The sequence below is a fragment of the Variovorax ureilyticus genome (assembly GCF_037889935.1).
In the GTDB taxonomy this organism is placed as follows: domain Bacteria; phylum Pseudomonadota; class Gammaproteobacteria; order Burkholderiales; family Burkholderiaceae_C; genus Variovorax; species Variovorax ureilyticus.
Window position 1 is genome coordinate 168,871 of record NZ_JBBKZU010000009.1, and the last position, 57,671, is coordinate 226,541.

43 protein-coding genes (2 of these 43 only partly in view) are annotated in these 57,671 nt (G+C 67.1%); 14 read left to right on the forward strand and 29 right to left on the reverse strand.

Annotation, left to right across the window (positions count from 1 at the left end; all coding sequences use genetic code 11):
- Positions 1-475 carry the beginning of a phosphatidate cytidylyltransferase gene (locus WKW77_RS21020; protein WP_340358821.1) on the reverse strand. Its footprint begins 590 nt before the window's first position, so the window shows 475 of its 1,065 coding nt (coding positions 1-475); it begins with the start codon at positions 473-475; its stop codon lies off the left edge, out of view.
- Positions 476-487: 12 nt separating this feature from the next.
- Entirely contained in the window at positions 488-1,138 is a 651-nt protein-coding gene (locus tag WKW77_RS21025) for a lysophospholipid acyltransferase family protein (protein WP_340358822.1), read from the reverse strand.
- 141 nt (positions 1,139-1,279) lie between these two features.
- On the opposite strand from WKW77_RS21025, the gene WKW77_RS21030 reads away from it, so the two are divergent.
- Positions 1,280-2,419, forward strand: a complete 1,140-nt coding sequence (locus WKW77_RS21030) for an acyltransferase family protein (protein WP_340358823.1) — start codon at positions 1,280-1,282, stop codon at positions 2,417-2,419.
- Here the strand turns inward: WKW77_RS21030 and mtgA are convergent.
- The 5 genes from mtgA to WKW77_RS21055 all read right to left on the reverse strand — a co-directional run bounded on the left by mtgA (position 2,359) and on the right by WKW77_RS21055 (position 7,697).
- Positions 2,359-3,108: a monofunctional biosynthetic peptidoglycan transglycosylase gene (gene mtgA, locus WKW77_RS21035; protein WP_340358824.1), complete on the reverse strand. Its 750-nt coding sequence runs from the start codon at positions 3,106-3,108 to the stop codon at positions 2,359-2,361. The two genes, WKW77_RS21030 and mtgA, sit on opposite strands and share 61 nt — an antisense overlap.
- Positions 3,105-3,947, reverse strand: coding sequence for a shikimate dehydrogenase (aroE, locus tag WKW77_RS21040; RefSeq protein WP_340358825.1), 843 nt, complete (start codon positions 3,945-3,947; stop codon positions 3,105-3,107). The genes mtgA and aroE overlap by 4 nt, the downstream gene beginning before the upstream one ends.
- Positions 3,948-3,966: 19 nt before the next feature.
- The gene (locus tag WKW77_RS21045; protein WP_340358826.1) at positions 3,967-4,824 is read right to left on the reverse strand and encodes an energy transducer TonB; all 858 of its coding nucleotides are present in this window, start codon (positions 4,822-4,824) and stop codon (positions 3,967-3,969) included.
- Between the two features lie 164 nt (positions 4,825-4,988).
- Positions 4,989-7,049, reverse strand: a complete 2,061-nt coding sequence (locus WKW77_RS21050) for a ribonuclease catalytic domain-containing protein (protein ID WP_340358827.1) — start codon at positions 7,047-7,049, stop codon at positions 4,989-4,991.
- Between the two features lie 48 nt (positions 7,050-7,097).
- A complete protein-coding gene (locus WKW77_RS21055; RefSeq protein ID WP_340358828.1) occupies positions 7,098-7,697 on the reverse strand; it encodes a YqiA/YcfP family alpha/beta fold hydrolase in 600 nt (199 codons plus the stop codon).
- A 112-nt stretch (positions 7,698-7,809) separates the two neighbouring features.
- Between WKW77_RS21055 and rodA the strand changes: the two genes are divergently transcribed.
- The 3 genes from rodA to WKW77_RS21070 all read left to right on the forward strand — a co-directional run bounded on the left by rodA (position 7,810) and on the right by WKW77_RS21070 (position 11,793).
- Positions 7,810-8,964 carry a rod shape-determining protein RodA gene (rodA, locus tag WKW77_RS21060; protein ID WP_340358829.1) on the forward strand — a complete coding sequence of 385 codons (1,155 nt, stop codon included), beginning with the start codon at positions 7,810-7,812 and terminating at the stop codon, positions 8,962-8,964.
- A gap of 33 nt (positions 8,965-8,997) precedes the next feature.
- Positions 8,998-10,458 carry a metalloprotease TldD gene (tldD, locus tag WKW77_RS21065; protein WP_340358830.1) on the forward strand — a complete coding sequence of 487 codons (1,461 nt, stop codon included), beginning with the start codon at positions 8,998-9,000 and terminating at the stop codon, positions 10,456-10,458.
- Positions 10,459-10,677: 219 nt separating this feature from the next.
- The gene (locus WKW77_RS21070; RefSeq protein WP_340358831.1) at positions 10,678-11,793 is read left to right on the forward strand and encodes a 3-deoxy-7-phosphoheptulonate synthase; all 1,116 of its coding nucleotides are present in this window, start codon (positions 10,678-10,680) and stop codon (positions 11,791-11,793) included.
- A gap of 27 nt (positions 11,794-11,820) precedes the next feature.
- On the opposite strand, the gene WKW77_RS21075 is transcribed toward WKW77_RS21070, so the two are convergent.
- The gene (locus WKW77_RS21075; protein ID WP_422823239.1) at positions 11,821-12,321 is read right to left on the reverse strand and encodes a cupin domain-containing protein; all 501 of its coding nucleotides are present in this window, start codon (positions 12,319-12,321) and stop codon (positions 11,821-11,823) included.
- A gap of 27 nt (positions 12,322-12,348) precedes the next feature.
- Positions 12,349-13,752, reverse strand: a complete 1,404-nt coding sequence (gene mpl, locus WKW77_RS21080; RefSeq protein WP_340358832.1) for a UDP-N-acetylmuramate:L-alanyl-gamma-D-glutamyl-meso-diaminopimelate ligase — start codon at positions 13,750-13,752, stop codon at positions 12,349-12,351.
- A 77-nt stretch (positions 13,753-13,829) separates the two neighbouring features.
- Here mpl and WKW77_RS21085 point away from each other — a divergent pair, with 77 nt between their 5' ends.
- The 7 genes from WKW77_RS21085 to WKW77_RS21115 all read left to right on the forward strand — a co-directional run bounded on the left by WKW77_RS21085 (position 13,830) and on the right by WKW77_RS21115 (position 20,159).
- On the forward strand, positions 13,830-14,423 hold the full coding sequence (locus tag WKW77_RS21085) for a hypothetical protein (RefSeq protein WP_340358833.1): 594 nt from the start codon (positions 13,830-13,832) through the stop codon (positions 14,421-14,423).
- Positions 14,420-14,953 carry a TlpA family protein disulfide reductase gene (locus WKW77_RS21090; protein WP_340358834.1) on the forward strand — a complete coding sequence of 178 codons (534 nt, stop codon included), beginning with the start codon at positions 14,420-14,422 and terminating at the stop codon, positions 14,951-14,953. The genes WKW77_RS21085 and WKW77_RS21090 overlap by 4 nt, the downstream gene beginning before the upstream one ends.
- Before the next feature lie 115 nt (positions 14,954-15,068).
- Positions 15,069-15,524 (forward strand): acetyl-CoA carboxylase biotin carboxyl carrier protein, encoded by a 456-nt coding sequence (gene accB, locus WKW77_RS21095; protein WP_340358835.1) that lies wholly within the window; start codon positions 15,069-15,071, stop codon positions 15,522-15,524.
- A 2-nt stretch (positions 15,525-15,526) separates the two neighbouring features.
- Positions 15,527-16,876 (forward strand): acetyl-CoA carboxylase biotin carboxylase subunit, encoded by a 1,350-nt coding sequence (accC, locus tag WKW77_RS21100; protein WP_340358836.1) that lies wholly within the window; start codon positions 15,527-15,529, stop codon positions 16,874-16,876.
- Between the two features lie 42 nt (positions 16,877-16,918).
- The gene (gene prmA, locus WKW77_RS21105) at positions 16,919-17,803 is read left to right on the forward strand and encodes a 50S ribosomal protein L11 methyltransferase (RefSeq protein WP_340358837.1); all 885 of its coding nucleotides are present in this window, start codon (positions 16,919-16,921) and stop codon (positions 17,801-17,803) included.
- Between the two features lie 54 nt (positions 17,804-17,857).
- On the forward strand, positions 17,858-19,204 hold the full coding sequence (locus WKW77_RS21110; RefSeq protein ID WP_340358838.1) for a zinc-ribbon and DUF3426 domain-containing protein: 1,347 nt from the start codon (positions 17,858-17,860) through the stop codon (positions 19,202-19,204).
- A 52-nt stretch (positions 19,205-19,256) separates the two neighbouring features.
- The gene (locus tag WKW77_RS21115; RefSeq protein ID WP_340358839.1) at positions 19,257-20,159 is read left to right on the forward strand and encodes a carbohydrate kinase family protein; all 903 of its coding nucleotides are present in this window, start codon (positions 19,257-19,259) and stop codon (positions 20,157-20,159) included.
- Positions 20,160-20,226: 67 nt separating this feature from the next.
- Here the strand turns inward: WKW77_RS21115 and WKW77_RS21120 are convergent, their stop codons facing one another.
- The 8 genes from WKW77_RS21120 to WKW77_RS21155 all read right to left on the reverse strand — a co-directional run bounded on the left by WKW77_RS21120 (position 20,227) and on the right by WKW77_RS21155 (position 30,437).
- A complete protein-coding gene (locus WKW77_RS21120) occupies positions 20,227-20,718 on the reverse strand; it encodes a histone H1-like DNA-binding protein (RefSeq protein ID WP_340358840.1) in 492 nt (163 codons plus the stop codon).
- Positions 20,719-20,911: 193 nt separating this feature from the next.
- Positions 20,912-22,150 carry a ribonucleotide-diphosphate reductase subunit beta gene (locus WKW77_RS21125; RefSeq protein WP_340358841.1) on the reverse strand — a complete coding sequence of 413 codons (1,239 nt, stop codon included), beginning with the start codon at positions 22,148-22,150 and terminating at the stop codon, positions 20,912-20,914.
- Between the two features lie 150 nt (positions 22,151-22,300).
- Positions 22,301-25,210 carry a ribonucleoside-diphosphate reductase subunit alpha gene (locus WKW77_RS21130; RefSeq protein ID WP_340358842.1) on the reverse strand — a complete coding sequence of 970 codons (2,910 nt, stop codon included), beginning with the start codon at positions 25,208-25,210 and terminating at the stop codon, positions 22,301-22,303.
- Between the two features lie 352 nt (positions 25,211-25,562).
- The gene (gene ampD, locus WKW77_RS21135) at positions 25,563-26,153 is read right to left on the reverse strand and encodes a 1,6-anhydro-N-acetylmuramyl-L-alanine amidase AmpD (RefSeq protein WP_340358843.1); all 591 of its coding nucleotides are present in this window, start codon (positions 26,151-26,153) and stop codon (positions 25,563-25,565) included.
- Complete coding sequence (locus WKW77_RS21140; protein ID WP_340358844.1) at positions 26,146-27,690, reverse strand: sigma-54-dependent transcriptional regulator; 1,545 nt, start codon at positions 27,688-27,690, stop codon at positions 26,146-26,148. Before WKW77_RS21140 ends, ampD begins: the two co-directional genes overlap by 8 nt.
- A 4-nt stretch (positions 27,691-27,694) precedes the next feature.
- The gene (locus tag WKW77_RS21145) at positions 27,695-29,389 is read right to left on the reverse strand and encodes a sensor histidine kinase (protein ID WP_340358845.1); all 1,695 of its coding nucleotides are present in this window, start codon (positions 29,387-29,389) and stop codon (positions 27,695-27,697) included.
- Positions 29,386-29,631, reverse strand: coding sequence for a PP0621 family protein (locus tag WKW77_RS21150; protein WP_340358846.1), 246 nt, complete (start codon positions 29,629-29,631; stop codon positions 29,386-29,388). Before WKW77_RS21150 ends, WKW77_RS21145 begins: the two co-directional genes overlap by 4 nt.
- On the reverse strand, positions 29,628-30,437 hold the full coding sequence (locus WKW77_RS21155; RefSeq protein ID WP_340358847.1) for a cytochrome C assembly family protein: 810 nt from the start codon (positions 30,435-30,437) through the stop codon (positions 29,628-29,630). The genes WKW77_RS21150 and WKW77_RS21155 overlap by 4 nt, the downstream gene beginning before the upstream one ends.
- Before the next feature lie 134 nt (positions 30,438-30,571).
- Between WKW77_RS21155 and ffh the strand changes: the two genes are divergently transcribed.
- Positions 30,572-31,960: a signal recognition particle protein gene (ffh, locus tag WKW77_RS21160; protein ID WP_340358848.1), complete on the forward strand. Its 1,389-nt coding sequence runs from the start codon at positions 30,572-30,574 to the stop codon at positions 31,958-31,960.
- A gap of 11 nt (positions 31,961-31,971) precedes the next feature.
- On the opposite strand, the gene WKW77_RS21165 is transcribed toward ffh, so the two are convergent.
- From WKW77_RS21165 to WKW77_RS21195, 7 genes are all read right to left on the reverse strand, one after another.
- A complete protein-coding gene (locus WKW77_RS21165; RefSeq protein WP_340358849.1) occupies positions 31,972-32,751 on the reverse strand; it encodes an oxygen-binding di-iron domain-containing protein in 780 nt (259 codons plus the stop codon).
- Between the two features lie 147 nt (positions 32,752-32,898).
- The gene (gene mdoH / locus WKW77_RS21170; protein ID WP_340358850.1) at positions 32,899-34,911 is read right to left on the reverse strand and encodes a glucans biosynthesis glucosyltransferase MdoH; all 2,013 of its coding nucleotides are present in this window, start codon (positions 34,909-34,911) and stop codon (positions 32,899-32,901) included.
- Between the two features lie 408 nt (positions 34,912-35,319).
- The gene (locus tag WKW77_RS21175; protein WP_340358930.1) at positions 35,320-36,681 is read right to left on the reverse strand and encodes a sigma 54-interacting transcriptional regulator; all 1,362 of its coding nucleotides are present in this window, start codon (positions 36,679-36,681) and stop codon (positions 35,320-35,322) included.
- A gap of 71 nt (positions 36,682-36,752) precedes the next feature.
- On the reverse strand, positions 36,753-37,406 hold the full coding sequence (locus WKW77_RS21180; RefSeq protein ID WP_340358851.1) for a hypothetical protein: 654 nt from the start codon (positions 37,404-37,406) through the stop codon (positions 36,753-36,755).
- A gap of 30 nt (positions 37,407-37,436) precedes the next feature.
- A complete protein-coding gene (locus WKW77_RS21185) occupies positions 37,437-38,864 on the reverse strand; it encodes a sensor histidine kinase (RefSeq protein WP_340358852.1) in 1,428 nt (475 codons plus the stop codon).
- A complete protein-coding gene (gene miaB, locus WKW77_RS21190) occupies positions 38,864-40,228 on the reverse strand; it encodes a tRNA (N6-isopentenyl adenosine(37)-C2)-methylthiotransferase MiaB (RefSeq protein ID WP_340358853.1) in 1,365 nt (454 codons plus the stop codon). The genes WKW77_RS21185 and miaB overlap by 1 nt, the downstream gene beginning before the upstream one ends.
- Positions 40,229-40,373: 145 nt before the next feature.
- Positions 40,374-40,865 (reverse strand): hypothetical protein, encoded by a 492-nt coding sequence (locus WKW77_RS21195; protein WP_340358854.1) that lies wholly within the window; start codon positions 40,863-40,865, stop codon positions 40,374-40,376.
- Positions 40,866-41,092: 227 nt separating this feature from the next.
- Between WKW77_RS21195 and WKW77_RS21200 the strand changes: the two genes are divergently transcribed.
- Positions 41,093-42,337, forward strand: coding sequence for an efflux RND transporter periplasmic adaptor subunit (locus WKW77_RS21200; RefSeq protein WP_340358855.1), 1,245 nt, complete (start codon positions 41,093-41,095; stop codon positions 42,335-42,337).
- Entirely contained in the window at positions 42,334-45,489 is a 3,156-nt protein-coding gene (locus WKW77_RS21205) for an efflux RND transporter permease subunit (RefSeq protein ID WP_340358856.1), read from the forward strand. Before WKW77_RS21200 ends, WKW77_RS21205 begins: the two co-directional genes overlap by 4 nt.
- Before the next feature lie 21 nt (positions 45,490-45,510).
- On the opposite strand, the gene WKW77_RS21210 is transcribed toward WKW77_RS21205, so the two are convergent.
- The 5 genes in view from WKW77_RS21210 to WKW77_RS21230 are tightly spaced (at most 10 nt apart) and all read right to left on the reverse strand, a layout consistent with a single transcriptional unit that may run on beyond the window.
- The gene (locus WKW77_RS21210) at positions 45,511-46,455 is read right to left on the reverse strand and encodes an alpha/beta fold hydrolase (RefSeq protein WP_340358857.1); all 945 of its coding nucleotides are present in this window, start codon (positions 46,453-46,455) and stop codon (positions 45,511-45,513) included.
- Positions 46,448-47,254 (reverse strand): alpha/beta fold hydrolase, encoded by an 807-nt coding sequence (locus tag WKW77_RS21215; protein ID WP_340358858.1) that lies wholly within the window; start codon positions 47,252-47,254, stop codon positions 46,448-46,450. Before WKW77_RS21215 ends, WKW77_RS21210 begins: the two co-directional genes overlap by 8 nt.
- Entirely contained in the window at positions 47,251-47,961 is a 711-nt protein-coding gene (locus WKW77_RS21220) for a 4'-phosphopantetheinyl transferase family protein (protein ID WP_340358859.1), read from the reverse strand. Before WKW77_RS21220 ends, WKW77_RS21215 begins: the two co-directional genes overlap by 4 nt.
- 10 nt (positions 47,962-47,971) lie before the next feature.
- Positions 47,972-53,002 (reverse strand): amino acid adenylation domain-containing protein, encoded by a 5,031-nt coding sequence (locus WKW77_RS21225; RefSeq protein WP_340358860.1) that lies wholly within the window; start codon positions 53,000-53,002, stop codon positions 47,972-47,974.
- Positions 52,999-57,671, reverse strand: partial view of an amino acid adenylation domain-containing protein gene (locus tag WKW77_RS21230; protein ID WP_340358861.1) — the 3' portion only. The gene runs 2,545 nt beyond the window's last position; only the last 4,673 of its 7,218 coding nucleotides appear in the window; its start codon lies beyond the right edge, outside the window — the gene reads right to left on this strand; the stop codon is at positions 52,999-53,001. Before WKW77_RS21230 ends, WKW77_RS21225 begins: the two co-directional genes overlap by 4 nt.

Consider the following 57,671-nt stretch of genomic DNA (forward strand, 5'->3'; position numbering starts at 1 on the left):
GGAAGTGGCTCGGGTCGTCCGCGAGCGCGCTCACGACCGGTATCGCCAGAAACACGTACACCGGGATGAAAACGGTGAAGAGATCGAAGTGCGCGGTGGCGACCAGCCAGAACTGGATCGGCAGCACGACGAAGAAGGCCAGGATCAGGCTGCGGTGATCCCCGCGCCGCGTAGGCGACAGTGTGATGAACTCGCGCAGCGCGAAGAAGGAGATGAGCGCAAAGAGCACCGTCGCGACCGTAGCGCCCAACGCCCAGCCGATCCAGAAGATGATCGCCATGAGCCAGCTCGTGCTCAGCAGCGAGCGGAAATGCTGCAGCTCGCGCTGCCAGATCTCGTCGTGGACCGGGTTGCGCCTTTCCCTCAGGCTCAGCAGGAACGTGGCCGAGCTGACCACGAAAAGGATCCCGAACACGATGAAGAAGAGCATCGCGACCTGTTGGGTCGGCGTGAGACTGCGCAGGAATTCGTTCATGGAGAGACGGCCCTAGACATCGCGCAATGCAATCACCGCCTCGCGGGCGCGATCGAGGAACGGGCGGCGTTCCTCGCCCGCTTCAAGCCGGATCGGCGCGCCAAAGGTCACCGAGCACAGGATCGGCACCGGCACCACTTCGCCCTTGGGCATCACGCGCTGCACGTTGTCGATCCATGCCGGCACCAGCACGACCTCGGGGAACATCTGCGCCAGCGTGAACAGGCCCGACTTGAACTTCTGCGGTTCGCCGGTGTTGCCGCGCGTTCCTTCGGGAAAGATGATGATCGAGTCCCCGCTTCGCAGGGCTTCGATCAGCGGCTGAAGGGGGGCGAGCGCCTCGGCGCTCCCGGGAATGGCCGGCTGTCCCACGGCCGCGCTTGCGCCGCGCTCCACGTAGACCGCGTTGAAGACCTCCGTCGTGATCCAGCGCTTGAACGGCGTGGTCGCCCAGTAGTCGCGCGCCGCGATCGGCCGCGTGATGCTGCGCAGTTCCTGCGGCAACGCGGCCCAGATCATCACGAGGTCGAGATGGCTTTGATGGTTGGCGAAGTAGATGCGCTGCTCGGCCTTCGGCGGACAACCCCACCAGCGCGCCTGGGCACCCGTGAGCAGTCGGATGGCGGACAGCAACCCCCATCCCATGAACTTTGCGGCAAGCATGGCTGATCATATGTTGCTGGTTTCCGCGTCCTCGCCGGGCCTACAGCAGGCAGGGGCCGATTCCTACAGGCAGGACACGTCGACGCGACGCAAGGTGATCCGCCCGCCGATTTCGGCCCGATCCAGCCGGAAGGAATCTTCATGGACACCAAACCGCCGCACGAGGTGCGGCTGGGCTACCTGCCTGCGCTCGACGGAATCCGCGCCATCGCGATCGCGATGGTGCTGGTCTTTCACAGCGGATTCCATCCCACGGGCGGTGGCTACCTCGGGGTGGACGTGTTCTTCGTGCTGTCGGGCTTCCTGATCACCAAGCTGCTGGCAAGCGAGATGGCGCAGCACGGGCGCCTCGATCTGGCGAGCTTCTATGGGCGCAGGGCGTTGCGGCTGTATCCCCCGTTCCTGATCGTGCTGGCCTGCGTGACCTTGCCGGGGCACATTCTCTGGCCCGACATTCCGATCTGGCGCGACGCGGCGCTGGCGGGGCTCTACCTCAGCGACTATGCACAAGCGCTGCACTACGTGCCGTCACCGCTGACCTACACATGGTCGCTTGCCGTCGAGGAGCACTTCTACGTGCTGTGGCCGCTCGCGCTTCCCTTCGTCCTGCGCTCGCGCAACCCGGTCCGCGTGATGCTGATGCTCTATCTCGTGGCCTTCATGTGGCGCCTGCTGAACCTGTCGGCCCTCGGTTGGTATCCGACCTATTTCCGGTTCGACACGCGGGCGAGCGGCATCATCCTCGGCTGCATGCTGGCGTTGATGCCGACCCAGGCGCCGCCGAAGTACGCGGGCGTCCTCGCGCTCGTCCTGCTGCTGTTCGCCGCGGCACCGCCGAGCTGGGGGCTGATGTACGGCCTCGGCCTCGCAGCCCCGGTCGCTGAAGTGGCGGCGGCGATCCTTGTGCTCTGCGCCTTTCATTCCAGCCACGAATCGCGGCTGCTGGCCTGGGCACCCCTCGCCTACCTGGGGCGCCTTTCATATGGCATCTACTTGTGGCATGCCCCCTTGATGTTCTGGATGCGCGAGAGGGGATTCAGCCGGCCCGCCATCCTGATCGGGGGCGGCGCGCTGGCCGTGGCGTTGGCTGCACTTTCGTACCACCTGATCGACCGGCCGGTCCGTACCAAGGGCCGGGCGGCTTTGGCACGCTGGGCGCAATGGCGAGGACGGCTTCCCGCGGCGGCAACAGAGCGGAAGGCTGGCTCGCCCGCCGATGCTCAGGGCAACTCGGCGGCCGGCATGCGCGCGAGGATCGAGGCGGCGCGGCCCGCGAGGTAGCCCGACCCCTGCCGGCGTTCGAAGAACTTCGGGCTCGGCAGCATGACGGCCAGACGTGCCGCTTCGCTCGTGGTGAGGCGCGCGGCCGGCTTGCGGAAGTAGTGCTGGGAGGCGGCTTCTGCACCGAAGATGCCTTCGCCCCATTCCACGTTGTTGAGATAGATCTCGAGGATGCGCTGCTTGCTCAGCAGGATTTCGAGCGCGGTCGCGAGCGCCAGCTCCTGCGCTTTGCGCAGCATGGTGCGTTCGCTCGACAGCAGCAGGTTCTTCGCGAGCTGCTGGGTGATGGTGGAGCCGCCGCGCAGTTGCGGCGGGCGCGGTTCCCTGCCGCGTGCACGCATCTGCGCCGCGCGCCTGGCGGCGATCTCCTCGGCCTTGGCGTTGCGCTGGCGGGCGCGCTCGATGGCCTCCCACTCCACGCCCTGGTGGTAGACGAATTCGCTGTCCTCGCTCGCAATCACCGCGCGCTTGAGCGAATCGGAAATCTGCGCATAGGGCACCCAGCGCTGCCGCCAGTCGCGATCGCCGTTGGCGCGGCCCTGGGCGGCGACCCGCCAGGCTTCGGAACGCTGGAACGCGGTCGATTCCGGATCGATCACCGCCATCGCGGCGATGCGCAGGATGAAGAAGAGTTGCAGCGCGAAGGCCGCGATCAACAGGCAGCCGAGCCAGCGCAGGACCGGCTTCACTTGGCTTCGACGATGGCGCGCAACTCGGCGAGCACCGGGGCCGTCGGCGGACGCACGCCGCGCCAGGTCTCGAAGGCTTCGGCCGCCTGTTCCACCAGCATGCCGAGGCCGTCGCGCGGCACCGCACCATGCTCGCGCGCCCAGTTCATGAAGCCCGCCGCGGCGGGCCCGTACATCATGTCGACGGCGAGCGTGCCGCGCTTGAGCACGCTGGCGGCCACGGGCACTTCGCCGCCCGCCAGGCTGGAGGCGGTGGCGTTCACCAGCACGTCGAACGAGCCGGCAACCGCATCGAGCGCCTGCGCTTCGAGCGCCACGTGGTGCTGCAGCGCCAGCGCAGCGTGCCGCTGGACGAGCGCGATGGCCTTCTCGAGCGTGCGATTCGCCACCACCAGCCGACGCGGGCCGGCCTCGATCAACGGCCCCAGCACGCCGGCCGAGGCGCCGCCTGCACCGAGCAGCAGGAGGTCGCCGCCGGCGATCGCGACGCCGGCATGCAGCGTGATGTCGTTGACGATGCCCACGCCGTCGCTGTTGTCGCCATGGATGCCGTCTTCGCGAAAGCTCAGCACGTTGACAGCGCGGGCGAGGGCGGCGCGCGGCGTCAGGTGCTGCGACAGAGCCGCTGCATCGAACTTGAAGGGCACGGTGACGTTGCAGCCCCGCGCGATGCCGGACGTCTCCTTGCGGAAGGCTTCCACGCCGGCTTCGAAACCGCCGAGCGGCACGAGGCGCCGGCCGTAGTCGAGCTGCTGCCCGGTCAGTTCGGCAAAGCGCGCATGAATCCACGGCGAGCGGCTGTGCTCGACCGGGTTGCCCATCACACAGTAAAGATCCACGGTGCCTCCCTGGTGGTCGTTATCTGGACGAGAGCTGGGTCTCCAGCGTCTCGTCGCGGGTGAACTTGAAGCGCGACGGCAGCACGATCTGGTCGGTCTGCCGCCGCATGGCGTCGGTGAACTTGCCGAAGTTGCCGATGCTGCGGACGATCGCCTGCGCGCGACGATCCAGCACCTTGTTGCCGGAGCTTTCGACGATGTCGGTCGCGAGGATCGAGCCGTCGAAATTGACCGTCACCATCATCGTGAGCTCGCCGTACAGCTTCTTGCCGCCGTTTTCGGGGAAGTTCTCGGTGCCGCGCACCTCGATCCTGCGCCGCAGCGCATCGACATAGGCCGCATAGGCGGCTTCGCGCGTCGCGGGGCTGAGGTAGCGCTTCTTGGGCCGGGCGTTCTCTTCGTTGACGCGGCGCTCGATCTCGGCGAGCAGCTCGACGAGCTGGCGGCGCTTCTCTTCGCGCGCGGCGGCCTCGCTCGGATCGCCCGTGCTGCGCGGATCGGTCGTCGTCGGCATCGCGGCGAGCTGCTGCTTGAGCTGCGCCAGCATCAGCATCTGCTGCTGCTGCATCGTCTCGACCTGGCGCTGCGCGTCTTCCATCGAATCGCCGATGGTGGTGAAGGTCGAGGGCGGCAGCGGACTGGTGGCCCGGCCCTTGTCGAGATCGCCACCGCCTGCCAGCGACGTCTGCGCGATCGCCCGCGCCTTGTCGGGGCGTTCATTGGTCTTGGCGTTGACCAGGATGACCTCCAGCGGCGTTTCCTTGAAGACGCGGTTGAAGGACTCGGGGTCCACGAAGCGGACGGTCAGCAAGGCCGCGTGGGCCACCACCGACAGGCCCAGCGCAATCTGCAATGTGCTGAAGTCACGCAGTTTCATGGCTCACCCCCAGCCTCGCCCACTTCGTGTGGCTCGGGCACCCCCTTCCAGGGGGCAATCCCGGCGGCCCGGCAGAGCCGGTTCCGCGGGATTTCTGGATTGGGCCGCGCCCGTTTCATGCTCTGTGACTTGCGCGAAGCTTGATGGGGCATTCCGGCGGCCTTTCAGGCAGGCGTGTTCTCTGCGGCGGATTCGCTGTCTGTCAGGTCCACCGCGATCGCGATGGGGCCGGCGACTTCTTCCTCGTCTTCGCCGCCTTCGTCTTCGGATGCCGCTTCGGCCGCTGCGGTGTCGAGCCGCGCGATGACGGTGCCGTGCACGTCCAACGCGATCTCGTCAACTTCGCCGAGCTTGACGCGCACCCGCGCGCCGCGCTGCAGGCCCTGCGTGCCGGTCACCTGGAACACGAGCGGCAGGGTATCGGCGCGCACCATGGCGCCGTTCGGCACGTCCTTGATGAGCGTGGCGTCGAGCTCGGTGACGCCTTCCTGCTCGAGGTACTTGAGCGTCCAGAAGCGTTCCATGCCGCCCTGGTGCGCGTTGTAGGCGCTGTAGGCGGCATCGAAGCCGGAGAGGATCGAGAACAGGTCGGCATCCTTGGGCTTGAAGGGCGCGGCGAGCGCGGCGGTCCTGCCGTGACGCGCGGCCGCGATGATCTGCCACTGGTTCACGAGGTCGGTATAGCGGCGCAGCGGCGAGGTGCTCCAGGCGTAGCTCTTCACGCCCAGGCCCGCGTGCGGCAGGGCGCGCGTGCCCATGCGGACCTTGATGCCGGGCAGCAGGCTGGCCTGGCTGCGGTAGAGGGCGGGCACGCTCAGTTCGGCGAGCCAGCCGCCCCAGCTGCTGTTGGCGAGGATCATGGCCTCGGAAACGATCAGGTCGAGCGGTGCGCCGCGCTGCCGCGTGGAAATCTGCACCTGTTCCGCACCGGTGGGCTCGCCTTCGTTGCCGACGAGCCGGAAGGTGTAGTCGGGCCGGGTGAAGGTTTCCGGTTTGCCGCGAACCACTTCGCGCTGCGACTTCAGATGCTTCGCGAGACGGAAGAGAAAGGTGAGCGGCTCGCGAACGCGCGCGGCGATCTCGGGCGTGTTCTCGGCCTTGACCGACGCATCCTCGAGCCATTGCTTCGAAATGACGGTGTCGAGCTGGTCGTGGCGCAGGTTGGCGACGATCGGCACGCGTTCGAGGCGCGTCTCGGTCGATTTCAGCTCGAGCGTCGACTCGTCGAAGGTGGCGTAGAGCGACACGGCAGGGCAGTCGCGGCCTTCCTGCAGCGTGTAGGCATCGACCACGTGGTCCGGCAGCATCGTGATCTTGTGGCCCGGCATGTAGACCGTGGACATGCGGTTGCGCGCGACCTGGTCGATCGCACTGCCCGGCGCCAGCGCGAGGCCCGGCGCGGCGATGTGAATGCCGACCACCACGGTGCCACTGCCCAGGCCCTGCACCGAGAGGGCATCGTCGATCTCGGTGGTGTGCGAATCGTCGATCGAGAACGCCTCCACCTTTGCCACAGGCAACTCGTCCGCGATGGCCGGCGCGTCGAGCGCGGGAAAGCCGGTGCCCTTCGGGAAGTTCTCGAACAGGAAGCGATGCCAGTGGAACTGGTAGGACGAATCGATCGCGCCGGCCTGCTTGAGCAGATCGAGCGGCGGACGCTGGGTGGCGCGCGCCGCTTCGACCACCGCCTTGTATTCGGGCGCGTTCTTGTCGGGCTTGAAGAGGATCTTGAAGAGCTGTTCTCGCACGGGCGCGGGACACTGGCCGGCGGCGAGCTGCGTCGACCATTCGACGATCTGCGCCTGGACGGCCTTCTTCTTCTCGATGGCGGCGAGCGCCTGCTGCAGGATCTCTGCAGGGGCCTTCTTGAAGCGGCCCTTGCCAGCGCGCCGGAAGTAATGCGGCGCGTCGAAAAGCGCGAGCAGCGCCGCGGCCTGCTGGGTCAGCGTCGGACGAGCCTGGAAGTATTCGGCGGCGAGGTCCGCAAAGGCGAACTCGCCTTCGGGCGCGAATTCCCAGGCCAGGTCGAGGTCGACGCCGGCAGCGAGCGTGCGCGCTTCGGCCAGTAGTTCGGCCGGGGCGGGCTTCTCGAAGCGCAGCACGATGTTGGCGCCCTTGACCTTGACGCGCTTGCCGGTCTCCAACTCGACCTGGGCCGATGCCTCGGCCTCCGAGAGGACGCGGCCGCCGAGGTACTTTCCGGCTTCTTCGAACAATACAAACATGGCGCGGATTGTCCCACGCAGCGCACCGGCTTCCGGCCGCCGGGGCGCTCAGGAGGGGTTCAGGAAGGCCAGCACGTCGCCGAGATGGCGGCGCTCGAAATCGCTCAGCGCGTGGTCCTCGCCCTCGACGATCTTCTGCGGGCTTCCGGGATAGCGCCCGGACATCTCCCGCCAGTCCAGCACCTCGTCGCCCTTGGCGATGACCGCGAAGACGCGCTCCGGGTGCGTGAGTGGGCCGACATCGAGCGCGCGCAGCTCGTCGATGTATTCGGGCCGGAAATAGAAATGCGCGTTGGGGTGGTGCCAGGCCACCTGCTCGCCGATGTAGTTGGCCAGGTCGCGGGCCGGGTGGACGGCCGGGTTGAGCAGCACGGCGCGGCACCCCGTCTTCTGCGCGACGCAGGTGGCATAGAAGCCGCCAAGCGACGAGCCCACGACGCCCATCGATTCGCGTGGCCAGCCGGCGATCCCCGACATCACGAGATCGATCGCGGCCTTCGGCGATGGCGGGAGCTGGGGGCACCACCACGTCGTTATGGGGTACTGCCGGGCGACATGCTGGGCCATCAGTCGGGCCTTGGTGGACTGCGGCGAGGACCGGAAGCCATGCAGGTAAAGCAGGTGGGTGATGTGCGGGGCGGAATTCATAGGGCAATTATCCGAACGCACCCTGAATGACCCCGAAGACCGAGTGCGTCGAACGGTCGCCGGACCTACTCTCCGTGGGGCCCGATGCCGGCGCGGGGGATAATCGAAGGCTATGTCAGCCGTCCTCCATCAGCCCTCGCTCGCACGCCGCCTCCTGCCGGTGTTCCAGGGCTTCGATGGATATCTCCTTTTTGCCGTCTTCCTCCTTGCGGGTGCCGGCTTGCTGACGATGTATTCGTCCGGCTATGACCACGGCACCCGGTTCGTGGACCATGGCCGGAACATGCTGCTCGCCGGCGGCATCATGTTCGTGGTGGCCCAGGTGCCGCCGCAGCGACTGATGAAGTTCGCGGCGCCGCTCTATGTGTTTGGCGTGGCGCTGCTGGTGGCGGTCGCGCTCTTCGGGATCACCAAGAAGGGCGCGACGCGTTGGATCAACGTGGGCGTCGTGATCCAGCCGAGCGAAATCCTCAAGATCGCCATGCCGCTGATGCTGGCCTGGTGGTTCCAGCGACGCGAGGGCCAATTGCGCGCGCTGGACTTCGTGGTGGCGACGGTGCTGCTCGCGATTCCGGTCGGGCTCATCATGAAACAGCCCGATCTCGGCACCGCGCTGCTGGTGCTGGCGACCGGCCTGTCGGTGATCTTCTTTGCCGGGCTCCCCTGGAAGCTCATCGTGCCGCCGGTGGTGATCGGGATGATCGCGGTGGCCCTGATCGTCGGGTTCGAGTCGCAGTTGTGCGCCGACGGCTTCGACTGGCGGATCCTGCACGACTACCAGAAGCAGCGCGTCTGCACGCTGCTCGACCCGACCAAGGACCCGCTCGGCAAGGGCTTCCACATCATCCAGGGGATGATCGCGATCGGCTCGGGCGGCGTGCCGGGCAAGGGCTTCATGCAGGGCACGCAGACGCACCTCGAGTTCATCCCGGAGCGCACGACCGACTTCATCTTCGCGGCTTACTCCGAGGAGTTCGGTCTCGTCGGCAACCTGTTCCTGATCGCCTCGTTCATCTTCCTCATCTTCCGCGGCCTGATCATCGCGCTCGACGCGCCGACGCTCTTCTCGCGCCTGCTGGGCGGAGCGGTGACCATGATCTTCTTCACCTACGCCTTCGTGAACATGGGCATGGTGAGCGGCATCCTGCCCGTGGTCGGTGTGCCGCTTCCCTTCATCAGCTATGGCGGCACCGCGATGGTTACGTTGGGCCTGGGGCTCGGCATCCTGATGTCCATCGCCCGCGCGAAGCGATTGGTTCAGACTTAGCGCGGTTGCGGGGGGCGAGCCTAGAATCCGGTGATGATCTCCCGCGAACCGACCATCGAGCGCCTCGCCACGGCGCAGCAACTCCTGCTCACGCCTTTCGGTCTCGACGAATCGCACCTTTCGCATGCGCTCGCCGAGATTGCCGCGCACAAGGTGGATGACGCCGATCTCTACTTCCAGTACACGCGCAGCGAAGGCTGGAGCCTCGAGGAAGGCATCGTCAAGACCGGCAGCTTCAGCATCGACCAGGGCGTCGGCGTGCGCGCGGTCAGCGGCGAGAAGACGGCCTTCGCCTATTCGGACGACATCTCGGAAGCATCGCTGCTCGATGCGGCGCGCACGGTGCGCAGCATTTCGGCCGCCGGGCGCTCGGCGCGCGTGAAGGCGCCGGCACGCAAGATCGCGGGCAGCCGTTCGCTCTACGGCGGCATCGACCCGATCGCCACGCTCGACAGCACCGGCAAGGTCCAGCTGCTCGAAAAGGTCGAGAAGCTCGCGCGTTCGCGCGATCCGCGTGTCTCGCAGGTCATGGCAGGGCTCGCGAGCGAATACGACGTGGTGCTCGTGGCCCGCGCCGATGGCACGCTGGCGGCGGATGTGCGTCCGTTGGTGCGTCTCTCGGTGACCGTGATTGCCGAGCAGAACGGCCGCCGCGAAGTCGGGTCCGGCGGCGGCGGCGGCCGGTTCGGGCTGGCCTACTTCGATGACGAGCACATCGCCGAATACGTCGACCAGGCGGTCAAGTCCGCGCTCACCAATCTGGATTCGCGCCCCGCGCCGGCCGGCGAAATGACTGTCGTGCTCGGCCCCGGCTGGCCCGGCATCCTGCTGCACGAAGCCATCGGCCACGGGCTGGAGGGCGACTTCAATCGCAAGGGCTCGAGCGCGTTCTCGGGCCGGATCGGCGAACGGGTTGCGGCCAAGGGCGTGACGGTGCTCGACGACGGCACCATCGCCGACCGCCGCGGTTCGCTCAATGTCGACGACGAAGGCAATCCGACGCAGCGCAACGTGCTGATCGAGGACGGCATCCTCAAGGGCTACATCCAGGATGCGCTCAATGCGCGCCTGATGAAGACCGCGCCCACCGGCAACGGCCGGCGTGAAAGCTACGCGCACTCGCCGATGCCGCGCATGACGAACACCTACATGCTCGGTGGCAGCCACGCGCCGGATGAAATCGTCGCGAGCATCAAGAAGGGGCTGTACGCGGTCAACTTCGGCGGCGGCCAGGTCGACATCACCAGCGGCAAATTCGTGTTCTCGGCGAGCGAGGCGTACTGGGTGGAGAACGGCAAGATCCAGTACCCGGTCAAGGGCGCGACGCTGGTGGGCAACGGCCCCGACGCGCTCACCCGCGTCAAGATGATCGGCAACGACATGGCGCTCGACTCGGGCGTGGGCACCTGCGGCAAGGAAGGCCAGAGCGTGCCGGTCGGGGTCGGCCAGCCCACCCTGCGCATCGATGGCCTCACGGTCGGCGGGACTGCGTGAGCGAGTTCACCGCTTTTTCGTTGCCTGTGCTACATTCCCTTCCCATGTCCGCAGCCCGCGCTTATTACTTTGCCTACTTTTGGTTCCCGAATATCGGCGGACGAGAGGCGCGCGCGTAAAGCAAGCAGACAAACAGAACCTCCCCAAACCGCCGGTGCCAAAAGCCCGGCGGTTTTTTTATTGCCCTCACGATTCACGACACACCCGAAGGAACAACACATGAGCTCCAAAGCCGCCGCTAGCGACACCTGGTATGCGAACGTCGAAAAGACCAGCCGGACCGACGACGAACGCATCAAGGACATCACTGTGTTGCCCCCTCCAGAACACCTGATCCGCTTCTTCCCGATCCGGGGGACGCAGGTCGAAACGCTCATCACCGGCACGCGCCGGTCCATCCACCACATCATGGCCGGCAAGGACGATCGGTTGCTGATTGTGATGGGACCCTGCTCCATCCATGATCCGTCGGCGGCGCTGGAATACGCGCGACGCCTGAAGGCCGAGCGCGAAAAGTACGCCGGCACGCTCGAGATCGTCATGCGCGTGTACTTCGAGAAGCCGCGCACCACGGTGGGCTGGAAGGGCCTGATCAACGACCCTTACCTCGACGAAAGCTTTCGTATCGACGAAGGCCTGCGCATCGCGCGGCAACTGTTGATCGAGATCAACCGCATGGGGCTGCCGGCGGGCAGCGAGTTCCTCGACGTGATCTCGCCGCAGTACATCGGCGACCTGATCTCATGGGGCGCGATCGGCGCGCGCACGACCGAAAGCCAGGTGCATCGCGAACTCGCTTCCGGCTTGTCGGCACCGATCGGCTTCAAGAACGGCACCGACGGCAACATCCGCATCGCGACCGATGCGATCCAGGCGGCGGCGCGCGGCCATCACTTCCTGTCGGTGCACAAGAACGGGCAGGTCGCGATCGTGCAGACCAACGGCAACAAGGACTGCCACGTCATCCTGCGCGGCGGCAAGGCGCCCAACTACGACGCCGCGAGCGTGGCGGCCGCTTGCAAGGACCTCGAGGCCGCAAAGCTCCACCCGACGCTGATGGTCGACTGCAGCCATGCCAACAGCAGCAAGCAGCACCAGAAGCAGATCGACGTCGCGAAGGACATCGCCGGACAGATCGCGGGCGGCAGCCGCAGCATCTTCGGGCTGATGATCGAGAGCCACCTGAACGCCGGCGCGCAGAAGTTCACGCCGGGCAAGGACTCCATCGACGGTCTCGAGTACGGCAAGAGCATCACCGATGCGTGCCTGGGTTGGGAAGACTCGACCCAGGTGCTCGAAGTGCTGTCGCAGGCAGTCAAGCGCCGCCGCAGCTGACCGCGTGACTCCCCGGGCGGGTGCGCTTCAGATCAGCGCAGCCAGCTCAGGCCAGTGATGCCGGAGCAGGGCGGCTTCGTCGCCGTCGGGCCGCATGAAAGCGAAGTCGTCGAAATCGAAGCCGGGGCCGACGGTGCAGCTCACCAGCGTGTAGTCGTCAGCGGCCGGGGACTTGATCGGCTGGGCAGCCTGCCACTGCCCGGCCGGCACCGTGTGCTGGGGTCGGGTGCCGTGAACGTCGACCGGCCCCAGCCGCACATGCGCCGGCGGCGTGCGCAGTGCGGCGTCGCTGGTCCAGAGGGCGAGCGGCGCGCCTTCGAGATGGATCCACACCTCGTCGGACTGCACGCGATGCCAGCGCGAATGCTGGTGCGCTTCGAGGAGGAAATAGATGGTCGTCAGCGCATCGCGCGAAGGCCGGCCGTCCTGAGGCTGTACCTGCGCCGATGAGCGGTAGATCTCGCGGTACCAGCCGCCCTCCGGATGGGGCTGCAGGTTCAGGGTCTCGATCAGCTCTTGGGCGCGCATGGTGCGGATGTTAGTCCCGCGCTTGATTCACCGCGATGCGCGCAGCGCGGAAAGCAGCTTTTCGTGGATCCCGCCGAAGCCGCCATTGCTCATGCACACGATGTGATCACCGGGCCGCGCGGCAGCCACCACTTGCGGCACCAGCGCCTCGATGCTGCCGGCGACGATCGAACGCCCGCCCAGCGGCGCCAGTGCCGCCGAGGCATCCCAGTCGAGTCCGCCGCTGTGGCAGAACGATAGGTCGGCCGACTCCAGGCTCCAGGGCAGCTGCGCCGCCATCGTGCCCAGCTTCATCGTGTTGCTGCGGGGCTCGAAGACGGCGAGGATGCGGTCCGCCTTCCGCCCGTCCGCGTTCAGCTTCAGTCGCAGGCCGTCGAGGGTCGTGCGGATCGCGGTCGGGTGGTGGGCGAAATCGTCATACACGGTGACCGCGCCTTCCGGGCGATTCGCCACGCCGCGCAGTTCCATCCGGCGGCGCACGTTTCGGAAGCTGCCCAGCGCGTCGGCGGCGGCGGCCGGCGACACGCCCACATGTTCGGCCGCTGCGATCGCCGCGAGCGCGTTCATCTGGTTGTGCTGGCCGGTGAGTGCCCACTGGACGCGGCCGACGCAGATGCCTGCGCGCAGCACTTCGAACGCATCGTGCGTGCCCTGCGCCTGCCATTCGCCGCCGGCGCCGAAGCGCGCGAGCTGGCTCCAGCATCCCTGGGCCAGAACGCGGCGCAGGCTTTCTTCGGTCGCGTTGACGACGAGGCGGCCGCTGGCCGGGACGGTTCGCACGAGATGGTGGAACTGCCGTTCGATCGCCGCGAGGTCGTCGAAGATGTCCGCGTGGTCGAACTCGAGGTTGTTCAGGATGGCGGTGCGCGGACGGTAGTGGACGAACTTGCTGCGCTTGTCGAAGAAGGCGGTGTCGTATTCGTCGGCTTCGATCACGAAGGTGGAGCTTTCGCTCCGGCCGAGGCGGGCGGAGACCCCGAAGTCCAGCGGCACCCCGCCGACCAGGAAACCCGGCGCGAGCCCGGCGCGTTCGAGGATCCAGGACAGCATGGAGGTCGTGGTCGTCTTGCCGTGTGTGCCGGCGACGGCCAGCACATGGCGGCCCTGCAGCACATGCTCGGCCAGCCACTGTGGCCCGCTGGTGTATTTCGCGCCCGCATCGAGGATCGCCTCCATCAGCGGGAATTTGGCCGATCCGTCCGCCTGCCGCGCGCGGGAAACGACATTGCCCACCACGAAGACGTCGGGCTTCAAGGCCAGCTGGTCCGCGCCGAAGCCTTCGATGAGGTCGATCCCGAGCGCGCGCAACTGGTCGCTCATCGGCGGATAGACGCCGGCGTCGCAGCCGGTCACTTGGTGGCCGGCTTCACGCGCCAGCGCGGCAACACCACCCATGAAGGTGCCGCAGATGCCGAGAATGTGAATATGCATCGGCCAATTCTAGGGATGCGGTAGGGGTGCGGGCCTGTGGCCTTCTGCCCACGCGCTACTGAGGGCAAAATGACCCGATGGACGATTCCAAACAGGAAATCGCCGCCACTGCGGCTCGCCTCGTCGTCGAGGAAGGGCTGGAGTACGGCCCCGCGAAACGCCGCGCGCTGCGCGATCTGGGCCTGCCTGCGCGCACCGCGCTGCCCAACAACGACGAGATCGAGGCGGAGGTCCGCGACTACATACGGCTCTATTGCGCCGACACGCAGCCGAAGGAATTGCACGCCTTGCGCGTGCTCGCGCTCGAATGGATGGAGCACATGGCCGAGTTCCGTCCGCATATCGGTGGCGCCGTCTGGCACGGCACCGCGACGCGGCTGTCCGACATCTATATCCAGCTCTTTTGCGACGACTCGAAATCCGCCGAAATCGCGCTGATCGACCACCACGTGGACTACGAGCCGCGCATGGTCACCGGTTTTCACGGCGAGCAGGTGGAGGCTCTCAGCCTGCATGCGGCCAGCCGCGCGCTCGGCGAAGAGGTCGGCGTGCACCTGATGGTGTACGACCTCGACGACCTGAGGGGCGCGCTCAAGCCCGATTCGCAGGGTCGCGCGCCGCGCGGCAACCTCGCGGCGCTTCGGCGGCTGATTGAGAAGGAACAAGGATGACCTCGGGTTCGACGCGGCGCGGCCTGCTTTACGGCGGGGTCGCGGTGATCGCCGCTGCTGCAGGGATCGGCGGCGCCTGGTGGCGCAGCAGAGGTTTGCAGCCGGGTGGCGAGCGCCTGGACGAGGCATTCTGGTTGCAGCGCTTCGATCGGCCGGAGGGCGGCGAACTCGCGCTCGCCAGCTTGCGCGGCAAGCCTCTGTTGATCAATTTCTGGGCCACGTGGTGTCCACCATGCATCGAGGAAATGCCGATGATCGACGCCTTTTCGCGTGAAAATGGCGCCAACGGTTGGCAAGTGGTCGGATTGGCTATCGATCAGCCAAGTGCCGTACGCAAGTTCCTGGAGAGGACCCCGGTCACTTATCCCATCGGACTGGCGGGCTTGCAGGGCACGGAATTGGTCAAGAACCTCGGCAATACCGCAGGCGGCCTACCCTTCACTTTGGTCGTCGATGCTGCCGGTTCGGTCGCGGCGCGTAAAATGGGCAGGCTCGACCCGAGCGACCTGCAAACGTGGCGCCGCGCCTGAGATCGCGGCTAGAATCCGGCCCCACCAATTTGGCAGATGGCGGTAAAACGCCGAAATAAGCCGAAATTCAGGCGAGTTAAGTTCTAATAAACGGCAAAGCCGAGGCTGGAGTCCCATGGATCTACGCAAGCTCAAGACACTGATCGACCTGGTGTCTGAATCCAATATTTCCGAGTTGGAAATTACCGAAACCGAGGGCAAGGTCCGGATCGTGAAGGGTGGACCTGCCGCGCCGGTCCAGTACGTGCAGACCGTTGCTGCCGCCCCGGCCGCAGTGCCCGCCATCGCCGGTGTGTCCGCGCCCGCAGCGGCGCCGGCCGCCGCTCCGGCGACCACCGGGCACGCCGTCAAGTCGCCGATGGTCGGCACCTTCTACCGCTCCTCCAGCCCCGGAGCCCCGGCATTCGTTGAAATCGGCAGCCAGGTGAAGGAGGGCGACACCCTCTGCATCATCGAAGCGATGAAGATCCTCAACGAGATCGAGGCCGACAAGGCGGGCACCATCACCCAGATCCTCGGCGAGAACGGCCAGGCGGTCGAATACGGCCAACCGCTGTTCATCATCGAGTGACCATGTTCAAGAAGATCCTGGTCGCGAACCGCGGTGAGATCGCGTTAAGAATCCAGCGCGCCTGCAGCGAGCTTGGCATCAAGGCGGTCATGGTCTATTCGGAGGCCGACCGCGAAGCCAAATACGTCAAGCTGGCTGAAGAAGCGGTGTGCATCGGCCCCGCGCCTTCGTCGCAAAGCTATCTGAACATGCCCGCCATCATCTCGGCCGCCGAGGTGACGGACTCCGAGGCCATTCATCCGGGCTACGGCTTCTTGAGCGAGAACGCGAACTTCGCCGAGCGGGTGGAGCAGAGCGGCTTCCAGTTCATCGGCCCTTCGCCCGAGTCGATCCGCATCATGGGCGACAAGGTGTCGGCCAAGCAGGCCATGATCAAGGCCGGCGTGCCTTGCGTGCCCGGCTCCGACGGCGAACTCTCGGACGATGCCGCGGCCAACAAGCGCATCGCGCGCGCCATCGGCTATCCGGTGATCATCAAGGCCGCTGGCGGTGGCGGTGGTCGCGGCATGCGCGTCGTTCACACCGAGGCTGCGCTGATCAATGCGATCCAGATGACCAAGGCCGAGGCCGGCGCGGCGTTCAACAACCCGTCCGTGTACATGGAGAAGTTCCTCCAGAACCCGCGCCACATCGAGATCCAGGTGCTGGCCGACAAGCACAAGAACGCGGTCTATCTCGGAGAGCGCGACTGCTCGATGCAGCGCCGCCACCAGAAGGTCATCGAAGAGTCGCCCGCGCCGGGCATTCCGCGCAAGCTGATCGAGAAGATCGGCGAGCGTTGCGCCATGGCCTGCAAGAAGATCGGCTACCGTGGCGCCGGCACCTTCGAGTTCCTCTACGAGAACGGCGAGTTCTACTTCATCGAGATGAACACGCGGGTCCAGGTGGAGCACCCGGTCACCGAGTTCACCACCGGCATCGACATCGTGAAGACGCAGATCATGGTGGCGGCGGGCGAGAAGCTCCCGTTCACGCAGCGTCAGATCGAGATGCGCGGCCATGCGATCGAGTGCCGCATCAATGCCGAAGACCCGTACAAGTTCACGCCGTCGCCGGGCCGCATCACGATGTGGCATCCGCCCGGTGGTCCGGGCGTGCGCGTGGATTCGCATGCCTACACCAACTACTTCGTGCCGCCGAACTACGACTCGATGATCGGCAAGATCATCGTCTACGGCGATACGCGCGAGCAGGCGATGGCGCGCATGCGCACGGCGCTCAATGAAACGGTGATCGAAGGCATCCTGACGAACATGCCGCTGCACCGCGAACTGATGGTGGACGCCAACTTCATGAACGGCGGCACCAACATCCATTATTTGGAAGAGTGGCTGGCCGCGCATAAACGGTGACCACCCCCGTTGCTTGTTCACTTCGTACCTTGAAGGATTGCGATGTTTGAGCTTCGTTTGCTGGTGCCGGAAGACAGCGTCGAGATCGTCAGCGATGCCCTCGACGCGCTCGACGCGCTGAGCGTCTCGGTCGAGGATGCCGACGCGCAGACCGATGCGGAGCAAGCCTTGTTCGGCGAGCCCGGCATGCCGCCGCCCAAGGAGGGCTGGCAGCGTTCGCGGGTGATTGCGCTGTTCTCGACAGAGGCGCTGGCGCGGGAGGCCGCGTCGGTGCTGTCGGCGCAGGATTTCTTCGAGGGGTGCAGCGTGATCGGCGTGGTGGACGTGCCCGAGCAGGATTGGGTGCGGCTCACCCAGTCGCAGTTCGCGCCTGTCGAAATCACACCCGAGTTCTGGATCGTTCCGACCTGGCACGAACCGCCCGCGCAGGCGCGGCAGGTCATCCGTCTGGATCCGGGTCTGGCGTTCGGAACGGGAACGCATCCGACCACGCGCATGTGCCTGCGCTGGACCGCGTCACGCGGGGATCTCGCCGGACAGCGTGTGCTCGACTACGGATGCGGTTCCGGCATCCTGGCGATCGGCGCTGCGAAGTTCGGCGCAAGGGACATCGATGCAGTCGACATCGATGAGGCCGCAGTCGAGTCGACGCGGCTCAATGCCGACGCGAACGGCGTGCGCCTGAATGCCGGATTGCCGGATGCTGCAAGCGGCCGTTACGACGTCGTGCTGGCGAACATCCTTGCGACGCCGCTCAAGGTGCTCGCGCCTCTGCTGTGCGGCTATGTGGCGCAGGGCGGTTCGCTGGTGCTGGCCGGCATCCTCGAGCGGCAGGCCGATGAGCTGAAGCAGGCCTACGCACCTTATGCGTCGCTCGAAGTCTCGGACAGCGAGGACGGCTGGATCCTGATGACGGCCCGGCTCTAGCGGGCTCTGGCCTCGTCGTGCCTCACGCGGGCGCGACCCTACAATCTGCGCCTCATGAGTCTGGTCACCCGCTGCCCTGCGTGCGCCACCCCTTTCAAGGTGGTCAGGGACCAGCTTCGCATCTCCGACGGATGGGTGCGATGCGGGCGCTGCAGCCAGGTCTTCGACGCGACCGTGGATCTTCAGGATGCCACCGGTTTCCATGTGGAAACCCCCGTGCCGCCGCTTGCGTCCGAGCTCGACGTGCCGATGCGGGATGAGGTTGTCGAGACGATTCCCGGCGACATGGCGGCCCCCGGTGATCCTGCACCCGTCGAGCCGCCCGCGGAGGCGCAGCAGTGGGGCGGCGAGCCCGCCTTGGCCGATGCCGAAACGGATTTCTTCGACGATCTGCAAGAGGCGCTGACTGCAGTCCAGGCGCTTCCAGCGCCCGCGTCGGTGCCGGCGGCCCCGCTGGCGGCGGATGACGATGATGCGGATCGGGCCCACACGCCGGCTGGCGAGATGGTTCCCGACGTGGCGTGGCCCGCCGCGGACATGCTGTCGCTCGGAGACGAAGGACGCGCTGCGGTGCGTCCGCCAGTGCCGCCTCCGTTGTCCTTTCCCGATCTCGATCTTTCGCTGGCTTCTTCATCCCTTCCCGCAACGGTGGTTCCCGCGACTGCATCGGCGGAGGATGCGACCAATACCCGGTTCATGCCGGACGATGGGAGCAATGTCCAACTGCAGAAGGCGCTGCGCCGCGCGCGCGCCAAGTCCGCAAAGATCGCGAAGGCCAAGGCCCGCGAGCAGAAGGCCGCGCCTGTCGAGACTGCGCCCGTGGTGCTGTCCGCCAGCGAGCCCGAACCTTCCACCGAGCCGATGGTTGCCGAAATGCCGGCATTCTTCGGCACCGACGCAGCCAAGGGCTTTTGGCAGCGTCCCGCAGTGCGAAGCGCGATGGGGTTGCTCGCTGTACTCGGCGTCGTCCTCCTGCTGGGGCAGATGGCCTACCAGGAACGCGACCTGATCGTCGCGCGGCAGCCATCGCTGCGTCCCGCGCTGCAGTCCATGTGCAAGGTACTGGGTTGCGAGGTTTCCGCACTTCGACAGATCAACGACATCAAGGTCGATGGTGCATCGTTCGCGCGCGAGAAGAACGACGATGGCTACCGATTCAGCTTCACGCTTCGGAACGCGGCGGAGGTGCCGCTCGCGATGCCTGCCGTCGAGCTGTCGCTGCTCGACACGCAGGAGCGCGCCGTCGTGAGGCGCGTGCTCATGCCTGCAGAGTTCGGCGCGCCGAATGTCCTGCCGGCGCGTTCGGAGCGATCGGCTTCGCTTTCGCTCAGGTTCACCGGCCCCGAAGCTGCGCTCATGCCGCCCGTAGCCGGCTTTCGTGTGGAGACGCTCTATCCTTGAGCGCTCCACGCCCTCTTCCATTCATTCGACAACTCCATCAGACGGTTCACCCATGGCAGCAGTGATTTGCGGTTCGCTCGCGTTCGACACGATCATGACCTTCGAAGGCCGGTTCGCCGACCAGATTCTTCCCGACCAGCTGCACATCCTCAATGTGTCGTTCCTGGTCCCTGGCCTGCGCCGTGATTTCGGCGGTTGCGCGGGCAACATCGCCTACAGCCTGAACGCGCTGGGCGGCCATGCGCTGCCCATGGCCACTGTCGGCAGTGACGGCGATGCCTACGTGGAGCGGCTGCGTTCGTTGGGCATCAGCACCGAGTTCGTTCGCCAGGTCGACGAGACCTTCACCGCGCAGGCGATGATCATGAACGACCGCGACAACAACCAGATCACGGCGTTCCACCCGGGCGCGATGCAGCAGGCGCACATCACGCGCATCGCAGCGCGCGAGGACATCCGCATCGGCATCATCGCGCCCGACGGCCGCGATGCGATGCTGCAGCATGCCGAACAGTTCAAGGCCGCGGGCATCCCGTTCGTGTTCGATCCAGGCCAGGGTCTGCCGATGTTCGACGGCAAGGAGCTGGCGCACTTCGTCGATCTCGCGAGCTGGGTGGTGGTCAACGACTACGAAGGCAAGATGCTGTCGCAGCGAACCGGCTGGAGCCTGGGAGAGATCTCCGAGCGCGTGCGCGGCCTGGTGGTGACGCTGGCCGCCGAAGGCTGCGAGGTCTGGACACAGGGCGAGCGCGAACATGTTCCGGCTGTAACGCCGGCCGCGGTGGTCGAGCCGACGGGCTGCGGCGATGCGTGGCGCGGCGCATTGCTTTACGGGCTGGAAAAGGAATGGCCGCTTGCGCGCTGCGCCGCACTCGGCAATCAATTGGGCGCACTCAAAATTGCCCAGCGCGGTCCGCAGAATTACACGGTGGATCGCACGGCGCTTGGCCTTTAATTCGGCCAGGAACAAAAAAAGCCCGGTGCGTGAGCACCGGGCTTTTTCTTTGACAGCGATTGAAGACTCAGGGCTTGCTGGCCGTCGGGAACGGCCATGCTGCCTGGGGATTCAGCGTCGTCTGGGCGGAAGGAGCAGCAGCAGCGGCGGGGGCAGCGGCAGCAGCCTTCGCGGGGGCCTTGGCCTTCTTGGCAGCAGGCTTTTTCGCTGCTTTCTTGGCGGCAGGCTTCTTGGCTGCAGCCTTTTTCGCAGGGGCCTTCTTGGCGGCGGCCTTCTTGGCAGGCGCCTTCTTGGCTGCTACCTTCTTGGCAGCGGCCTTCTTCGCCGGGGCCTTCTTGGCCGCTACCTTCTTGGCAGGAGCCTTCTTTGCCGGGGCCTTCTTGGCCGCTACCTTCTTGGCAGGAGCCTTCTTCGCCGGCGCCTTCTTGGCCGCTACCTTCTTGGCAGGGGCCTTCTTCGCCGGAGCCTTCTTGGCCGCTACCTTCTTGGCAGGAGCCTTCTTCGCAGGAGCCTTCTTCGCAGCGGCCTTCTTGGCCGGCGCTTTCTTTGCAGTTGCCATTTCTATTTCTCCTTGATCAAGTTGAAAAAATCAACCTCTTGAAGCACTCCACGCATGTTGGACATCGCGGAGCGATCCATGGTGTTGGGGCCTGCCCCAACACCATGAACACCGACGCCCTACCGATGCCGCACTCTTTGGTGCAGTCTGTCGGCAAGGGCAAGTTCTGAACTCACTTTGTTCTTGTCGAAAATCAATCCCAGGAGAGCGCACCACCCGACTGATACTCGATCACACGGGTTTCGAAGAAATTACGCTCCTTCTTCAGGTCAATCATCTCGCTCATCCATGGGAAGGGATTTTCTTCATTCGGGAAGAGCGTTTCGAGGCCGATCTGCTGCGCGCGCCGGTTGGCGATGTAGCGGAGATAGCCCTTGAACATGGAGGCGTTCATGCCGAGCACGCCGCGCGGCATGGTGTCTTCGGCATATCGGTATTCGAGCTCGACGGCCTTCAGGAAGAGGGCCTTGATCTCCGCCTTGAACTCCGCGGTCCAGAGGTGCGGGTTCTCGAGCTTGAGTTGGTTGATCAGGTCGATGCCGAAATTGCAGTGCATCGATTCGTCGCGCAGGATGTACTGGTACTGCTCGGCGGCGCCGGTCATCTTGTTCTGGCGGCCGAGCGCAAGGATCTGCGTGAAGCCGACGTAGAAGAAGAGACCTTCCATCAGGCAGGCGAAGACGATCAGCGACTTGAGCAGCTTCTGGTCGTTCTCGGGCGTCCCGGTGTGGAAGTTCGGGTCGCTGATGGCGTCGATGAACGGGATCAGGAACTGGTCCTTCTCGCGGATCGACGAGACCTCGTTGTAGGCGTTGAAGATCTCGCTCTCATCGAGCCCGAGCGATTCGACGATGTACTGGTAGGCGTGTGTGTGGATCGCTTCTTCGAAGGCCTGACGCAACAGGAACTGGCGGCACTCGGGCGCCGTGATGTGGCGGTAGGTGCCCAGCACGATGTTGTTGGCGGCCAGCGAATCGGCGGTCACGAAGAAGCCGAGGTTGCGCTTGACGATGCGGCGTTCGTCTTCGGAGAGGCCGTTCGGGTCCTTCCAGAGCGCGATGTCGCGCGTCATGTTCACTTCCTGCGGCATCCAGTGGTTGGCGCAGGTGGCGAGGTACTTTTCCCAAGCCCACTTGTACTTGAACGGCACCAGCTGATTGACGTCGGTCTGGCCGTTGATGATGCGCTTGTCGGCTGCCTTGACGCGGCGGCCCGCGGGCAAGGCCGACGCGGTGGTCTGCGTCGCACGCGCTGCAGCAGCGTCAGCGTATGCATGCGCGACAGGTGCGACGGAAGAAACTTGGGGAGCAATTTGCGAAGTCGGAAACTCCGACGAGCGGCCGACTTGCGTGCCGCTGTTCGATGGGTGCCGCAATCCTTGTTGAAGATTCGTTGGCAAGGAGGGCTTGACTTCTTCGTCCCAGGTCAACATAGAAAAATCCAGTGCTCAAATTATGTGAGCAACGATGTGAGTTGCAAAGCGCTCGTACACATCGTGCTCCAATTATGTTGTCGTTATGTTGTTCGCATGCATCGCAATTTGTCAGGCAATGCCGCGAACCACGCCAACTTCATGCCGACATCACTGGCACGCTTCGCAGGTCGGATCGTCGACGCCGCAGAACGCGATGTCGGTTGCGGGGATCGCATTCATCTGCGCTTGCGCTGCCAGAGCCGCTGCTTCGAGTGCGCTCATGCCGGACGATGCATCGCCGCCCGATGACACTGCGTTGAGTCGACCCGATTGAACCGTCGACTTCTCTGCATGCGTCGCGCTCTGCGTGCGCAGGTAGTAGGTGGTCTTCAGGCCGCGCAGCCATGCGAGCTTGTAGGTGTCGTCCAACTTCTTGCCCGAAGCGCCGGCCATGTAGATGTTCAGCGACTGCGCCTGGTCGATCCACTTCTGGCGACGTGCCGCGGCTTCGACGAGCCAGGTGGTCTCGATCTCGAACGCGGTGGCGTAGAGCGCCTTGATGTCCTGCGGCACACGGTCGATCGGGCGCAGCGAGCCGTCGAAGTGCTTCAGGTCCATCACCATGACGTCGTCCCACAGGCCCAGGCGCTTGAGGTCGCGCACCAGGTAGTGGTTGATGACCGTGAACTCGCCGGAGAGGTTCGACTTGACCGAGAGGTTGCCGAAGCAGGGCTCGATCGAGGCGTCCACGCCGATGATGTTGGAGATGGTCGCGGTCGGTGCGATGGCCACGCAGTTGGAGTTGCGCATGCCGTCGGCCTTGATCTTCTGGCGCAGCTCGTTCCAGTCGAGCGTGGACGAGCGGTCCAGCTCGACGTAGCCGCCGCGCGCCTTTTCGAGCAGGTCGAGCGTGTCCAGCGGCAGCACGCCCTTGTCCCACAGCGAGCCCTTGTAGCTCGAGTACTTGCCGCGCTCGCGCGCCAGCTCGGTCGAGGCCCAGTAGGCGTAGTAGCAGATCGCTTCCATCGATTCGTCGGCGAACTGCACCGCTTCCTGCGAGGCGTAGGGGATGCGCAGTTCGTACAGCGCGTCCTGGAAGCCCATCAGGCCCAGGCCGACCGGGCGGTGGCGCAGGTTCGAGTCGCGCGCCTTCTTGACTGCGTAGTAGTTGATGTCGATCACGTTGTCGAGCATGCGCATCGCCGTGGAGACGGTGCGCTTGAGCTTTTCCTGATCGACCTTGCCGTCCTTCAGGTGCTGCAGCAGATTGACCGAGCCGAGGTTGCAGACCGCGGTTTCGGTGTCGCTAGTGTTCAGCGTGATCTCGGTGCAGAGATTCGACGAGTGAACCACGCCGGCGTGCTGTTGGGGCGAGCGCACGTTGCAGGCGTCCTTGAACGTGATCCACGGATGCCCGGTTTCGAACAGCATCGTGAGCATCTTGCGCCAGAGGTCGGTCGCGGGCAGGGTGCGGCTCGGCTTGAGGTCGCCGCGCGCGGCCTTCTCTTCATAGGCGACATAGGCCGCTTCGAACTCGGCGCCGAACTTGTCGTGCAGGTCGGGCACGCTCGACGGCGAGAACAGCGTCCAGTTGCCCTTTTCCATCACGCGGCGCATGAACAGGTCGGGAATCCAGTTCGCCGTGTTCATGTCGTGCGTGCGGCGGCGGTCGTCGCCGGTGTTCTTGCGCAGCTCGAGGAATTCCTCGATGTCGAGGTGCCAGCTTTCGAGGTAGGTGCAGACCGCGCCCTTGCGCTTGCCGCCCTGGTTGACCGCGACGGCGGTGTCGTTCACCACCTTCAGGAAGGGCACCACGCCCTGCGATTCGCCGTTGGTGCCCTTGATGTGGCTGCCCAGGGCGCGCACGCGCGTCCAGTCGTTGCCCAGGCCGCCTGCGAACTTGGACAGCAGGGCGTTTTCCTTGATCGATTCGTAGATGCCGTCGAGGTCGTCCGGCACGGTGGTCAGGTAGCAGCTCGACAGCTGCGAACGCAGCGTGCCGCTGTTGAAGAGGGTCGGCGTGCTCGACATGAAGTCGAAGGACGACAGCACTTCGTAGAACTCGATCGCGCGGGCCTCGCGGTCGATTTCGTTGAGCGACAGGCCCATCGCGACGCGCATGAAGAAGGCCTGCGGCAGCTCGATGCGGGTCTTGCGCACGTGCAGGAAGTAGCGGTCGTACAGGGTCTGCAGGCCGAGGTAGTCGAACTGGTTGTCGCGTTCGGGCTTCAGTGCGGCACCCAGGCGCGCCAGGTCGAACTGCAGCAGCTTCTCGTCGAGCAGCTCGTTGTCGACGCCCTTCTTGATGAACTGCGGGAAATAGTCGGCGTAGGCCTGTGCGCGCTCGGCGGGCGGCACTTCGCGGCCGATGATCTCCTTGAAGATCGTGTGCAGCAGCAGGCGCGCGGTGGCGAAGGTGTAGTCGGGGTCCTTCTCGATCAGCGTGCGGGCAGCGAGGATCGACGCCTTGTAGACCTCGTCGAGCGGCACGCCGTCATAGAGGTTGCGCATCGTCTCGGCCACGATGGGCTCGGCGGTGATGCTGGCGCCCAGGCCGGCGCAGGCCGATTCGATCAGGCCCTTGAGTTCGTTGATGTCGAGCGCGACGCGTTCGCCGCGGTCGAGCACATGCAGCGTCGGGGTCGCCGGCACTTCCTGCTCGCCCTGCTTGGTGCGCTCCTGCGCGCGGCGCTCGCGGTACAGGACGTAGGCGCGGGCGATCTCGTGGTGACCGCCGCGCATCAGGCCGAGTTCGACCTGATCCTGCACGTCCTCGATGTGGAAGGTGCCGCCGCCCGGACGCGAACGCATCAGCGCGCGCATGACGTTCTGCGTCAGCGTGTCGACGGTCTCGCGCACGCTGGCCGAGGCGGCACCCTGGGTGCCGTGCACGGCCAGGAAGGCCTTCATCATCGCGACGGCGATCTTGTTCGGCTCGAAAGGAACCACTGCGCCGTTGCGGCGAATGATCTGGTAGTGGGCGAGTGCGTTGCTGGCGGGCGAGCCGGCAACGTCACGGTTTTGCGCTGTCGAGGGTACGGCGCGAGCGGTGGAAGGGGTGTTCAGGGCAGTTTGCATTCGATCCTCTTTTGGCAAATTCTTGTGGACGGCGGAGCCGCTCTGGCCTTTGTTTCCGGCTGTAAATGCCAGGCAGGGGCACACTATATCTAGGGTCCAAGGGGTCTACAACCCACTAGATATAGTGTTTTACAGAAACAACAACCATTGTGAAATTTGCTATTTGGGGGGTCAGCGGGCGGCGAGGCCGCTTCCCCGTTGGGTCAAGGTAGCGTGGCCCCCGATCCATGGGCGTCTGCGGCGGATTTGGGCCTGAAAAGCGCATGGTTGCTGCGAGTGCGACTTGCCGATAGCGGATTTTCCGCGGCGCAGCATGCGCACATCGCCGCGGACTGGCCGATTGAAAAAATCTTCAGGGATCGAGCGTGGCGGGCGGGAACATCGACCGGTCCCAGCCCAGCTGCTCACGCAGGAGGCGCCAGTCGAAACCCGGCCCCGGATCCTGCTTGCGGCCCGGCGCGATGTGCTCGTGGCCCGCGATGAAGGCGGTCGGGTAGGCTTGGGCGATGGCGGGGCACAGGCTCGCCAAGGTCTCGTACTGCGCGCTTTCGAAGGTCTCGCCCTCGAGTCCCTCGAGCTCGACGCCGATCGAGTCGTCGTTGCAGTTCGAGCGGCCGCGCCATGAGGAGGCGCCCGCATGCCAGGCCCGGTCGTCGCAGCTGACGAACTGCCACAGCTCGCCATTTCGCCGCACATAGAAGTGCGCCGAGACCTCCAGGCCGCGGATCTTCTCGAAATAAGGATGCGCATCCCAGTCGAGACGATTCGTGAAGAGCGCCTGCACCTCCTCGCCTCCGTACTGGCCTGGCGGCAAGCTGATCGAGTGCACGACGATCAGGTCGATCCGTGCGCCCGGCGGTCTCGGCCCGAAGTTGGGCGACGGCAAGGGCCGCGCGAAGCGATACCAGCCGGAACGCCAGAGCCCGTCGGTCGGCTCATTCATCGCTGCCGAAGCCGTTGGCGTCGTCGCCGTGGGGCGTCGTGATGCCGAGACGCGCGATGCGATAGCGGATCTGGCGCAGGCTCAGGCCGAGCCGGGCGGCGGCGGCAGTGCGATTGAAGCCGGTCTCCTGCAGCGCGCGCACGAGGATCTGTCGTTCCTGCTCGTCGAGGTAGGTCTGCAGGTCGGGCGGTACCGTGGCGGGTGCGCGCGCAGGTGCGGCCGGCGCGACCTGCGCGGCTGGAGGCGCGGCAGCCGGCGGCGGTTCGAGGGTGCGTTCGAGCGGCGCCGGCGCGGTGGTCGTGCCCATGAGGTCCACATGGAGCACGTCGCCTTCGCTGAGTGCCACCGCACGGTGCAGAAGGTTTTCGAGTTCGCGGACGTTGCCGTGCAGCGGATGCGCGGCCAACTGCAGAAGTACCTCGGCCGACAGCGTCGGGGCCGGCATGCCGGCGTCGCGTGCGATGCGCCCGAGCAGTGCATGGCAGAGCGCCGGCAGGTCCTCGCGCCGATCGCGCAGCGCCGGCACCGCGATCTCGATCACGTTGAGGCGATAGAAGAGATCCTGCCGGAAGCGTCCGGCCTGCACCTCCGCGTGCAGGTCCTTGTGGGTCGCGCTCACGATGCGGACGTCCACCGCGTCTTCCTGCGTCGACCCGATCGGCCGAACGCTGCGCTCCTGGATCGCGCGCAGCAGCTTGGACTGCATCGCCAGCGGCAGATCGCCGATCTCGTCGAGAAAGAGCGTGCCGCCGCGCGCCGCCTGGAAATAGCCGTCGCGGTCCTGCGCGGAGCCGGTATAGGAGCCCTTGCGCGCGCCGAAGAATTCGGCTTCGAGCAGGTTTTCGGGAATCGCACCGCAATTGACTGCCACGAAAGGACCGTCGCTGCGCTGGCTGCAGGCATGCACCGCGCGCGCCACCAGTTCCTTGCCGGTGCCGGATTCGCCGCGCACCAGCACCGGTGCCATGCCGCGCGCCACCTTGGCGATGCGCGCCTTCACGAGCCGCATCGGTTCGGACTCGCCGACCAGCCGCTCGAGCGCCGCCGCGCCGCTGCCGCCGATGGCAGGCGCCGACTTGCCGGCCTCCTCCGTGGGTTCGATCGTCTCCGCGGAGCGCGTCGGCCGGTTGGGTGCCGCGACCTGCGCCGGTGCCTGCACGGCCGATGCCACCACCGAACGGAACTGCTTCAGGTCGACCGGCTTGGTGAGGTAGTCGAATGCACCGGCCTTGAGCGCTTCCACCGCGTTCTCCGCCGAGCCGTAGGCGGTCATGACCACGCAGCGCTCGCTGCGCTGGTCTTGCTGGATGCGCTGAAGAATCTGCATGCCGAGGCCATCGGGCAACCGCATGTCGGTGATCACTGCATCGAAGCGGCCGGCATCGAGGTGCTCGCAGGCTTCCGATACGCTCCCCGCGGCTTCGACCCGGTAGCCCTCGCGCAGCAGCGTCAGCTCGTAGAGCGTGCGCAGGTCGGGCTCGTCGTCGACCACGAGGATCTGCGCGGGTCGCGATGCGTTGGGGTTGGGGGTGCTCACGGCCCTATTGTGTCAGCCGGCTTTCGGCGGGCGCAAATGCGACGAAGAACTCGTTGCCCTCGGCGCCCCCTGGCGAGAGGGCCCTGCGCTCGTAGCCGATCGTGGCGCCGTGGCGCTCGCACAACTCGCGGCAGAGGAAGAGCCCGAGCCCGCTGGAGCGGCTCTCCGAGGAGAAGAAGGGTTCGAACAGATGGCGCTGCACCGCCGGTTCGAGGGGCGCGCCGTCGCTCCAGACCTGCAGGCTCGCGCGGCCCGCGGGGCTGACCCGGGTACCGACCTGGATCGAGCCTTCGCGATCGCCGGCGTAGCGCGCCGCGTTGTCGAGCAGGTTCACGAGGATGCGGCGCAGGTGCTCGACATCGAAGCGCACGTCGCATCCCGGCGCATCGAGGGAGAGCAGGACGCCCTGCTGCTTCGAGTGCAGCACCCACTCCTCCGCGAGCGTGCGCACTGTCGAATCGAGGCTCACCTGCTCGTCCAGCGGCAGCACGCGCTGCTGACGGGCGCGCGCCACGTCGAGCACATCGTCGACGATGCGCGCCAGCCGCTGCGCGTTCTGCTGGACCATCGTGGTGAGCTGGCGATGCGCCGGGTCGACGAGGTCCTCGCCCAGGAGTGCGCTCGCTTGCGTGATCGCTGCGAGCGGATTGCGGATCTCGTGGGCGACCGCGGCCGACATCCGCCCCATGGCCGCCAGCTTTTCGGTGCGGATGCGCGCTTCGAGCTCGCGCAGATCCTGCAGGAAGATCACGCAGAGGCTTTCGGTACGCATGTCCCTGGACTGGGTGAGCCGCGTGCGGACGCGGACTTCGCGCGGCGTGCCTTGCGACTGTGCGATCGGAATCTCGCGGGCCTGGGATGATCGCCGCGCAAAGGTCTGGCGGGCCAGGGCTGCCAGCGGAACCCATGCCGGATGGGCACTCAACGCGAAGGGCAGCGGAATCCGGGCCAGGCCCTGGCCGAGGATGGCATCCGCGGCGGGATTGGCGGCGTGGACCTGTCCCTCTGCGTCGACTACCAGCACGCCCTCGCTGAGCGTCTCGATCACGAGGTCGTTGAGTAGCGCATGCATCTGCGCGGCGCTGCGGCTGCGCTGCGCCAGCGCTTCCTCGCGCGTCAGCCGTCGCGCGAGTTCGTGCGCAAGCAGTGCCACCACGAAGAGACCGGTGCCCGACAGTGCAGCCTGCACGATGCGCGGCGAGGTGTCCGAAGGCTGCTCCACCCAGTACCAGGCGGCGTGGCCGAGCAGCAGCAAAGTGGCCGCAGCCGTGGTGCCGAGGCCGACGGCGCTCGTGCCGAGCACGGCGCCCATGAGCACCGGCAGCGCGAAGAGCGGCGTGTAGTTGATGCCGCCCACCTGCATCACCTGGAGCGCCGTGTACGCGACGAGGTCGAGCCCGATGGTGTAGAGCCAGGCGCCGCCGAGGCCACGCATCGGCTTGAACGGGGCATAGCGGGCGGCGACCAGGACGGCCACCACATAGGCCGACGAAAGCGCGATCGCCGGCAGGTTCGCCGGCTGGGCCCCGATCGCCAGCCCGATGCCCTGCAGCAGCAGCAGCACTGCCGCGACGAAGCAGCGCGCCGCCATGAACCCGCGCCAGAGCCTCAGCTGGGCGGGGCTCTGGGTGCTGATGAATTTTTCGAGCGAGCTCCAGTCGGTCGCCGGGTCGCCGCGTGACCAGAGGTAGGAGGTCATCCCTGCGCTTCGGCGGCCTGGCGGTGGGCCGCGCTGCAATAGATCCGGCCGGCGCTGTCGCGCACTGCGTCCGTCGCCGGCAGGTGCAATCCGCAATGTGCGCAGCGGACCATCTCCTTCGGCGCGCCCACGGCGGGACGCGTCGGCTGGGGCGGCGGGCGCGAGCGCAACTCCTCCTGCCGGCCCTTGCGCCAGAACCAGATGGCGATGAAGACGACGGCCAGGACCAGGAGGTATTTCATGCAGGCGTGCGAGACAGGACGACCTCGAGGACGAAGCGCGATCCCACGTAGGCGAGCAGCAGCAATGCCGATCCCGCGTACAGAACGCGTCGGGCGGTGCGGCCGCGCCAGCCGAACCGCACGCGGCCGATCAGCAGCACGGCGAAGGTGGCCCAGGCGAGGATCGAGAACACGGTCTTGTGGTCCCACTTCCACGCGCGGACGGCGGCGCCGTAGAGTGTCTCGCTGAAGAAGATGCCAGCCAGCAGCGTGGCCGACAGCAGCACGAAGCCGGCGGCGACGAAGCGGAAAGTCAGCCTTTCCATCGTGAGCAGCGGCACGCCGCTTTGCGTTTCGGCCGCGAGGCGGATCTGCCGCTCGGCGCGGGTCATGAGCCAGGCATGGATCACCGCGGCGCCGAACAACCCGTACGAGGCGATGCCCAGCGCCAGGTGCAGTGGCAGCCAGGGCGAAGCTGCGACATGCAGCGGCGTTCCCGCAAAGAGCACCGCCAGTAGGACGGCGATCGCGCCCAGGGCGGCGAGCGCGCGCCGGATCTTGAGTTGCGGATACAGGCGGCTTTCGATGCCGTACACCGTGAGCACCAGCCACGCCGTCATGGAGATCGCCGGCGCCCAGCCGAAGCGCGGGCCGCCGCCGGTGAGGCCGTCGGCAAGAGTACAGCCGTGCAGCAGCCACGCCAGCGCCAGCATCCATTGGGTGGACGCCCGACTGAGCCAGGAGGACGCGGCGGCCGTGATGCCATAGGCGACGGCGGTGGCGATGCCCAGCGCCACGCCGAGTGGGGAGGGGATCGCTAAAATCATTGATCGAGTGTAAAGGCTCGCCCCCCAGCCTCGCCCACTTCGTGTGGCTCTGACACCCCCTGCCGGGGGCAACACCAGAGGCCCGGCCAAGCCGGTTCCTCGGTGTTCCCCCGCTTTTGCAACCAGGTCCTCTCATGGCGACTGCCCTTTCCGAAAAATTCTCCCGCCTCGTCAAGCATGTCAGCGGGCAGGCGCGCATCACCGAAGGCAACGTGCAGGACATGCTGCGCGAGGTGCGCATGGCGCTGCTCGAAGCCGACGTGGCGCTGCCGGTGGTGCGCGACTTCGTCGCCCGCGTCAAGGAAAAGGCGATGGGCCAGGAAGTGCTCGGTTCGCTCAAGCCCGGGCAGGCGCTGGTCGGCATCGTCAATCGCGAACTCGCCGCCACGATGGGCGAGGGCGTGGCAGACATCAATCTGGCCGCGCAGCCGCCGGCCGTGATCCTGATGGCCGGCCTGCAAGGCGCGGGCAAGACCACCACCACCGCCAAGCTCGCCAAGCACCTGATCGAGAAGCGCAAGAAGAAGGTGCTGACCGTGTCCGGCGACGTCTACCGTCCCGCCGCGATCGAGCAGCTCAAGACCGTGACGAAGCAGGCCGGCGCCGAATGGTTCCCGAGCACGCCGGACCAGAAGCCGCTCGACATCGCACGCGCGGCGCTCGACCATGCGCGCCGCCATTTCTTCGACGTGCTGCTGGTCGACACCGCCGGCCGGCTCGCGATCGACGAAGTGCTCATGCAGGAAATCAAGGAACTGCACGGCGCGCTGAACCCGGTCGAAACCCTGTTCGTGGTCGACGCGATGCAGGGCCAGGACGCGGTCAACACGGCCAAGGCTTTCAAGGACGCGCTGCCGCTGACCGGCATCATCCTGACCAAGACCGACGGCGATTCGCGCGGCGGCGCGGCGCTTTCGGTGCGGCAGGTCACCGGCGTGCCGATCAAGTTCGCGGGTGTCAGCGAGAAGATCGACGGGCTCGAAGTCTTCGACGCCGAGCGTCACGCCGGCCGCATCCTCGGCATGGGCGATATCGTCGCGCTGGTCGAGCAGGTCACGGCCGGCGTCGACGTGGCGGCGGCGCAGAAGCTAGCGGCCAAGGTCAAGAGCGGCGCGGGCTTCGATCTCAACGACTTCCTTTCGCAGCTCCAGCAGATGAAGCAGATGGGCGGGCTCTCCAGCATCATGGACAAGCTGCCGACGCAACTCGCCGCCAAGGCCACCGACGCCGACATGGCGCGCGCCGAGCGCGACATCCGCCGCAAGGAAGGGATCATCAACAGCATGACGCCGCTGGAGCGCCGCAAGCCCGAGCTGCTGAAGGCCACCCGCAAGCGCCGCATCGCGGCGGGCGCGGGCGTGCAGGTTCAGGAAGTGAACCGCCTGCTCAACGAGTTCGAGCAGATGCAGGGGATGATGAAGAAGATGAAGGGCGGCGGCCTCATGAAGATGATGAAGCGGATGGGCGGCATGAAAGGCCTGCCCGGCATGGGCGGTGGCGGTGGCGGAATGCCGCGCTTCTGACCGCGCGGCCCCTAGAGCATCGCCGTCGGCACCTGGTAGTGCCGGTCGTCCATCAGGTCGATGCCGCACTGCAGGTTGTCGACCCAGTCGAAGAATTCCGCGATGGCCGATCCTGCGATCGGTGCGCCATGCTGCGGCACCAGCATCGAGATGTCCAGTTTCCGCGCCATGTTCGACCATAGGCGCAGGACCTTGTTCGACACCATGTAGCGCCGATGGAAGCCTTCCATGCGCGGGACGTGCGCGGCCAGGCTGACGACCGGTTCGCGCGCCTCCTGCCCCGAGACCATCGACACGCCCAGGTCCCCCGTGAAGAGGATCCGGCTCACCGGATCGTAGAAATGGAAGTTCCCCTCCGCGTGCAGGAAATGCGCGGGCAGCAACCACAGCTCGCTGGTGCCAAGCGGCAGCCGGCAGCCTGAATCCGGAACGCCGACGATGCGCCCCTCGGTCTTGCCGACCTTGGTGAAGTGGGGCGCGAAACGCTCCCAGATTCGCGAGATCACGAGCTTGGCCGGCGTGGAGGTCAGCCAGCGGTCGAGAGAAGCAATGATGTCCGGGTCCGCGTGCGACGCCACCAGATAGGAGAGCCGCTGCGGACTGAAATGGCGGGACATGCCGAGGAACAGCTCGTTGAACCCCAGGTTGCCGCCCGGGTCGAGGACGGCACCGGTGCCGTTGTCCACGACGAGGAACTGGTTCGCCTGGACCGACTGCTCGCCCCGGACGAGGTCGGTGAACATGAGGCAGCAATGATGGGCATCGCGGTACAGCTCGACAGGTTCAAACATCAATCGCCGACTTCTTGACAAAGATCGCGACGATAGGCGGTTCGAGAGCGGTGCTGTCTGACTTGCATCAAGGTCGCGGCGACGGACCTGTGTCCGCCCAAGAAAAAAGCCCGCGACTGCGGGCTTTTTCATCGGGAGGCGGCAGGCTCAGGCCGTCGCCGGGCGCGCCAGTCGCACCGCATGCATCCACGCGCGGCGCAGCACCGCCGGCGAACGCGATTCCTCGGGGATCAGCAGGAAGCCGCGATCGCGCAGCGAGTTGCCCAGGGCGATCTGGCTGGTCAGCACCGTCAGCGGAATCGCCAGCAGCAGCGGCAGGCCGACCGGCATCAGCCAGGTCAGCGCGCTGGCGTCGATGAGTGCCACGCCGACCGCGAGGGCGGCGATCACCAGGGTCATCGGCGCCAGTTGCCGGACCGCGATACTCCACGGCACGGCAGCGGCTTCCCGCGGAGGCGACTTCCAGTCGAGCTTGATGCCCGTGAGCGCCACCACCACGAAGAGCGAGTGGGCCAGCATGCGGACCGGGGCCTGCACGATCGCCAGGGCGCTTTCGAGCGCGGCGCTCTTGAGCAGGCCGCCGATGCCGCCGAACTGGCGCTGCTCGTTGCGCAGCACCACGGCCACCACGCCGAGTACGCGGGGCAGGAACAGCAGGCAGAGCGTCCACACCCAAAGACCGGCCAGTTCCATCGGCATCGCGAGCCAGTGCTCGACCACGCTAGAACCGGTGAGCCACAGCGCGGTGCCCAGCGTGAGGAACGCCAGCCAGAGCGGCGCCGACGCATAGGCCATGGTGCCCGTCACGAACATCGCGCGGTGGACCGAGTGCAGGCCGGGCTCCGCCATCAGGCGCGCGTTCTGCAGGTTGCCCTGACACCAGCGGCGGTCGCGCTGGAGTTCGGCGAGGAGGTCCGGCGGCTGCTGCTCGTAGCTGCCGACGAGGTCGGCCACCAGCCACACGTGATAGCCGGCGCGGCGCATCAGCGCGGCTTCGACGAAGTCGTGCGACATGATGCCGCCCGACATGCCGCCCTTGCCGCGGATCGGCGCGAGCGCGCAGTGCTCCATGAAGGGCTGCACGCGGATGATCGCGTTATGGCCCCAGTAGTGCGATTCGCCGAGCTGCCAGAACTGCATGCCGAGCGTGAAAAGGCGGCCGGTCATGCGCGAGGCGAACTGCTGGGCGCGGGCATGCAGCGTGACGTGGCCGATGGCCTGCGTCGCGGTCTGGATGATGCCGGCGGTGGGGTTGGCTTCCATCAGCTTGACCATCGAGGTCAGGCAGTCGCCGCTCATGACGCTGTCGGCGTCGAGCACGACCATGTAGCGGTAGTCCTTGCCCCAGCGGCGGCAGAAGTCGGCGACGTTGCCGGCCTTGCGGTGCGTGCGGCGGGTCCGCAGGCGGTAATAGACCTCGACCTGCGGCTGGTTCGGGCTGTCGGCCAGCGCGGCGCGCAGGTCTTCCCAGGCGGCGCGCTCGGCAGCGGCGATCTCGGGCGTGTAGCTGTCGGAGAGCACGAACACGTCGAACTGCTTCGCGTGGCCGGTCGCTGCGACCGATTCGCAGGTCGCCCGCAAGCCGGCGAACACGGTCGCCACATCCTCATTGCAGATCGGCATGATGATCGCCGTCCGCGCATCCGGGTTCATCGGGTGATGAGCCACCTGCTTCGCCGAGAGCGCGTGCTTGTCACCACGCACCGAGACATAGAAGCCCATCAGGGCGGTCACGAATCCGGTCACGACCCATCCGGAGAGCACGCCGTAGAGCGCGATCTGGCTGTACTCGAGCCACAGGTTGTCGTAGTCGGGCTGCACGCGGGCGAAGAGCAGCGAGGCGATGGCCGTGCTCAGCACCGCGAGCGCCAGGAAGGCGAAGCGACGCTGGGCCGCGGCACGCTGCCACGCTTGCTGGGGCGCGCGGCTCGCCTTGCTCTGCGCGGCGGCTGCCTTGGCGGCGTTGCCGACGCCGAGCTTGACCAGGAGCGCAGTGCCGATGCTGTTCCAGAAGCCGCGCCACGGACGGGGCGTCATGGAACCGCGGTTGATGGGGGGCGCCGTCACCGAATTGGGATGGCGCTCTTCGCGAAGAAGGCTGCGGCGCGAGAAATCCGCGTCCGTCAGTACCTTCAGTTGGGAGAATTCGTTGGGCTTCATCCTCGACTCACCACCGTTGCTTCTGGACGGAGGGCGTGTCGCCGATTGCCGGAAAGCGCTTGAACACGCAGTCGGGCGCGATACCGCTGGATGCCTCGAGAGCTGCCAGCGAATGTCCCGCTGCGCGGGGGCGCGAGAGGGAAAACTGCTTTTGACGCAGGCCGTCGCGCTGCGGACGCAGTGCGAAAGAGGGGCTGGAATGAGCTGTCATGCCTCTACAGGGGCAAAGCCTGTGCCAGCTCGAAATACCTCTTTCAAATCAATGAGTTAGGCTGATTTCCCGGTGCCTTCCGAGGGCTTGAGGCCCCGAAACCCTCCAAAGCCCCCGGATTTGTCGTCAAACCCCGACAAGCGATCGAGTCTGACCGTCAAACTTCAATGAAATCAATGACTTAGGGGTGTCGCTCGTCAGCGACCAGACTCGCCGGGCTGCGACACCCCTTCGGCCTTGAAGTGGCCGGGTGTCAGTTCGTGCTTCTGCAGCAGACGATAGAACTCCGTGCGATTGCGGTCCGCGAGGCGGGCGGCGTCGGCTACGTTGCCGTCGGTCAGCTTGAGCAAGCCGACCAGGTATTCGCGCTCGAACCGCTGCTTGGCCTCGGCGTAGGTGAGCACCTCCACACTGGGAACCCGAAGTGCACGCTGGACCAGCGCCAAAGGGATCAGCGGCGAACTCGACAACGCGCACACCTGTTCGACCACGTTGAAGAGCTGCCGGACGTTGCCGGGCCACGAAGCCATGGTCAGCGCCTTGAGCGCTTCGGGCGCGAAGCCGGAAAGCCGCTTGCCGTACTTGGCCGACAGTCGCTGCAGGAAGTGGTTGGCCAGGAGCGGAATGTCCTCGCGCCGCGCGGAAAGCGGCGGAAGGCTGAGCGTCACCACATTGAGACGGTAGTACAGGTCCTCGCGGAACTGGCCGGCTTCCATCGCGGCGTCCAGGTCCCGGTGCGTGGCGGAGATGATCCGCACATCGACCGCGATGGACTGGCTCGATCCCACCGGCCGCACGGCGCGCTCCTGAAGAACGCGCAGCAGCTTGACCTGCAGCGCCGGCGGCATGTCCCCGATCTCGTCGAGGAGCAGCGTGCCGCCATCGGCCTGCTGGAACAGGCCCTTGTGATTCGCGACCGCATCGGTGAAGGCGCCCTTCACGTGGCCGAAGAGCTCGGATTCGAGCAGCGCTTCCGGGATGGCGCCGCAGTTCACCGCCACGAAGGGCTTGGAGGCCCGCGCGCTCGCGCGGTGGATGGCGCGCGCGAGCAGTTCCTTGCCCGCGCCGCTGTCGCCGCGCAGCAGCACGCTGGCGTCGGACTTGGCGACCATGCGCGCTTCGGCGAGCAACTCGGCCATGCGGTTGCTGCGGCTCACGATCTCGGCGCGCCAGCTCTCGTCGCCGCCCTTGCCGGACACTTCGGTCGGCGCGGCGAGCGCCAGTGCCTGCGCGATCTTGTCGAGCAGCTCGCGGCCCTCGTAGGGCTTGGTCAGATAGGAAAAGACGCCGCGCGAGGTGGCTTCGACCGCATCGGGAATCGTGCCGTGCGCGGTCAGCAGGATCACGGGCAGCGTGGGATGGCGCTTGCGGATTTCGTCGAAGAGCGCGAGGCCGTCCCGCCCGGGCAGGCGCACGTCGCTGAGCACGAGCTGCGGGTGCTCGATCTCCAGTTGCGTGAGCGCGGATTCGGCGGAGGTCACGGCCGTGACCTGGTAACCCGCCGCGGTCAGGCGCATCGACAGGAGCCGGAGCATGTCCGGATCGTCGTCGACGACCAGGAGGCGGGCGCCGCGCGATCCTTCGAGCCCGGTGGCGGACGGCTGCGTGGATGAGTGCGGTGCCGGACTGTTCACGGTGCAGGTTTCGGATGGGCCGCCGGAGCGGCCGGCGGTGGGTTGGTGGGACGCGCGAAGCTTCGTTCGATGGCTCGCAGCGCTTCGATCCGGTCGTTGAGCTGATCGATGCGCCGTTGCGCGTCGCGCAGCTGTTGCGCCTGCTTGTCTCGATCCTCCTCGACCCGCCGTTGTTCCGCGATGCGTGCCACGAGCGTGCGTGCGAGCGGCTGCAACGGCTGAGCTTCGGCCGACGGATTCGCGACCACCTTCTGCAGCAGGCTCTGCGCACGCGCGAGGTCGGCCGGATTGCGGGTCTGCGCGAGCACCAGCGCGGTCTGCATCTGCGTCGTGGGCGTTTCGCCGAGTTCGCCCAGGCGGTTGAGTTCGTTCCCGAGTTCGGGCGCACCGAGCGGCCGGATCTTGTCCGCGTAGGCCAGCATGGCGCCCATGGGGCCCTGCGTGAGCTGCGAGAAGATGCCGCCCGGCTGGGTGGCCGGGGCGATCGGTTCCGCCTCCACCGGCGTGATCGGTGGGGGAGGCGGCGGCAGCACCGGAACCACGACGGGCTCCGGCTTTGGCTTGCGCGGCGGCGCGCTGCAGCCGGCCAGCAGCACCGGCACGACGAGCGTCATGGCGATGGCGGACCTGCTGAAGATCGAGAAGGACATGGATCGGATCGGGATACTGGGCGGTGGGCGTCAGGCGGTGCGCGGCAGTTCGATTCGGAAGCGCGCGCCCGGCCCATCCGGCAGCAGCGAGATGCGACCGCCGTGGGCTGCAATGTACTCCTGCACGATCGACAGGCCGATACCGGTGCCTTTCACCGAATGCTGGGGCTGCCGCTCACCGCGATAGAAGGGTTCGAAGATGCGGTCGCGGTCGCTCTCGGCGATGCCCGGGCCCGCGTCGCCGATCTCGATCGCCGCGGCGTCGGCGGTGCCCGAGACGGTCATGCTGATGGTGCCGCCGCGTGCCGAAAAGCGGATCGCGTTCGACAGCAGGTTGGCGATCGCGGTGCCGAGCTTCGTGCGGTCGACGACGACCGAGATCGGCTCGCCCTCGGCGCGCACCGTGAGACCCTGGGCCTGCCATTGGAGGCGCTGCGCCTCGATCTGCTCCTCGATCAGCGGCAGCAGCGCGGTGCGCTCGCGGCGCAGTTCGCGCGCCTCGAAAGCGGCGGCGTTGAAGCGCAGCAGGGCCTCGATCTGACCCTGCAGCGCCACGGTGTTCTGCTGCAGGATCTGCGCGACCTCGCGCTGCGCGGGGTTCAGCGGGCCGGTCACGCCGTCTTCCAGCAGCGAGACGCCTTCGCGCAGTGCGGCCAGCGGGGTCTTGAGTTCATGCGACACATGTCGCAGGAAGCGTGCCTTGTCGGCATCGAGTTCGGTCAGCCGCAGGCGCAGCCATTCGAGCTGCTGCGAAACGCGACGCACGTCCGACGGGCCGCGGATGTCGATCGGTTCGTCGAGCCGGTTCTCGCCGAGGCCGACGATCGCGCGCTGCAGCCGCTTGAAGGGCCGCGCGAGCCACACGCCGAAGGCCAGCGCGAGCGACACGGCCAGCGCGCTGGCCGCGACCACCAGCCGCATCAGCCGCCTGCGCGCGGTCTCGATGCGCTCCGCCAAGGCGTTGTTCTGCGTCTCGATGAGGAACTGCGCCTGCTGCGCGATGTTGGTGTTGAGTGCGTCGAGGTCGCGGAACTGCATCGCCATCGAGCTTTCGCGCGCGAGCGCCGTTTCGGGCGCGCCGCTCATCAGGCCCTGGATCACTTCCATCTGCTCGCGCCATTTCTGGGGGCCGTCGGCGCCGAGCCCGTTGGAAGTGAGCCGGTCCAGCACCTGCCGGGCGTCGCGCGTCGCGTCGTCGAAGCGACGGCGCAGCACCGCGTCGTTGAGCACGAGCGACTGCCTTCCCGCGCGCTCCATCGCCGCGGTGCGCTCGGCCAGCGACTGTGCCGCGCCCGACAGCGTGAGGGCGCGTGCCGCCGCGTCGCGGCTCTGCGTCATGAGCAGGTCGTACTGGAAGACGGCACGCAGTGCGACGCCCACGAGCAAGGCGGTGATGAGAAGAAACGCGAAAAGCAGCAGCTGCTGGAACGAGCCGCGCGCGGACATCGACTTCGCCATCAGCCGGCAGTCACCGCCGGCTGGCCGACTTGCGTCGACTCGGTGGTCACGACTTCTCCTCGCAAGGTATACGCGAGCGATTTCGTGATGCGCAGGTCGATCATCTGGCCGACCAGCCGCGCGTCGCCCTCGAAGTTGACGACACGGTTGCACTCGGTGCGGCCCATCAGCTCGCGCGCGTTCTTGCGCGACGCGCCTTCGACCAGCACGCGCTGCACGGTGCCGACGCGGGCTTCGCCGAAGCGCTTGACGTTGCCGTCGATCACCGCCTGGAGTTGCTGCAGCCGCGCGAGCTTGACCGAATGCGGCGTGTCGTCGTGCAGCGCGGCGGCGGGCGTGCCGGGCCGCGGGCTGAAGATGAAGCTGAAGCTGGCGTCGAACTCGAGGTCGTCGATCAGCTTCATCATCTTCGCGAAATCCTCGTCGGTCTCGCCGGGAAAGCCGACGATGAAGTCGCTGCTGAGCGCGAGGTTCGGGCGGATCGCGCGCAGCTTGCGCACCGTGCTCTTGTATTCCATCGCGGTGTAGCCGCGCTTCATCGCCATGAGGATGCGATCGCTGCCGTGCTGCACCGGCAGGTGCAGGTGGCTCACCAGTTGCGGCACGCGGGCGTACGCATCGATCAGGCGCGGCGTGAATTCGTTGGGATGGCTCGTGGTGTAGCGGATGCGCTCGATGCCGGGAATCTCGGCCACGTATTCGATCAGCGTGGCGAAGTCGGCGATCTCGGCGGTGTCGCCCATCGTGCCGCGATACGCGTTCACGTTCTGGCCGAGCAGCGTGACCTCGCGCACTCCCTGGTCGGCGAGGCCGGCGATCTCGACCAGCACGTCGTCCAGCGGCCGGTTCACTTCCTCGCCGCGGGTGTAGGGCACCACGCAGTAGCTGCAGTATTTGGAGCAGCCTTCCATGATCGACACGAAGGCGGTCGCGCCTTCGACGCGCGCGGGCGGCAGGTGGTCGAACTTCTCGATCTCCGGGAAGCTGATGTCCACCTGCGGGCGGCCTTCGCGCTCGCGCTGGCTCAGCATCTCGGGCAGGCGGTGCAGCGTCTGCGGGCCGAACACCACGTCCACGTAGGGCGCGCGGGCGATGATGGCGTCGCCCTCCTGGCTCGCGACGCAGCCGCCGACGCCGATCTTCACGCCCTTGGCCTTGAGGTGCTTGATGCGGCCGAGGTCGGAGAACACCTTCTCCTGGGCCTTCTCGCGCACCGAGCAGGTGTTGAAAAGGATGAGGTCGGCCTCTTCCACGTTCGTGGTGGGCTCGTAGCCCTCGGCGGCGCGCAGCACGTCGGCCATCTTGTCCGAGTCGTACTCGTTCATCTGGCAGCCGAAGGTCTTGATGAAAACTTTGGGGGTCATGAGGCTCTCCGGGGAGATGCGGGGGTCATTGCGAGTGCTGACGAAGCGCGGGGCACCGCGGAACTGGCTCCGCCAGGCCGCCGGTGCCGCCCCCGGACGGGGGTTGGCGGCTACACGAAGTGAGCGAGCCTGGGGGCGAGCTTGTTTATTGCCCGTAGCGGGGGAGTTGGTCGAACGGGGTCTTGCCGTCGTCGCGTGGACCGCTCTCGGCGACGAAGGGCCAGAAATTGAAAAGAGGACGGTCTGCGCTCGCGCGCTTGGTCGCGGCTTCTTCGGGCGTGAGGATCCAGACTTCGCGCACCAGTCCGGCCGCATCGCGCGTGTAGTTCACCAGCAGGTTCTGGCCGGTGATGGAAGCGGGCATCACCAGCATCCGGTTGGCGCTCATGATGCGTGCGCCGGGCGACAGTTGCTCAGCGCGGCCGTCGAGCTGGATCTGCGGGTAGTTCACCACCATGAACTGCCCGCGCAGCGTCCCGGCCGGGAAGTTGCGGCCCCCGTTGGCGGCTTCGTTCTGGGTATTCGGGATCTGCGCGGTCTGCGCTGCGGCGGGCGAGGAAAGGAGCGCGGCCGGGAGGACCACGACGCTCAGCATTGCCAGCACGGCGGAATTCAGGAGCTTCTTGCAGCGGTTCATGGGGTTCATCCAGAGGCTGGGGATCGACGATTTTAGCGGCCGCCCACCCATGCCCGCCCCGGTCTTCGTGTCGTTGTGCCTGGACGCTTTACTTATCTTTACGGAAGGCGGGGCGTCTTTCTCCCCTGCGCTGCTCCAATAGCTGCCGCCGGAAAATTCCGACGTGTCGTTCCCCTAGTGCGACTCCCATTCCGGCATGCAGAGCTTCGATCCATGATGGTTGTCCCATGAAGAAAAATCTCGTACTCACCCTGACCGGGGTGCTGGTCGTGGCCGCCGCCGCCGGTGGTTGGTGGTGGTCCGGCGCCAAGTCGCGCCAAGGCGCCGAAACCGCCTCGGCTTCCGGCGGCAAGGCTGCCGGCGGCGCACCGGGCGCCGGTGCGCCCGCGCTGGTGACGCTGGCGGTCGCCAGGAAGCAAAGCGTGCCGGTCACGGTGCAGGTCAACGGCAGCGTGGTGTCGCTCAACAGCGTCGACCTTCGGCCGCAGGTGACCAACACGGTGCGGCAGGTACACGTCAAGGAAGGCCAGTTCGTCAAGGCTGGCCAGTTGCTCTTCACGCTCGACGACCGGCCCGATCAGGCCAATCTCGCCAAGGCCAAGGCGCAGCAGCAGAAGGATGAAGCCGTGCTGGCCGACCTCGAACGCCAGTACCGCCGCAACCAGGAACTGGTGGCCCAGAACTTCATCGCCAAGAGCGCGGTCGATGCCACGCTCTCGCAGCTCGAGGCGCAGCGCGCCGCCGTCGCCGCCGACCGCGCCGCGGTGCAGTCCGCCGAAGTGGCGCTGGGCTACGCCTCGCTGCGCGCGCCCATCGCCGGGCGCATCGGCGCCGTGAACATCTATCCCGGGACGCTGGTGCAGCCCACGCTGTCGCTGGTGACGATCACGCAGCTCGACCCGATCGCGGTGAGCTTCCCGGTGCCTGAAGGCAAGCTGCAGGATCTGCTCGCGGCAGCGCGTGCGCACACGCCGGTCGAGGCGGTGGTGCCGGGTCGCAAGGAAACGCTCAAGGGCCAGCTCAACTTCGTGGACAACACCGTCGACCCGCTCATCGGCACGGTGCGCGCCAAGGCGGTGTTCGACAACGCCGACCAGAGCCTCTGGCCGGGCCAGTTCGTGGAAACCCGCGTCACCGTGCGCACCATCGAGGATGCGACCGTGGTGCCCGCCTCCGCGGTGATGATGCTGTCCGAGGGCGCATCGGTCTACGTGATCGATGCCGAGAAGAAGGCGGCGCGCCGCAAGGTGGAATCGGTCTACACCTTCGGCACGCAGGTGGTCGTGCGCGGCGTGCAGCCGGGCGAGCAGGTGGTCATCGAAGGCAAGCAGAACGTCCGGCCGGGCGGCAAGATCCGCACCGAGACGAACGGCGCGCCGCAGCGCCCCGAGGGTCAGGCGCCCGGCCCCGGCAGTGCCGCGACCGTCGCACCGACCAACGCCAGCCTGGTCGCGGAACGGGAGCGCGCATGAACATCTCCGAGCTGTGCATCCGTCGTCCGGCGATGACGGTGCTGCTCTCTGCCGCGGTGGTGGTCATCGGCATCTTTGCGTACTTCCAGATCCCCGTCGCGGCACTGCCGAGCTACAACACGCCGGTCATCAACGTCAACGCGCAGTTGCCGGGCGCGAGTCCGGAGACGATGGCCTCGTCGGTGGCGCTCCCGCTCGAGAAGCAGTTCTCCACCATCCCGGGGCTGCAGACGATCAGCTCGGTCAACACGCAGGGCACGACCTCGGTCACGCTCGAATTCGTGAGCTCGCGCGACATCGATGCGGCGGCGGTCGACGTGCAGGCCGCGCTGCTGCGCGCGCAGCGGCAACTGCCGCAGGAGCTGACCCAGCTGCCGTCGTACCGCAAGGTGAACCCGGCGGATGCACCGGTGCTCTTCATCGCGATGACGTCGGATTCGATGACGCCGTCCGATCTCAACGACTACGCCGAGAACCTCGTCTCGCCTACGCTCTCGACCATCGACGGCGTGGCGCAGGTCGTGGTCTACGGGCAGAAGCGCTTCGCGGTGCGCATCAAGGCCGACGCCGATCTGCTCAACGCTCGGAACATCACGCTCGACGAACTCGCCAACGCGGTGCGGCTCGCCAACGCCAACACGCCGGTGGGCGTGCTCGACGGTCCGCGCCAGACGCTGACCATCCAGGCGAACGAGCAGATGCTCAAGGCGGCCGATTTCGCGAAGGTCATCGTCGGCCAGCGCAACGGCGCGCCGGTGCGGCTCGACGAGGTCGCGACCATCGAGGACAGCTTCGAGTCGGTCAAGACCGGTAGCGCCTACAACGGCAAGAACTCGATCTCGCTGGCGGTGCAGCGCCAGCCGAATGCGAACACGGTGCAGGTGGTCGACGCCGTGCGCGCGCTGATGCCGCGCTTCCGCGAAGAGCTGCCGCAGTCGGTCGAGATCAGCGTGCTCAACGACCGCTCGCTCTCGATCCGCGAGGCGGTGCACGACGTGCAGCTCACGCTGCTGGGCACCATCCTGCTGGTGGTGCTGGTGATCTTCCTGTTCCTGCACCGGCTGGTCGCGACGCTGATCCCCGCGCTCACGATCCCGATCTCGCTGATCGGCGCGGTCGCGCTGCTCTATGCCTTCGGCTACAGCCTGGACAACGTGTCGCTGCTCGGCATCACGCTCGCGGTGGGCCTGGTGGTGGACGACGCGATCGTGGTGCTCGAGAACATCATGCGCTACGTGGAGAAGGGCATGGAGCCCTTCGCCGCAGCGCTGCGCGGCGCGCGCGAGGTGGGCTTCACCATCATCTCGATCTCGATCTCGCTGGTGGCGGTGTTCATCCCGATCTTCTTCATGCCGGGCGTGATCGGCCTGCTGTTCCATGAATTCGCGGTGGTCGTCGGACTCGCGGTGATGGTGTCGGCGGTGGTCTCGCTCACGCTGGTGCCGATGCTGGCGAGCCGCCTGCTCAAGCATGTGCCGCGCAAGCCAGGCGCGATGGACCATGAAGAGGAACACCCGGAGCCCGGCACCGCGATCGGCCGGGCCTTCGAGCGCGGCTATCGCGGGGTGCATTCAGGCTACATGCGCACGCTGGACTGGACGCTCAGGCACCGCCCGGTGATGCTGCTGGTGGCGCTCGGCACCTTCGCACTCACGGCGTGGCTGTTCGTCACCATCCCCAAGGGCTTCTTCCCCGAGGAAGACATCGGCCAGATCCAGGTCACGACGGAGGCGGCCGAAGACATCTCGTTCCCGGCGATGAAGGCGCTGCAGGACCGCGTGGCCGAGGCCATCATGGCGGACCCGAGCGTGGACTACGTCAACTCCTTCATCGGCGTCGGCGGCCCGACCGCAACGCAGAACGCGGGGCGCCTGTTCGTGGTGCTCAAGCCGCGCAGCGAGCGCCCGCGCATGCCGCAGGTGCTCGAATCGCTGCGCAAGCGCTTCCGCGAGATTCCCGGCGTGGCGGTGTACATGCAGCCGATCCAGAACCTGCGCCTGGGCGGGCGGCAGAGCAAGGCGCGCTTCCAGTACACCCTGCAGAGCGTCAGCGCCGGCACCATGAACGTGTGGTCCGAGAAGCTGATGGAGCGCATGCGCGCCGACCCGATCTTCCGCGACGTCACCAGCGATTCGCAGAACCGCGGCCTGCAGGCCACGCTGGAGATCGACCGCGACAAGGCCGGCGTGCTCGGCGTCGCGGTGGGCGACCTGCGCACGGCGCTCTACAACGCCTACGGCGACCGGCAGATCGGCAGCATCTACGGCGCGAGCAACACCTACCAGGTGATCCTCTCGGCGGCCGACAACGACCGGCAGTTCGAGGAAGACATGTCGCGCCTGTCTGTGCGCAACAAGGCCGGCCAGCTCGTGCCGCTGTCGGCGTTCTCGACGGTCAAGCGCACGGTGGGGCCGACCTCGGTCAACCACCAGGGCCAGCTGCAGGCGGTCACGGTGTCGTTCAACCTCGCGCCGGACGTGCCGCTGGGCGACGCCACCGCGAAGATCGACCGCTTCAAGGAAGAGCTGAAGATGCCGCCCTCGATCATCACCAGCTACGGCGGCGATGCGGCGGTGTTCCAGAGCTCGCAGTCGAGCCAGGCGGTGCTGCTGGTGCTGGCGGTGCTGGTGATCTACGTGCTGCTCGGCGTGCTGTACGAAAGCTACATCCACCCGATCACCATCCTCGCCGGCCTGCCGTCGGCGGCGGTCGGCGCGCTGATCTCGCTGAAGCTCTTCGGCTTCGACCTGACGCTGATCGCGACCATCGGCATCCTGCTCCTGATCGGCATCGTCAAGAAGAACGCGATCATGATGATCGACTTCGCGCTCGAGGCGCAGCGCGCCGAAGGGATGAAGCCGGTCGATGCGATCCGCGAAGCCTGCCGCCTGCGCTTCCGCCCGATCCTGATGACCACGCTGGCCGCGATGATGGGCGCGCTGCCGCTCGCGCTGGGCCTCGGCGCCGGGGCCGAGCTGCGTCAGCCGCTGGGCGTGGCGGTGGTGGGCGGGCTGATCTTCTCGCAGGTGATCACGCTCTACATCACGCCGGCGATCTACCTCGCGCTCGACCGCTACAGCGGCAGCGGGCCGCTGCAGGAACTGCCGGGCGAGGATCTTCCCGAGCCGCACGCCGCCGGCGCAGCCGGCTGAGCAAGAGGCAACGGCGCGCGGTCAGGCGACCGCGTCGCGTGCCAGCGCCAGATTGCCGTGGACTGGACCGCCCAGCCCGGCGGGGCGGCCGGTGGCGGCGGAGTACGGGTTCTGCGGCGCCTCGCGGCGTGCCACCCGCAGCACCCAGTCCGATGCGATCGCCTGGAAGGTCTCCTGCGCGGCGAGCGATGTCAGGTTGTGGTCGATCGCGGGATCGAACATGTATTCGATGTGCTTGGCGAACGGCTCGTTGACGAAGTCGCCGAGCTGGTCGCGGTTCCTGTCCGTCACGTGCAGGGTGCCGCTGTAGAGAAACAGGATCGCCACATTGCGTTCCACCGTCTGCGTCATGGCACGGCGGAAGTTCGCGGCCACGACGTGCGGCGGCTCGGGCTCGAACATGTCCGGTGCCAGGGCCGCGGCGGCCTTCGCCGAGAACTTGCGGTGCAGCCAGCGGCCGGTCTTCTCGATCATGACCGGATTGGTCGCCGCCGCGAGCGCGCGGCGGAACGAGCGCTCCCAGAGCGCACGGCGGCCGAGGAACGAATACCCGTCGAACATCAGCACGCCGACCACCCGCGCGTCGGCGGCAGCCAGCGCGAGTCCATTGGCGGCGCCGGAGCACAGCCCGATCACGACGAAGCGACGGATGCCGAGCATGGTGCCCATGAGGTTCAGCGCGGCCTGCATGTCCAGCACGGCCTGCGTGCGGAAGTGTTCGGAGCTGCTGGCGGCGCGGCTGTCGCCCAGGCCCGCGAGGTCCATGCGGACGGTGCTGATGCCGAGCGAGGCCAGCCGCCGCGCCAGCTTCACGTTGATGCGGCGCGGGCCGATCCGGTGGGTGGCACCCATGTTCAGCAGAAGACAACCGACCGGTTCCATGGTGCCTTCGCTCGGCGTCGTGACGATGCCGATCAGCGTCCCGTCGGGTCCGAACTGGACAGGGGTTTCCTTGGAGTCAGTCATGTGCTTCAGCCGTGAGGCGCTGCAACGCTTCGGCCGGAACCATGGCGTTGTTGGGTTGCGGGTCCGAGGTCCAGATCAGTGGATGCTGGAACGACGACAGTGTGACAGGCATGCGGCGCTCGATTTCCTCGCGTGCCCATTCCTGCGCGGCACGGTCTTCCGCGTCGGCGAGCACGGTGGTCTGGTGCAGGGCGGTGAGCCGGAGCGACTTCGGTGTCAGCGAGCGCAGCTGCTGGCGCAGGATCGGCGACACCGCGAAGCCGAGCAGTTCCTCGGTGAAGGCGTCGCTGTCCTTCGAGAGCCGACGGCGCCAGGCCGGGTCCGGCACGCAGAAGGAGCGTTCGAGCGCATCGACATGGCTTGCGCGCAGGCTGTCGAGATAGCGCACGCCGTCGACGATCGGATCCCAGAGGATCAGCCGCGCCGGGTCGCAGTGGCCGCTCTTCGCCGCGAGCACCGCCACGGATGCGCCCAGGCGCGCGCCGAGCCACAGGATGCGGCGCGCGCCGACGCGGCGGTGCAGTTCCTCGTGCGCGGTGCACACATCTCGCCGCCAGCCCTCGAGTTCGCCGGAAATGTCTTCGCCAGGCGAATCGCCGGTGCCGTGATAGTCGAAGCGCAGCACCGCGATGCCCGAACGCGCGAGCCGATCCGCGAGCACGCGGAACAGGCGGTGGGCGCGAATCGCTTCCTGGCCGATCGGCATGCAGATCAGCACCGCCAGGTTGCTGTCGCGTTCCGGCGCATGAAACAACCCGAACAACTGCCGGGAGGGAGGGCCGAAAAGCATGGGCGTCATGCGTACAACTCGCTTTCGTGGATGGGGCGACGCGCACCCGTGTCGTTGGAAATCCGCCTCGCGATTGCGCAGACGACGCCATCGCCGCCGTCGAAGGACGAGATCGTGACGCGTGCCGTCTCGCCGTCGACCGGGATGCGCGTCTCGCACGTGCCCTCGTCGACGCCGGCTTCGAAGCTGCGTGTGTCGACGCCGAGGCCGAGCCCGACCGCCTTCAGGCAGGCTTCCTTGCGCGTCCAGCAGGTGAAGAAGGCGCGGTCGCGCAACTCGGGTCCGACGGCCGCCAGCGCGCGCTGCTCCGCGTCGGTGAAATAGGCCGCGGCCATGGCCTCTGCATCGGGCATGGGACGCAGCACCTCGACGTCGACGCCGACTTCCGCGTTGCCGTCGGCGATCGCGATCAGCGCGACCGATTGGCTGTGGCTCAGATTGAACTGCAGGCCGGCCGGCCGCGCGAGCGCCGGCTTGCCGGCCTTGCCCGGCAGGAATTGGAGCAACGAGGCGGTAACGCCCGAGTAGGCTGCGAGCACCTGCCGCAGCGCGACATGCGCCGCGACGAAACGCTCCCGGTCGCGCGCAAAGACGAAGCGTGCTGCGCGCTCGCGTTCGTCGCGCGACAGGCACGCCGTCCCCCAGGTCGCCGCGTCGAGATCGACCCGCCACACATGCTCGGGCGCACGCCGGGTGATGGGGGTGATCGTCGACACGGTGTTTCCTTCAGCCCTTGCGGCTCCAGCCGGAGAACACGCGGCCGAGGAGACCGCGCTTCGTTTCCTTCTCCGGCGTCATGGCTTCCACCGGGTCGATGGCCGTGCCGGTCGCCGCGGACGACAGCTGCGCCAGCGTTTCGTAGACGTAGCGGCGCGGTTCGACCCGGAAGCCCATCACCTGCTCGGCCTGCTGGACCACGCGCATCGCCAGCAGCGAATCGCCGCCGAGGTCGAAGAAGGTCTCGTCGGGACGGATGTCGTTCACGTCGATGCTCAAAGCGCTGGCCCAGATCTGGGCCAGGCGCGCCTGCTCCGGCTGCAGCAGCGCCTGCGGCCGCGGTGCTGCCGTGACGGGCGCTGCCACCGGGACCGATTCGACGACCGGCGCCGACGCATCGATCACATCGGCCGCGCTGGCCAACAGCCGCTGCAGATAAGTCGCGCTTTCCGAGCCCTGCGGGGCCAGCAGCGCCTCGAGGGTCGCGTCGGGCTGGTCGACCACCCGACGCAGCAGTTCGATGTAGCGCGCCTTGAACGCCGCACCGGTTTCCTGGCTGTAGATGTCGGCGTTGTAGATCACCGCGCCTTCCAGCACGTTCGCCTTGTCCATGAGCCAGAGCCCGAGGTCGTCGGTCGCGCCGTGCTGCACCAGGTGCACCTGCCGGTCGGCGAGTCCGCCGACTTCCGTTTCGCGCTCGCGCGCATCCTGGAATGAGAACAGCGCCTGGTAGAGGCCCACGCCCTGCGCCCGCTCGGCGAACTCGGGCTCGCGGGCGAGCCGCTCGAAGGGGATCTGCTGGTGATCCATCACCGAGATCATTTCCTGCCTGACGTATTGCATGAACTCGCCGAAGCGCAGCGCGCCGTCGATCTGGAAGGGCAGCGCCAGCAGGTTGTTGAAGAAGCCCATGACCGGTTCGAGTTCCGGCGCTTCGCGGCCGCGCACGGGCGTCGCGATGACGATCGAAGGCGTTCCGATGACGTGGCTCATCATCATCACGTAGACGCCGAGCGTCAGCATGTTCAGCGTCATCTCGTGACGCTGGCCGAGCTGGCGCAGCCCTTCGGTGAGTTCCTTGTCGACGCTGATCCAGTGCGATCCGCCGTGGCCGCTCATGCCGGCCACACGCGGCATGTCGGTGCGCGGCGCCTTGGCCGGTGGCGCCTTGGCGAAGCGCTCCTTCCAGTAGCGCAGCTGCACCAGCGCGGCGGGCGATTCGAGCCAGCGCGCGTACCAGTCGGCGTAGTCGCCGTGCGTCGCCGCGAGCGGCGGCAGGCCGTGCGGTTCACCGCGCACCAGCGCGCCGTAGATCGTCGCCAGCTCGTGCTGCAGGAGGTCGAAGGACCAGCCGTCCCAGACCAGGTGGTGCGGCACGAACACGAAGACATGGTCGTCGGCGGCCAGCCGGAACAGCGTCGCATGGAACAGCGGCGCCTCGTGGATCGCGATGGGGCGGTCCGCCAGCTCGCGCATCCGTTCGTTGAGCGCATTCGCGCGTTCGCCTTCGGGAAGGATGCTCAGATCGACGAGCGGCAATTCGTACGGCAGGCTCTCGGCGATCAGCGCCGCCGGCTCGCCGGTCGCGGGGTCGATGCCGAAGGCGGTGCGCAGGGACGGCTGCCGCTCGATGATCGAGCGCAGCGCGGCCTTGAACTTGTCGACGTCCATCAGGCCGCCGAGCCGGTGCGCGGAGGGCGCGTTGTACGTGGAGCGGTCCGGGTACATCTCCTCGAGGAAGCGGATGCGTTCCTGCATCGGCGTCAGCGGCGCGGTGCGGCGACCCGGCAGTGCCTTGATCGCCTCGCCGCGTGGCGTGCCGGTCCGGCTCAGCGTTTCGATGGCGGCCGCGAGACGCTCGGCCGTGGGTGCCTCGAACAGCACCCGAAGCGGCACGGTGACATCGAACTCGCGGCTGAGCAGCGTCGCCAGGCGCGCCGCCAGCAGCGAATGACCGCCGAGCGCGAAGAAATCGTCATGCACGCCGAGGCCCGGCAGGTTGAGCACGTGCTCCATATGGCCGAGCACCGCCTTCTCGCGCGCGTTACGCGGCGCGACGCGCGCAGCGGTCTGCTCCCGCACCGCGGCGGGCTTCGGCAGCGCCTTGCGGTCGACCTTGCCGTTGGGCAGGAAGGGAATCGCGTCCAGCGTCACCACGTGCTGCGGCAGCATGTACTGCGGCAGGCGCTCGCGCAGGCGGCGGTCCAGCTCGTGCGGATCGATGCTCGCGCCCGCCGACGGGCTCACGTAGGCGACCAGCCGCACGTCGCCGGGCTGGTCCTCGCGGGTGATGACCACGCTGTTGCCCACACCCGGGGCTTCGTTGCAGGCGGCCTCGATCTCGCCGAGTTCGATGCGGTAGCCGCGCACTTTCACCTGGAAGTCGAAGCGGCCCATGTGTTCGAGCAGGCCGTCGTTGCCCCAGCGGCCGCGGTCGCCGGTGCGGTAGAGGCGCGCACCGGGCGCGCTCCAGGGGTCGGGGATGAAGCGCTCGGCGGTGAGTTCGGGCCGGTCGAGGTAACCCAGCGTCACGCCGTCGCCGCCGATCACGATTTCGCCGGGCACGCCGACCGGGCAGCGCTGGCCCTGTGCATCGAGCACCCATACCGTGGTGTTGGCGATCGGCTTGCCGATCGAGACGCCGCGCTGCGCGACCCGCGCAGGTTCGACGCGCCAGAGGGTGGACCAGATCGTCGTCTCGGTCGGCCCGTACATGTTCCAGAGCTCGCCGCAGTGCTGCAGCAGGGACTGCGCGAGATCCGATGGCAATCCTTCGCCGCCGACCAGCGCCTTGAAGTTCGGCGAACCCGGCCATTGCGCATCGAGCAGCAGGCGCCACCCGCCCGGCGTCGCCTGCATCAGGGTCGCACCGCTCCGTTCGATGAGAGCGCGCAGCGCGTTACCGTCCATCGTGGTGTCGCGCGACACGAGGATCACTTCGGCGCCCACGGTGAGCGGCAGCATCAGTTCGAGCACCGCGATGTCGAACGACAGCGTGGTCACGGCCGCCAGGCGGTCGTCGGCGGTGATGCCGGGCGCCTCGCGCATGCTCTGCAGGAAATTCGCAACCGCGCCATGCGGCACGCACACACCCTTGGGCTTGCCCGTGGAGCCGGAGGTGTAGATCACGTAGGCCGCGTCGCCGGCCTGCGCGTCCTGCGCGGACGGCGAAAGCGCGGTGGCCGGCTGGTTCTGCCATCCGGTGTCGCGGTCGAGCGCGAGGACGCGTCCGGCGGCATCGGCGCACCAGTTCGCGGGCATCGCGGCGACGGTGGAATTCGTCAGCAGCAGGCCGAGTTGCGCGTCCTCCGCGTAGTAGTCGAGCCGTGCCTGCGGAAAGGCCGGATCGAGCGGCACGTAGGCGGCGCCGGACTTCAGCACCGCCAGCAGCGCGACCATCATGTCGGCGCCGCGGTCCAGGCACAGGCCGACCCGCTGGCCGCGCCCGATGCCGCGTTCGCGCAACGCATGCGCGAGGCGGTTCGACTGCTCGTCGAGTTCGAGGTAGGTCAGGCGGCGCTCGCCGTCGCGCAGCGCGCTGCGCTCGGGCGTCTTCGCGGCCTGTTCGACGAAGCCGGCGTGCATCAGCGGCTGGCCGGTGCGAGCCGTGGGGACCGGTTGCAGCGCAGCGATGGCCTTCGCTTCCGCTTCGTCCAGCACGTTGAGCCTGCCGACGGCCTGAGCCGGATCGGCGGCCACCGCACGCAGGAGACACTCGTACATCCCGAGCCAGCGCTTGATCGTGGCGTCGTCGTACAGATCGGCGTTGTATTGCGCCTCGATCTGCATTCCCGTCGCAATCGGCGAGATGTTGACGAACAGCTCGAAGTTCTCGTAGCGGCGCGGGATCGAGCTCTGCTCGCATTCGATCCCCGGGAAGTTGCTCGTGACCAGCGCCCCGCTGTCGAGGTTGAACAGCACGTTCACCAGCGGCAGGCGACTCGGATCGCGCGGCACCGACAGCTTGCGCAGCAGCGTGCCGTAGGTCAGCGTCTGGTGCTCGAAGGCGTCCAGCAGCGTCGTGCCCGAGGCCTTGGCGAAGGCTTCGAAGGACATCTGCGGCTCGACCGCGACGCGAATGGGCAGCGTGTTGACGCAGTGGCCCACCAGCGAGTGCATGTCGCTCGGCATCTGGCCGGCGGCGGCGATGCCGATCACGAGGTCGTCCTGCGCGGTCAGCCGGTGCAGCGTGGCCGCGAAGGCGCTGAACATGGTCGCGAACAGGCTCGTGCCCGACGAGGCGCCGACCTTGCGCAGCGAATCGATCAGATCCCGGCGCAGCACGTGGTCGACACGGCGCGAGCTGAACGTGCGCACGGCCGGGCGAGGCCGGTCGAGCGGGAGTTCGAGCACCGGCAGGCTGCCGCCCGCGAAGCGCGACAGCCAGTAGTCGATGTGCGCCTGCATCGCGGGACTGGACGCTTCCTGCGTTTCCCAGGCGGCGTAGTCGGAGTACTGCGCCGGCGCTTCGAGCGCCGGGCCGGCGCCGATCTGCTCCGCGTAGAGCAGGCCGAGGTCCTGGCTGATGACGCCCCACGACCAGCCGTCGCAGACCGCGTGGTGCGCGGTCATCACGAGCACATGCTCGGTGTCCGACAGCGTGTAGAGCGCGGCCCTGAAGAGCGGCCCCTTTTCGAGCTCGAACGGATCGAGGACCGCCGCGAGGCTCTCGTCCTCGAGCCGGCGCTTCTGCGCCGCGGGCTCGAGCGACCGCAGGTCGTGCTCGGCCATGCCCACCGGCACGGCTTCGCCGATCAGCAGTTGAGTGCCATCGGGAGAGATGGTCGCGCGCAGCGATTCGTGCCGTGCCACCAGCTGGTCGAGCGCGGCGGCGAGCGCGCGGGCATCCAGCGCGCCCCGCAGGCGCATCCGCAGCGACTCGTTGTAGGCCAGCGAAGCTTCCGGACTCAGCCGATCACCCAGCCAGACCTCCCGCTGCGCCTCGGTCGTCGGAACGATCCGCTCGATGAGGCCCGCGGCGAAGGGATCGAAGTCGTCGGCCGGCGCGCTGTCGACGGGGGTGAGTACGGCTTCAGTCATGCTTGGAACTTCGTGAATTTGCCTTGGGCATTGGGATCGGGCACGAACCACGCGGGCTGGCCGTCCTTGTCGCGACCGAGGCGCGCATTGGGCACCGGCGGATGCGACGGATCGAAGGCCGGCTTGGCCACCGCGCGGCGCGGCAGCAATTCGGCTTCCTGCATCTCGGCGATGGATTCCTTGAATGCCGACTTGATCGTGGCGATGTCCTGCTGCGAATGCGCGGTCGTCATGAAGCAGGGGAAGTTGTCGAGGATGTGCACGCCGCGGCTGCGCATCATCGCGAACAGCAGGTCCTGCAGCGGATGATCTTCGAGCCAGGTGACGCGCCACAGCGATGAGAAGTAGCGGATCTCCAGCGGCGCGCCCACTTCGCGGCAGAACGCGGTCAGCTCGTCGGCCATCGCGGCGGTGTGCAGGTTGAGCTGTGTCTGCAGCTTGTTGTTGTCCTGCTTCAGGTGCTCCAGTGCGGCCTTCGACGCGGCGAGCGCGAGCGGATGGCGCACGAAGGTGCCCGCGAAGTAGGTCACGCCCACGGTGGGCATCGAGTCGTCGCCGTACTGCCATGCGCCGCCGTCCAGCGCATCCATGTAGGCGCGCTTGCCGGCGATCACGCCGACCGGGAATCCGCCGCCGAGCACCTTGCCGTAGGTGGCGAGATCCGCGCGGATGCCGAAGATCGCCTGCGCGCCGCCGATGTCGCTGCGGAAGCCGGTGATGACCTCGTCGAAGATCAGGCAGGTGTCCGATTTCTCGGTGATCGCACGCAGCTCGCGCAGGAACTCGCGCGGCTGGAAGTCGGGGCGGCGGCTCTGCACCGGCTCGACGAGCACGGCGGCGAGGTCGTCGGCATTGGCGCGGATGAATTCGAGTGCCTCGGGCGTTCCGTAGTCGAGCACGCGCACTTCGCCGAACATGGTCTGCAACACGCCCGGCGCGGCGGACATGCCCTTGGCATTGCGTCCTGCGCGCACCAGCACTTCGTCGAAAGTGCCGTGGTAAGAGCCGGTGAACAGCACCACGGTGTTGCGGCCGGTCACGGTGCGCGCGATGCGCAGCGCCGCCATCACCGCTTCGGAGCCGGTGTTGCACAGGGCCGCGCGGTCGAAGCCGGTGAGCTCGCACAGCAGCTTGGTCACCTCGGCGGCGAGCGGATGCTGCGGACCGATCTCGTAGCCGCGATCGAGCTGCTTGTGTACAGCCTCGTTGATGAAGTCCGGCGTCCAGCCGAAAAGGTTCATGCCGAACCCGTTGAGCGTATCGACGTACTCGTTGCCGTCGATGTCCCAGAGGCGCGAGCCCTTGGAGCGCTCGACGACGATCTGGTAGGTGATCTCCTTCGTCACCGGCCGGAAGCCGTTCACCACCCGCGGGTCCGCCATGTGCGGGCGGTTCTGCGCGGTGAATTCCTTGCTCTTCTTCGTGCGCTCCGTATAGCGGCGCATGAAGGCGGCGAGACGTGCCTTCTGGCGCTCGGTCGGTTCCTTGGCCTGCGTGTGGATGCGGGCGATGGCGCCGAAAGCCTTCTTGACGTCGTACCTGACCTCGCCGGCCGGTGCTTCCGCGTCGGGCGCGGCCGCCGGCTGCGCGGCTTGTGGATTGGACGCCGTGGCCGCGGCGGTGGCCGGTGGCGTGGGTTGCTCCACCGTCGATGCCGGCAGCGCGGGGCTGGCCGGCATCGTCGGTGCCGCCGACAGCAATGCGAGTTGCTGTTGCATCAGTTGCATCTGTTGCGCGATGAGCTGCTGCACGAGGCTGCCGGTGCCGGCGGCCAGGGGCTGCATCACGGGCATCGCAGGCATGACCTGCTGCACCGGCGTGATCGACGGTGCGGCGTGCGCAACCGCGACCGGTGCCTGTGCCGGCTGCGCCGCAGGCGCGATGTCGGGCGGCAGCGTCGCGTCGAGGAACTCGGCGAGCGCGTCGAAGCTGCGATAGCTTTCCATCAACTGCCTGAAGCTCAGGCTCACCTTGAAGGTCTTCGTGACCTGCAGCGCGGCCTGCGTCAGCGTGAGCGAATCCAGGCCGATCTCCACGAACGCCGCACCGCCATCGACGCCGGCCATTTCGACGCCGGACAGGTCCTCGAACAGCTCGCGCAGACGCGTGACGAGGGAAGCGCGGCGCGCGGGCGGTGCAGAAGTGGCGGCGACAGTCATTGTCAACTCCGGAAGCGAATTGGAAAGAAGAGGGGCGGAAGCGGAGGAAGCCGCCAGGGGTGCGACCGTCGCGGCGGGTGCCGCGGCGATGTCGATCCAGAAGCGCTTGCGCTCGAAGGGATAGGTCGGCAGACGGACGCGCTGCTTGCGGACACGCGTGTCGAGGGTGTTCAGGTCGAGCTCGATGCCCTGCGCCCAGAGGCGCCCCGCGGCAAGGCGCCACGCGGCGTTCTCGCCCTCAGGCTGATCGAGCAGCAGCGACACGGCGGGTGCGGGCACGGCCTTGGTCGCATGCTGGCGCACCAGCGTCGCGAGCGTGCTGCGCGGGCCGATCTCGATGAACAGCGGGTGCGCGAGCTTCGCCAGCACTTCGCGCACGGCGGGCGAGAAGCGCACCGTCTCGCGCAGGTGGCGCGCCCAATAGTGCGGGTCGGTCGCTTCTTCAGCGGTGAGCATGCGGCCGGTGAGCGTCGAGTAGATCGGCAGCCTGGGCGGCGAGAGCTTCGTTTCGCGCACCAGCGCTTCGAAGGGCTCGACGGCCGGTTCCATCATGGCTGAATGGAAGGCGTGGGAAGTCTGGAGTGCCTTGGCGATGACGCCCTTGGCTTCGAGTGCGATGCGCAGGTTCTCGATCGCGTTGCTCGGGCCCGCGGCGACGCAGACATTGGGGCCGTTGTCGGCGGCCAGCGAGATGCCTTCGGGCAGCAGCGGCACGAGGTCGGCGGCGGGCATGCGCACCGAAAGCATCGTGCCCGCGGGCAGCGCCTGCATCAGCGCGCCGCGGCGTGCCACGAGCCGCGCGGCATCTTCGAGGCGCATCACGCCGGCCAGCACCGCGGCGGCGAATTCGCCGACGCTGTGACCGACCATCGCAGCGGGCTGGACATGCAGCGCCATCAGCTGCCGCGCGAGTGAATATTCGAGCGCGAAGGTCGCGGGTTGCGTGACCGACGTGGGTGCGAGCGCCGAGGCATCGTCCGAGAACATGCGCTCGCGCAAGTCGAAGCCCAGCACGCCGTCGAAAGCGCGCAGGCAATCGTCGAAGGCGACGCGGAAGACCGCATCGTTCTCGTACAGCGTGCGGCCCATGCCGGCGTACTGCGCGCCTTGCCCGGGGAACGCGAAGACCGGCTGCGGCACCCAGGCATTGACCGACGCGGTGGCACGCGCGGGCGAATCCGCGTTGCGCAGCGCGGCGATGGCTTCGTCGACGGAGCTCGCCACCACGCAGGCGCGATGCGCAAAGGACTTGCGGCCCACGCGCAGCGTATGCGCGACGTCGCCGAGCGCGAGGTCGCGATGCGTGTCGAGATGATCGGCCAGACGCGTCACCGCGGCGGCCAATGCGGCGGGGGAGCGAGCGGAAAGCGTCAGCAGTTGAGGGCCGGTCGCCGGCTCGGAAGGCTCGCGCACCGGCGCTTCCTCGATCACGACGTGAGCATTGGTTCCACCCACGCCAAAGCTGCTGATGCCGGCGCGACGTGGTGCAGCTCCGCGCGGCCAGGGCTGAAGCTGGCTGTTCACATGGAACGGCGTGGCGGCGAAATCGATCGCGGGGTTCGGCGCTTCGTAGTGCAGGCTTGCCGGGATCGCCTCGATGTGAAGCGACAACGCGGCCTTGATAAGCCCCGCCGCACCCGCGGCCGTGACCATGTGGCCCACGTTGCTCTTGAGCGAGCCGATCGCGCAGAAACCCTTGTCGGAGGTGTGTGCGCCAAAGGCGCGCGCGAGGCCTTCGACTTCGATCGGATCGCCCATCGGCGTCGCGGTGCCGTGCGTTTCGATGTACGAGATGCTGCGCGCCTCGACGCCGGCCGATGCCAGCGCCGCTTCGATCACCGCGGCTTGGCCGTCCACGCTCGGCGCAGTGAAGCTGGCCTTCGCGCCGCCGTCGTTGTTGATCGCCGCGCCACGAAGCACCGCATAGATGGTGTCGCCATCGGCGATCGCATCGGAAAGCCGCTTGAGCAGCACCACCGCGGCGCCGTCGCTGAACACGGTGCCCTTCGCCTTCGCGTCGAAGCTGCGCGTGTGGCCGTCAGGCGAGAGCATCGAGCCCTCGTTGTAGAGATAGCCGCTGCGCGGCGGGCAGTTCACCGAGGCGCCGCCCGCGAGCGCCATGCGGCACTGGCCGGTGCGCAGCGCATGGAAGGCCTGCGCCACCGCGACCAGCGAGGTCGAGCACGCCGTGTGCACGCTGACGGCCGGGCCGGTGAGGCTGAGCTTGTTGGCCACGCGGGTGGTGATGTAGTCCTTCTCGTTGGCCAGCATCACCTGGAATTCGCCGATCATCTCGACCAGGTCGGGCCGCGTCGACACGTGCCGCTGGAAGTAGGTCGGGTTGTACATGCCGCCATAGACGCCGACGGGGCCGGGTGCCTGGTCGGGCACGTAGCCGCCGCGTTCGAGGCATTCCCAGCAGATCTCGAGGAACACGCGATGCTGCGGATCCATCAACGCGGCTTCCTTCGGATTGATGCCGAAGAAAGCGGCGTCGAACTGCTCGATGT

Coding starts and splice junctions, on each gene's coding strand:
- WKW77_RS21025 (WP_340358822.1), bottom strand. CDS start 1,138: ATGCTTGCCGCAAAGTTCATGGGATGGGGGTTGCTGTCCGCCATCCGA.
- WKW77_RS21030 (WP_340358823.1), top strand. CDS start 1,280: ATGGACACCAAACCGCCGCACGAGGTGCGGCTGGGCTACCTGCCTGCG.
- WKW77_RS21045 (WP_340358826.1), bottom strand. CDS start 4,824: ATGAAACTGCGTGACTTCAGCACATTGCAGATTGCGCTGGGCCTGTCG.
- WKW77_RS21050 (WP_340358827.1), bottom strand. CDS start 7,049: ATGTTTGTATTGTTCGAAGAAGCCGGAAAGTACCTCGGCGGCCGCGTC.
- WKW77_RS21055 (WP_340358828.1), bottom strand. CDS start 7,697: ATGAATTCCGCCCCGCACATCACCCACCTGCTTTACCTGCATGGCTTC.
- rodA (WP_340358829.1), top strand. CDS start 7,810: ATGTCAGCCGTCCTCCATCAGCCCTCGCTCGCACGCCGCCTCCTGCCG.
- tldD (WP_340358830.1), top strand. CDS start 8,998: ATGATCTCCCGCGAACCGACCATCGAGCGCCTCGCCACGGCGCAGCAA.
- WKW77_RS21070 (WP_340358831.1), top strand. CDS start 10,678: ATGAGCTCCAAAGCCGCCGCTAGCGACACCTGGTATGCGAACGTCGAA.
- WKW77_RS21075 (WP_422823239.1), bottom strand. CDS start 12,321: ATGCGCGCCCAAGAGCTGATCGAGACCCTGAACCTGCAGCCCCATCCG.
- mpl (WP_340358832.1), bottom strand. CDS start 13,752: ATGCATATTCACATTCTCGGCATCTGCGGCACCTTCATGGGTGGTGTT.
- WKW77_RS21085 (WP_340358833.1), top strand. CDS start 13,830: ATGGACGATTCCAAACAGGAAATCGCCGCCACTGCGGCTCGCCTCGTC.
- WKW77_RS21090 (WP_340358834.1), top strand. CDS start 14,420: ATGACCTCGGGTTCGACGCGGCGCGGCCTGCTTTACGGCGGGGTCGCG.
- accB (WP_340358835.1), top strand. CDS start 15,069: ATGGATCTACGCAAGCTCAAGACACTGATCGACCTGGTGTCTGAATCC.
- accC (WP_340358836.1), top strand. CDS start 15,527: ATGTTCAAGAAGATCCTGGTCGCGAACCGCGGTGAGATCGCGTTAAGA.
- prmA (WP_340358837.1), top strand. CDS start 16,919: ATGTTTGAGCTTCGTTTGCTGGTGCCGGAAGACAGCGTCGAGATCGTC.
- WKW77_RS21110 (WP_340358838.1), top strand. CDS start 17,858: ATGAGTCTGGTCACCCGCTGCCCTGCGTGCGCCACCCCTTTCAAGGTG.
- WKW77_RS21115 (WP_340358839.1), top strand. CDS start 19,257: ATGGCAGCAGTGATTTGCGGTTCGCTCGCGTTCGACACGATCATGACC.
- WKW77_RS21120 (WP_340358840.1), bottom strand. CDS start 20,718: ATGGCAACTGCAAAGAAAGCGCCGGCCAAGAAGGCCGCTGCGAAGAAG.
- WKW77_RS21125 (WP_340358841.1), bottom strand. CDS start 22,150: ATGTTGACCTGGGACGAAGAAGTCAAGCCCTCCTTGCCAACGAATCTT.
- WKW77_RS21130 (WP_340358842.1), bottom strand. CDS start 25,210: ATGCAAACTGCCCTGAACACCCCTTCCACCGCTCGCGCCGTACCCTCG.
- ampD (WP_340358843.1), bottom strand. CDS start 26,153: ATGAATGAGCCGACCGACGGGCTCTGGCGTTCCGGCTGGTATCGCTTC.
- WKW77_RS21145 (WP_340358845.1), bottom strand. CDS start 29,389: ATGACCTCCTACCTCTGGTCACGCGGCGACCCGGCGACCGACTGGAGC.
- WKW77_RS21150 (WP_340358846.1), bottom strand. CDS start 29,631: ATGAAATACCTCCTGGTCCTGGCCGTCGTCTTCATCGCCATCTGGTTC.
- WKW77_RS21155 (WP_340358847.1), bottom strand. CDS start 30,437: ATGATTTTAGCGATCCCCTCCCCACTCGGCGTGGCGCTGGGCATCGCC.
- ffh (WP_340358848.1), top strand. CDS start 30,572: ATGGCGACTGCCCTTTCCGAAAAATTCTCCCGCCTCGTCAAGCATGTC.
- WKW77_RS21165 (WP_340358849.1), bottom strand. CDS start 32,751: ATGTTTGAACCTGTCGAGCTGTACCGCGATGCCCATCATTGCTGCCTC.
- mdoH (WP_340358850.1), bottom strand. CDS start 34,911: ATGAAGCCCAACGAATTCTCCCAACTGAAGGTACTGACGGACGCGGAT.
- WKW77_RS21180 (WP_340358851.1), bottom strand. CDS start 37,406: ATGTCCTTCTCGATCTTCAGCAGGTCCGCCATCGCCATGACGCTCGTC.
- WKW77_RS21185 (WP_340358852.1), bottom strand. CDS start 38,864: ATGGCGAAGTCGATGTCCGCGCGCGGCTCGTTCCAGCAGCTGCTGCTT.
- miaB (WP_340358853.1), bottom strand. CDS start 40,228: ATGACCCCCAAAGTTTTCATCAAGACCTTCGGCTGCCAGATGAACGAG.
- WKW77_RS21195 (WP_340358854.1), bottom strand. CDS start 40,865: ATGAACCGCTGCAAGAAGCTCCTGAATTCCGCCGTGCTGGCAATGCTG.
- WKW77_RS21200 (WP_340358855.1), top strand. CDS start 41,093: ATGAAGAAAAATCTCGTACTCACCCTGACCGGGGTGCTGGTCGTGGCC.
- WKW77_RS21205 (WP_340358856.1), top strand. CDS start 42,334: ATGAACATCTCCGAGCTGTGCATCCGTCGTCCGGCGATGACGGTGCTG.
- WKW77_RS21210 (WP_340358857.1), bottom strand. CDS start 46,455: ATGACTGACTCCAAGGAAACCCCTGTCCAGTTCGGACCCGACGGGACG.
- WKW77_RS21215 (WP_340358858.1), bottom strand. CDS start 47,254: ATGACGCCCATGCTTTTCGGCCCTCCCTCCCGGCAGTTGTTCGGGTTG.
- WKW77_RS21225 (WP_340358860.1), bottom strand. CDS start 53,002: ATGACTGAAGCCGTACTCACCCCCGTCGACAGCGCGCCGGCCGACGAC.